Below are 55,595 nucleotides of genomic sequence, written 5' to 3'. Positions count from 1 at the left end.
GGCCCACCTTCGCCACGGGATGGATGGGACCGCATGGCGCCGAATGGTCGAATGACTTGCCCAGCTCCCACGGCAGGCCACGCTTGTTGCATTCGCGTTGGCGGTCACGCCGCGTCATGTCAAGCCCTGCGGCGTAGCCGAAGACATGATCCAGTGCAGTGTCCGGCGGCACGTCCGCCGCTTCACTGCCGATGGCAACGACGAGTTCAAATTCGAACTGAAAGTCGTCTGTCAACGTCGGATACGGGACGCGCCCATCAGTCACAATGGCATCGGCCGGCTTCTGGAAGAAGAATGGCGGGTCGCGTTCGTCACCCTCCCCCATTTCCCGGATATGGGCAAGATAGTTGCGCCCCACGCAATAGACGCGCCGTACCGGGAAGTGCTGATCGCTGCCGACGATACCAATAATGGCGGGGGTAACGCTCGGGACCTTCGTCGATTGCACGACGACGCTGTCCGCACTGGCTCTAGGCATAAGGATTGTCTCTGTGTAAGATTATTGAACGGAGTGGCTAGAGTTTAGAGACGCGGTCGTTCGGCCTCAACGCACAGGCTTGCGAAAAGATGCGCAATCCTTACGATCCTTTGCCCCCACGTTTCCATGCACCGAGCGAATCCCTCGAACGCCCCGCTGCCGCCCCTCGACCACGAGGGCAAAACGGGCGCTGTCATCCGGAACTACACCATGGCGGCCCGGGCGCAGAGCGCCTACTTTGGCATCCACGATCAGAGCAACTGTCTGCCCAACCCGGTGCCGCACCGTCACGAGTACTTCCAGATTTACGTCAACACGCTAGGCGAGACCACTCATTACATTGGGGGCCAGCAGCGGCCCATTCGCTCCGGCACCGTAAGCTTCGTCCTGCCGTTTCTGGTTCACTACATTCCGAACGTAGCGGACGGCAAGTTCCACGTAATCAACATCAGCAAAGAGTATTTGCTGCCGTCGCTTAACCTTGATGTCTTCGAGTTGTCGGAAGTGCCGCTCGCGCGCGCGCCAGAGCTTGGTCCCTTCCGCTTTCAGCATTGTCTGGATTTTCAGTTCGATGAACTGGACACCGAGTACCTTCAGGAGCTATGCGAGCGCATGGCGCAAGAATCCCAGCAATCGCCCAGTGACGATACGGCCAGCAACTTGCTGATCCGCAGCCACTTGCTAAACCTGATTGGCATGGTGTGGCGACGCCACGGTGACAAGATTCGTCTTTGCGAGAGCAACGGGATGTTGCTGCAGTCGTACAAGCAGTCCGTGCTGCGCTGCATTCGGTATATCACCCAAAACCTTTCGCGGGAATTGACCTTGGGCGACGCTGCGCAGGCCAGTCATGTGTCAGCAACACACCTGGCCCACCTGCTGAAGAGTGAAACCGGAAAGACCTTTCTGGAGATCGTGACCGAAAGGCGGATCGAGCGGGCAAAGACTTTGCTGGCTTTCACATCCGCCTCGGCCGCAGAAATCGGGCAAAGCACGGGATTCGGCGAACCAAATAACTTTGCTAGGCGGTTTCGGCAGATCGTGGGTTCGACACCTTTGGCATATCGACGCCAATTCCAGGACGTGGGCGCGCGAACTTGGGTCGAGTAAGGCCACCTGTCAAAAGACATAGCAAAGTGGTGAGCTGAGGGCTAGCCGATGAGACTGGCATTGTTCCGACTGGTCTCAGTATTCCTTGTGCTGCGGAAGCGTATCGGTGATGTCATACCACGACGCCTTGCTGCCGACAAAAACATGACGCTCGGCCTTCACGCCGGGATCGCTATCAAGCGTACCGAGCGGGAATCCGAATACATCGGGATTGCTGTCAAATCGCGTCAATATGCTTGAGCCACATTCGCTGCAAAATCCCTTGTGCTCGCCAGGCGAGGACTCGTAAAACTTGACGGTGTTCTGCCCGGATACCCATTCCCAATCCCTAATCGCCACTTTGGCTCTCGTGCGGAAGGCCGAGGCATGGAGCTTTCGGCACATCGAACAATGACAATTCAGGACGTCGGTTAACGGGCCGTGGATTCGGTATTTGATGCGTCCGCAGAGACAACTGCCGTGCTGGGTCATGGGCTTCTCGAGGAAGTGTTGCGATGAATGCCAAATTGGAGAAGATCGTAGGGTGTGCGGAAATTTTGATAAAGTAGCCGCCCATGAATGGATTCTTCATGATTTACGAATAATCGACGATGGATCAGCTGTTCAGCATGCAGGTGTTCTGCCAGATCGTGGACTCGGGGAGCATGGCGCAGGCAGCCCGGGTCCTCGGACTCGCGCCTGCGACGGTGACCGGCGCACTAGCCCGAATAGAAAAACGGCTTGGCGCGCGCCTGCTCGACCGGACGACGCGTCGCATCGCCGTGACCGAGGCAGGCAGGCTCTGGTACAAACACGCAAAGCGCATCATTGAACAGTCGCATGAAGCTGAAGATGCGGTCCGGCGCCTTGCGTCCGAACCAAGGGGTGAATTGCGCGTCACATTACCGTTGGGCGTGGCGCTGACCTTTGTGTACCCGCATCTCCATGAGTTCACGGCACGCTTCCCGAGAATCAGCCTCGATCTCCAGGTTAGCGACCGGATTGTCGACCTTGTCGCCAACGGCTTCGATCTCGCCCTGCGGGCGGGGCGACCGGGGGATTCCGATTTCTCGGCTCGATGCCTCAGCACGTACCGCCGCGTAACATGCGCCAGTCCCGCCTATCTGGCATCTCATGGCGCCCCCCGGCATCCGGCCGAACTGGCACGACATCAGTGCCTGATTTACCGCCATGAACCGCATTCCTCATCTTGGCAGTACCAGGTGGACGGCACAACTATGGCAATTCCGGTAGATGGGCCATTTTCGAGTAACGAATCGCATGCGCTGATTGCATGGGCCAAAGCAGGCAAGGGAATCACCCGGCAGCCCGACTGGCTTGTCGCGCAGGACTTACTCAGCGGCGGCTTGATTCGGCTGCTGGAAGAGTACGACGAGATTGGTGCATCTGAGCAGCCGGGAATATATGCGGTGTTTCCGAAACCTCGCAATCATCCGAGGAAGGTCGAGGCTTTCGTGAAGTTCTTTTCTCAAAAGATCGCCTCAGCATCCCACCAGTAGCGTCACAAACGGGGCGAGGGTCGTGCGCCATATATCGAGTGTCTTTCTGGGATCGCAGGCGCCCATCGTTTCCTTGACCGGACGGATGGCTCGGATGACAGCTATCGTCGGCGGTGGCAAGTGGTTTCCTTCGACAAGGATGGCGGTCAACGCCGTATATGCGCCGTCCGCTTCGGCTTCCGTTGCCCGCGCCAGCGCGTCGACGGCCATCTGAGGCGCTGGCCGTGTCGACAGGCGTAGAGGCAGGTCAGTGCTAAATCGATAACGCTAAACCGACACCGGGTGATGACAGCATACGCAAAGCTTGTTTCCATCAGCATCTCGGAAGTATGCGCCGTAGAAGTGAGGGTGATACTGGGTTCTTAGGCCAGGAGCGCCTTCGCAATTTGCTCCGTTTGCGAGCGCACGGGCGTATGCCTGGTCAACGGTCTGCCGGTCACGCGCAAGCAATGCCACCATTTGACCATTCCCACCTCGCGCAGCATTGCCGTCATATGGCTTGCCAATAAGGAACAGCGGCCGCGGTGCGTCCGTTGCCATCCACCCTGCCCATGGCGTGTCGCGCTCGCAGAATTTGAGGTTGTGTCCTAGTTCATGCATCAACGCCGAATAAAACTCAAAAGCACGATCGAAGTCGTTAACTCCAAGAAAAATGTGCGAAATCACTTTGCGTCTCCCAGGAAGGTAGCGGCGACGAACATTATCACGGCTGTGAGGTGGCATCGCTCCTAGCCTCCCCAAGTCAGCCTCGCCGGTCCGATACCGAGACGCAAAATCGGGGCTAATTAAGCGGCAAGGCGATGTTGTTCTTCTGCGGCAATAGATGGAAACCGTCGCTCAACGTGCGATCCCAACTGGTCATTGAGCACGACCGTCCGGACTGCCTTCCTCCCCGATCCAGGATTTCCGCACCCTTGAGCCAATTGAAATGCCAAAGATGGAGAGCGTCGCAACGGCCGCAGCCGGCCATTTTGCGACATTCGGCGTGCGCCAACGGATGTCCGTCCTCCTACCGCGAACGGTCTTTCGTCATCGGCTTGCGACGGCCCGTGATGCGGCTCGACGAAATACTTACGAGTACGGGCCTATCCTTGATGTGCTCGTCGAGATCACCTGAAATCACGCCTCGACAGTCAGTAGGGAGAGGCCCAGGCCACCACGGCGCCACAGCCACGGGCTCGGGCGATAGCGCATGTCGCCGGTCAGCGCTTCCATGTTGCGCAGCGTTTCCAGCACCAGTTGCGGACCGACCGCGTCGCCGAGCGCCAGCGGGCCCTTGGGGTAACCCAGGCCGAGGTTCACGGCCAGGTCGATGTCGGCCGGCGTGGCGATGCGCTGCTGCGCGATATCGCTGGCGATATTGATGATGCAGCAGAGCACGCGCTGGGCGACGAAGCCGGCCGAGTCGCGGATCAGCGTGACCGGCACGCCGTCGCTGGCGAACAGGCCATGCGCGGCATCACGCGCGGCGGCGCTGGTGGCCGGCGTGGTCATCAGCGTGCGCCGCCTGGTGGCCTCGAACGGCAGCAGCGTGTCGATGGCGACGGTGCGGGCCGGGTCCAGGCCCTGTTGCAGCGCGCTGGTGGTGGCGTCCAGGCCCAGCGGCGTGACGACGATCAGCGCATCGGCCGAGGGCTGGTTGCCGCCTTCCGGAGTCACGCCCAGCGCGCCCAGCAGCTTGGTCACCATGGCGTGGCCGCGCTCGCTGGCGTGGCTGACCCACACGCTCGACGGGCGCGCGCTTGGCACCGCGGCGGCGGCCGGCACCTGCTTCTGGCCATCGGCGTAGGCATAGAAACCGGCGCCGGCCTTGCGCCCGATCAGCCCGCCGACCGCGCGGATCGCGGTGATCGGCGACGGACGGTAGCGCGGCTCCTGGTAGAACTGGTTGTAGATCGATTCCATCACCGGGTGCGACACGTCCAGCCCGGTCAGGTCCATCAGCTCGAACGGCCCCATGCGGAAACCGGCCTGCTCGCGCATGATGTTGTCGATGTCGGCGAATCCGGCCACGCCTTCCTGCGCCGCCTTCAGGCCCTCGATATTCATGCCGCGGCCGGCATGGTTGACGATAAAGCCCGGCATGTCCTTGCAGCGCACCGGCGTATGGCCCATGCGGCGCGACAGCGCCATCAGCGCGTCGCCCACCGCCGGGTTGCCCGACAGGCCATCGATGACCTCGACCACCTTCATCAGCGGCACCGGGTTGAAGAAGTGGTAGCCGGCGATGCGGCCGGGATGTTTCGAACCGACCGCGATCGCGGTGATCGACAGCGACGAGGTGTTCGAGGCGATGATGGCGTCTTCGCGCAGGATGGCTTCGAGCTTGGCCACCAGGTCACGCTTGACCTCCAGCTTCTCGACGATGGCTTCGAGCACCATGTCGCAGCCGGCTAGGTCTTCCAGCGCACCGCAGGGCTTGACGCGGGCCAGCGTGGCCTCGGCGTCGGCGGCGCTGAGCTTGCCCTTGTCCGCGAGCTTGGCCAGCGTGTCCTGCAGGTACTTGCGCGCGGCTTCCACCGCCTGCGGGTTGGCGTCGTACAGGTTGACGGTCAGGCCTGCCTGCGCGGCGATCTGCGCGATGCCCCGGCCCATGGCGCCGGTGCCGACGATGCCAAGGGTGTTGATGTCAGAAGAGTTCATAGAGACGCTCTGTTTGAGTCGGAGAGTGGCCGATGGCCGCACTAGAAGGGCAACCCAGGGCTGCAGTCTCCCATGATGGCGGAGAGTAACTCTCATGGAGCCGCCGCGCACCCGCTCAATTCCATCCATTGAAATTGGATCTGTGCCGAGCCACGTCAGGCCGGTGTGGTGACACTCACGGGCGGGAAGCCCTTCAATTCTGCAAGGTATCGAAACCAATTTGATGCGTTACCCTCTGCAACGCCAATCTCGTCGGGCAGCGTGAACGGCCCACTGCAATGGCGGTCTGACCCCATCCTTACCTCCCCTTTTAAAATTTGCTATAGGTATTAGCGAACGTGGCAATAAGGCGATACCGCGTCGACGCCTTACTCTCCCCGAAGCATCCGCGCTTGTATCGCCGCCGCAAGTTCCATCAGTGGCTTGGCCAGCGCCGCCTCGATAGCGCCGGCATCCTGCTGCGTGGATACACTGACGTTCAATACATGGGCCGTATACTCGTCAAAGCGCATTGGTGTTGCCATGGCCACGACCTGAGGCTGCCATGACGCAACGCAGTAGCCCTTCTCATGCACGGAGCACACCGCAGCATCGATTTCCCGTCGCAGTGCGCCCCAGCCGCGGCCGCGGTACTTGTCGGCCATGACCCTCATCATCGCACTGAAAGCCTCCGGTGACAGCGTTGCCAGGTGCGCGCGGCCGAGAGAGGTCAGCGCCATCGGGATGCGCTGTCCGCTCACCACCGTACGCAGTGACTGGCGCCGGTTGTAGCGGAACGACTCCAGGTAAATCATCTCGTCGCCCTCCGCCACCGCCAGTCCGACATTGATCTTCTGACGCATGGCAACCTCGGCCATCATCGGCGCCGCGACCCTGAGAACCTGCGAGCCGTCGCGCATGGCATGCGCCATACTGAGGACCGGCACACCCAGCCGGTAGGCCCGGAACTGCGGGACATACTCGAGCATGCCGGTCTCTATCAGCGACTGCGTCAGGCGGCTGACTGTGGAGCGGGACAAGCCGGTGCGCTCGGCAATTTCACTGTTGCCGAGCATGGACGAGCCGGCGCGAAAGGCGCGTAGTACGGCAATGCCACGCTCTAGCGAGCGGTTGGGCGTCGCCTTGCCTTGGCCTGGTTTGATCCGTTCGATGTTGACGATGCTGCTCGGCATAGCAGGGAGTCACTGCGGGCCAGTGACCGTTCTGGAAGTCGGCGCCCGGCGCCTGCGCATGTTGGGCTGCGGGCAATGCTACTCGATGCGGATCTCCTTGTCCTTCACCACTTGCAGCCAACGACTGACCTCCTGCTCGGCAGTGGCGCGAAGATCCTGTGGCGAACCAATGCCGCCCACCACCCCTTCGCGCGCCAGCCTTTCGCGGAACGCGCCACCGGCAGATGCCTGGGCGATGGCTCGATGCAGCGCGGCGACCACCGTCGCCGGCGTTCCCTTCGGTACGAAGACGCCGTACCAGACCTCGGCGCTGTAACCTTTGACGCCAGCCTCCGCGACGGCAGGCACCTTCGGGAAAGCCGGGGACCGCGCGGGCGAGGTCACGGCCAGCGCCCGCACGCGCCCGTCGCGGATCAGCGTTGCGGCGCTGGCCATCGTCGCGAACGCGACATCGATATGGCCGGCCAGCAGGTCGGCGAACTGAGGTGCTGAGCCACGGTATGGCACGTGCACGAGCCGGATACCAGCCAAGGACTGGAAATACTCGGCTGCCAGGTGCACCGACGTCCCGTTACCTGCCGAGCCATAGGTCAGCTTGCCCGGATTGGCTTTGGCATCGCGCAGCAGATCTGCCGCCGAGCGGATTCGGCTATCGTTGCGAACCAGCACCACATTTGGCGCGCGGCCGAGCAGCGCCACCGGCTCGAAGGCCTGGATGCCGCCATACGGCAACTTGATGCCAATGCTGGCGACGATAGAAAAGGCACTGGTGGTAAGCAGCAGCGTATAGCCATCCGCCGAACTCTTGGCGACCAGGTCATTGCCCATGACCGAGCCGGCGCCGGGCTTGTTTTCAACGATGAAGGGCTTACCCATGCCGCGCGACAATTCATCGCCCAGCGAGCGGGCGATCACGTCAGTGCCCCCGCCTGCGGGGAATGGCACGATGATGCGCACCGGCCGCGCCGGGTAGGGCTGCGCGTGCGCGGCCAGGGGAATGATCGGCAACGCCGTCACCAGCATGGCGAACAGCAGTCGACCTATGGCAAGAATGCTAAGCATGATCCTGATCTCCTCGGCGCTGGGCCTCCATTAGTCAGCCAAACAGACTGACCTCCAGCTGCGTGTCGATGTGCCAGATCTTCTGCGCCAGCCGGCGCGCGCCATCGGTACCTATCACCGGCGATGCCAGTTCGATCAACTTGCCGTCAAGGTCGTCGTCGGTCAGCGGATCCTCCGGATCACCCTTGCGATTCGGCTGCAGGTAGTCTGCCGTGGCACCGTCCCGGGTTTCGATCTCCACCCTTGCGGCGCGCTTGCCAGGAAACCGGCCGTCGATCTCAGGGTCGACCTCGACCGTCATGCAGGCCATCAGCCGGCGCGTCTCGCTGTCCCACAGCCGTTCCGGCGTGTATGCCGACAGGCGCACGCTGCCATGCACCAGGGCGGCGGCGACGATGAACTTGAGGCTGAACTTGGCTTCGTTCTCGCTCTTGGGGTCGAGATAGCAGGCGATATCCAGCGCCGGACGATAGGTGGCGACGCGGAGGCGACGGATTTGGGCCGTTTCGATGCCCAGCTTCGCTTTCAGCGCCAGCGCACCGTCGATTGCGGCGAAGGTATGGCCGCAGCCAATGTGGTTCTTGAAGGTCAGCCGGCAAATATGGAAGTCTTTCCCAAGGGTCGATGCCAGCCCGTTCCAGTCAGGGCCGTCCGACATCGCGTGCCCCATGCCGGTCTCACCGTCGAGCACATCGAGCGAACCGGTGATGCCCGCGATGGCGGCGCGGGCGGCGAGCAATCCGCCCTCCGCAGCCCGGCCCGCGTGAAGGGGCTTGGACATCGAGTCCATGCGGAACGCCTGCTGCAGTCCGGCGGCGAAAGTGGCCGCAGTCGCCAGCGCGTGGGCAAGCTGCTCCTCGTTCGCGCCATAGATGAACGCCGCGGCGGCCGCCGCGCCAAAGGTGCCGACCGTGGCGGTGCTGTGCCAGAAACGATAGTGCGCCCGGCCCAGCACGACGCCGATGCGCGTTGACACCTCATAGCCGACGACGATGCCCTTCAGCAACGTCTCGCCGCTGGCGCCCACGTCCTGTGCCGCAGCAATCGCGGCGGCGATGGTGGCGGCACCGGGGTGGTACATCGCATCACGGAAACTGTCGTCGATCTCCGCAGCGTGGGCGGCAGCGCCATTGAGTAGCGCCGCGGCGCGCGCCGTGGCACGTTGCCCCATTGGCAGCGTCGCGTTGCCGCGGCCAAGCTCCTCTTCCAGCACGCTTTGCAGGCGTTGGACCGCATCGGTGCCGATGCCCGGAAACAGCGCCGCATGCCAGTCGACCAGCGCGCGCTTCGCATGATGCAGCACCTCGGCGGGCAGCGGCCCTGCCTTGACTGTGCTGAAGAACGGCCCAAAGGCCTCGGTTGCGTTCAAGATGGGTTCTCCTCAGCCGGCCTGCTCCGGCGTGTGGGGGGACTGCTGCACCCAATCCTGCAGCAGCCCGTTGACTTGTTGGTGGGCCTCGTACTGGACCCAATGCCCGGCGCCCGGCACCACGCGGACCCTGACTGCTGGCGCGCCGGCTGACGCGTCCCGCGAGTCGCGGGCGATCCCGGCAATCGATGCCGGCGACATGGTCACATCGGCTTCGCCCCAGATCATCAATACCGGGCCGGGAAAGTGTGCAAGCGCCTGCTGCAATCCGCCCGCGCGCGAGATCGACTTGCTATGGAAGCGCGTCGCGCGACAGGCACGCGTGTGGATGGCCACGGCTTCGCTGTCGATGGCGGCCGGATCGGCGATCATGAATGCCGCCAGGTTGTGACGCATCGCCGCGGCAAGCGCGTGCGGATCGAGGCAGCGGCGCCAGTCGACCAGCGCCTGCGTCATGCGGCGCGGACCGCCGTGGCCGGCCGGCCCGAGCAATGCCAGGCGGCCGACTTCGATTTCGCCAAGACCCTCATGGGTCGCAAGGTGCGCCGTCACCAGCGCGCCAAAGGAAAAACCCACCAAGTCAATACGGTTCAGCGACTGGTCCATCGATAAGCGGGCCAGCGAGCGGGCCAGGACATCGACGAGTCCCGGCAGGTCGGCGCGCGGCGCCGCACCGGAATCGCCAAAGCCCGGCATGTCCGGCACCAGCAGCCGGCGGTTGCGGGACAACGGCCCGATATTGCGCGTCCAGTGCCGCCAGTTGCCATGGCCACCATGCAGCAGCACGGTCGCCGGGCCATCGCCAAAGCTTCGCCAAATGACCTCGCAGCCATCGACCGAAGTCACCAACGTACCGCCGCGCTCGCCGCACATGCCAGGGCCTCGTCAGGGCTTGTCGGCGCCCGCCAGTACCGCCACGCCATCGGCGGCCACCACACCCTGCCCTTCGGGCAGGACGAAGACGGGATTGATCTCGGCCTCGACCAGCCGATCGCCAAGCGTGGCGACCATGCGCGAGAAGGCGACGATCGCCTCGGCCAGCGCGTCCACATCCGCCTTCGGCCGGCCACGGAAGCCCTGCAGCAATGGGGCGGTCTTCAGGCGTCCGATCATCGCCAGCGCGGCGTCACGGGTCAGCCCCCCCTCGCCAGGCAGCAGACGCAGCGTGGTATCGCCGAACAGCTCCGCGGTCACGCCGCCCATGCCGAGCAGGATCGCGGTGCCGAGCGCGTCGCGGTGCATGCCGAGAATCACTTCGACGCCGCCCTTGACCATTTCCTGCACCAGGAAGCGTTGGGGCGCGATCCCCGTGGCCGACTGCACATCGCTCGCCATTCTTGCCAGCCGGCTTGCCACCTCTGCCGGCGGGACATTGACGGCCACGCCGCCGACATCGCTCTTGTGGGTAATCTCGGCCGACAGGATCTTCAGCACGACATTGCCGCTGAAGCCTTGCGCCGCCGCCGTGGCCTCGACGCCATCGGCAACCACCACCTCCTTTGCGACCGGTACGCCGAAACCGGCGAACAAGGTCTTGGCCGCGGCTTCGTCGATCGAACCGGTGCCATAGGCGCCGAGATCCGGCAACGGCAGCGTGGGGGTGCCCGCTTCGTCAACCGCGCGGAGCTTGCCGGCACGCAGCATCGCATCGATCGCCACCGTGCACGCCTCCGGCGCGGAAAACGCCGGCACGCCACGACGATTCAGCAGCGACGCGACTTCGGGCGCATGCGGGCTCACGTAAGCAATCACCGGTTTGTCGCTGTCGGGCAGGCAGTCGCGAATGGCATTGGCCATCAGGTCCGGCATCGCCAGGCTGGACGAGCCGACGATCACTGCCACCGCGTCATAGCTCGGGCTCTCGAGCAGGATGCGGATCGCGGCGCGGAGCAGGTCAGGCCGCAGCCCGGCCAGGGTGACGTCGATCGGGTTGCGGTCGAGCGCGGCGTGGTCGCCCTTCTGCAGCGCGCGCAGCTTCGTCGCGGTCGCCTCGTCCGGTGCCGGCGTCTCGAAGCCGGCCACGCCCAAGCTGTCGGAGACCAGCGTGCCTGCGCCCCCGGTCGAGGTCAGGATCGCAACGCGATTGCCGGTGAGTTTGCGGCCGGCAGCCAGGGCTGCGGGCATGTCAAGGAGGTCCGAGAACGTCTGCGCGCGAATCACGCCGACCTGTTCGAACAGCGCGTCGTACATCCGATCCGCACCGGCTAGCGCGCCCGTATGCGACACCGCTGCGCGCGCGCCGCTCTCGGAGCGGCCGATCTTGAACGCCACCACCGGCTTGCCAGCGCGCGCGGCCTTCAGGGCAGCACGGCGGAACGTTTCCGGGTTGCGCACGCTCTCAACATACAGCGCGATCACGCGGGTGGCCTCGTCATCGGCCAGGTAATCGATAAAGTCGGCCAGGTCGAGGTCGACTTCATTACTGGTGGAAACCAGTTTGGACAGGCCAATGCCCCGCGCCGCGGCGCGCGACAGCAAGGCCCCGAGGATGCCGCCGCTTTGCGACACCACGCCGATGCTGCCGGCCGGGAACTGGTCCATTTCCAGCGCGCCGCTCGCCGACAGCGGGATGTTGTCGGTCAGGTTGACCAGGCCGATGGTATTGGGCCCGAGCAGGCGCATGCTGCCGGCCGCATCGATCAGTTCGGCCTGGCGCCGCGCGCCTTCGGCACCGGTCTCGGTATAGCCGCTCGCCAGCACGATGGCCGCGCCCGCGCCGCGCGCCGCCAGGTCGCGCACCGCCAGGTGCGCACGCTCGGCGCCCAGCAGCACGATGCCGACGTCGGGCACTTCGGGTAGCGAGGCAATGTCGGGATAGCAGCGCAGCCCGTCGATCGATTCGACCTTGGGGTTGACCGGGTAGATCGCCCCGCTGAAGCCATGCTTGCGCAGGTAGGAAACTGGGCGGCCGGCGGTCTTTGCAGGATCGGCGGAAGCGCCGATCACGGCAACGCTGCGCGGCGTGACAAGTCGTTGGATCGCATTCATGGTGTCAGGCCTTGGTGGCAGTCTTGTTCAGAAAAGCCAGCACGGACTCGCGATGCTCGCTGCTGGTGTAGCAGATACCTTGCGCCTGGCTGCCTTGGGCAAAGACCTGGTCGGCGGGCAACTCAAAGGACTGGTTCATGATGCTCTTGCCCAGCGCGATCGCGGTGGTGGAGCCCTGGCTCAGTTCTGCCGCCCACGTCAGCGCATCGCCAATCAGCGCTTCTGGCTTGCTCAGGCGGTCGGCGATGCCAAGCGCCTTGGCCTCCTGTGCCTCGACCTTGCGGCCCGTAAAGACCAGTTCCTTAGCCGCCGACAGCCCCACGCGGCGCGGCAGGAAATACATGCCGCCCCCGTCCGGGATCAGGCCCCGGTTGATATAGGACCACGAGAACGATGCCGCTTCGGAGGCCAGCACGAAATCGCAGCACAGCGCGGTATCGGCACCCAGCCCAGTCGCGGCACCGTTGACCGCGGCGATGGTGGGCTTGGGCATGGTGTGCAGCAGCTTGACGGTGTGATGGACCCGCTGCTGGCGGCTCCAGCCGTTGAAGCCCACCTCGCCCTGCGGCGCTTCCATGCGGCGCTGCATGCCGGCCACGTCGCCGCCGGCGCAAAAGCCCTTGCCGTTGCCGGTGAGCACCAGGGCGCGGATCGCCTTGTCCGCCGCCACGCGTTCCAGCGCATCGATGAATTCCGAGCGCATGTCGTCGCTCATGGCATTGCGCTTGTCGGGGCGGTTAAAGGCGAGCAGCGCGATACCGGATTCAATCTTCAGTTCAATCAGGGAATAGTTGTCCATGGCCTGTCCAGTTCTGCGGGTGCGATCAGTGCGATTTGTTCGGTACGTATGCCGAGCTCAGTCGGCCGTGATGTTGGCGTCCTTGATGACCTTGCTCCAGCGCTGGCTCTCGGCCTTGACGTAGCGGCCGAACTCGTCTGGCGTGCCGCCACTGATGGCCAGCCCTTCCTGCTCGGCTCGCTTGCGGAACGCGTCGGTGTGCACGGCCTTCTTGGCCGCGGCATTCAACCGCGTGATCACCGCCGGTGGCGTGCCGGCCGGCACGAACAAGCCATACCAGCTATCTGCTACATAGTTGGGCACGCCGCTTTCCGCGATCGTGGGCACCTTGCTCAGCGCCGGCGCTTGCGAGCGCTGTGCGGTCGTGACCGCCACCGCCCGCAGCTTGCCGCTCTCCAGGTGCGGAGCGACCGCGGCTGCCGTGGCAAACATCACATCGACCTGCCCGCCGAGCAGGTCCGTGATCGCCGGGCCGGCACCGCGATAAGGAATGTGGTTCATGTCGACCTTGGCCATCTTCTTGAACAACTCGCCAGCCAGGTGCGCCGAAGTGCCGGCGCCTTGCGAGGCGTAGTTGAGCTTGCCCGGCTTGGCCCTGGCGGCCGCGATCAGGTCCTGCACGGTCTTGATGGGGCTGTCCGGCTTTACCACCAGCACATTGGGTGAGCGGCCCACCAGCATCACCGGCGCGAACGCCTTCTCCGTATCGAACGGAAGTTTCTTGTGCAGGCTCGGGTTAACCGCGTGGGCCATCGTCGCCATCACCAGCGTGTACCCGTCGGGCGCGCTCTTGGCCACCGCATCGGTGCCGATGATGGTGCTGCCACCCGGCTTGTTATCGACGATGACGGGCTGGCCCAGGTCCTCGCCCATGGTAATGCCCATCGCACGCGCCACCAGGTCCGTGCCACCGCCGGGGGCGAACGGCACCACCATGCGGATCGGCTTGTCGGGGAAGGCTGCGAGCGCGGGCAAGGGCGCTGCCGCGGCCATGAGGAACGGGATGGCTGCCTTGGCAAGCCGGCGGAAGAAGCCGGTACAGAACGGATGCATGCTTTGTCTCCTGGAACAAGTCGGAACGCCGCGGCCATCAGACTGCATGCACCGGGCGCGTTTCTTTGTTAGAGACAGCTTAGGGCTTGCCTGGCGATTCCACACCCCCACAATTCCATTGCATGGAATTATAGGTTCGGCGGACAGTTATCAGAAAAAAAGAGGCCCTGCAGAGCGCACAAACGCTGCAGGGCCAACCCTATTCCCCAAACCAGTCCCAGATCGCCAGCCCGGGGAATGTAGGACTGCAAACAGACGCCGGACCCGAACCCGGCGAGCACATTACTCAGGCTTAACGTTCCGCTCCGCAATCAACTTCGACCACTTGTCCCCGTCCGCACGGATCCGACCTGCAAATTCCGAAGCAGTAGACGGTGCCGGTGTCAGGCCCATCTTTGCCAGATTGGCCTTGACGTCCTTGTTCTCCAACGTCTTGCGAATGGCCTCATTCAACGTCTGCACAACGTTTGGCGGCGTGCCGGCGGGCACCATCATGCCGTACCAGTTCTCCGCATGGACGCCCTTGATGCCGCTTTCATCCAGCGTCGGCACGTCCGGCAGGTATGGCAGGCGTTTGGCCGTGGTCACGGCGACAGGCTTCAGTTTTTTTCCCTCGATGAACGGCAGGAGGCCCGAGGCATCGCCGAAGAACGCATCCACCTGTCCGCCGATCGTATCGGTGATCGCTGGTGCCGCGCCCTTGTACGCCACGTGCAGGAACTCCGCCGAGGTCGAGGCTTTGAACAGCTCGATCGCCATGTGCGGCATGCTGCCGATGCCGGATGACGCCAGCGACACCGAACGGCCGGCCCGGCTCTGCGCCACTAGGTCCTTCGCCGAGCCGATCTTCGACTGCAGCGGTACCACCAGGACCTGCGGCGTGGTGACCACCAGCGAAACCGGCATCAAATCTCGGTCAGGGCGGTACGACAGGTTCTTGTACAGGGACGGATTGATGACAATGGCCCCGGCACTGGTCAGGAAGAAGACGGAACCATCCGCCGGTCCCTTGGTGACAGCGCTGACGGCAATGGCGCCGTTGGCCCCGGGCCGGTTGTCGATGATGACGGTGCGCTTGAGTTCCGTCTCCAGTTGCTTGGACATCGCGCGCGCCAGCGCGTCCGCCGGCCCGCCCGCGGGGAACGCCACCACCATCCGCACCACGTCGCCGGCCATGGCCGCCTGGCCGAATGACACCGCCAGTATCGTGGCCAGCGAACCCTTCAGGAAAGTCCTTCTCATGTTGCAATGCCTCCTTCTGTGGGTGCTGGCGGTCAGCCGCCGGCCGCACCTTGCGTATTGACATAGAGCGTATAGATCGAAGTACAGGACGCCATGAACAGCCGGTTGCGATGGCGTCCGCCAAAACACAGGTTGGCACAGCGCTCTGGCAGGCTGATATGCCCGAGGGGTTCGCCATCCGGGGCAAAGATCCGCACGCCGTCGAGTTCGGGCGTGCCCATGCCCCAGCCGCACCACAGGTTGCCGTCAATATCGACGCGAAAGCCATCGGGGGTGCCAGGTCCGGCGTCAACCAGTACTCGGCTGTCGCCCAGCGCCTGGCCACCTTCGCTGACCCGGAAAGCGCGGATGCGGCGCGGCCGCGTGCGCGACTCGATCACATACAGCACTTCCTCGTCAGGCGAGAATGCCAGGCCATTGGGCCCGCTGACGTCATCGGCGACAATCTCAAGGCGGCCGCTGACCGGATCGATACGGTAAATGCGCTCCGGCAGTTCCGAAGTCGCCTTCTCGCCCTGGTAGTAGCCGGCGATGCCGAACGGCGGATCGGTGAACCAGATCGAGCCGTCCGACTTCACCACCACGTCATTGGGCGAATTCAGCGGTTTCCCGTCATAGCGGTCCGCCAGCACGGTGATGCTGCCGTCATACTCGGTGCGCGTGACGCGCCGGCCGACATGTTCGCAGGTCACCAGCCGCCCCTGTCGGTCGCGGGTGTTGCCGTTGGCATGGTTTGACGGGCTACGGAAGACGCTGGTGTTACCGGTCTCCTCATCCCAGCGCAGGATCCGGTCGTTCGGGACATCGCTCCACAGCAGGTAGCGGCCATCCCCGAACCAGACCGGGCCTTCGGCCCAGCGGCACCCGGTGGCAATGCGATCGATCGCTGCAAGGGGCAGGTGGTATTTCTCGAAGCGCGGGCTCAGTGCCTGGACGCGCGCATCCGGATAGCGCACCGGCTCGGTCGGCGCAAGAAAAGAGTGCATGGTCATCGTTCAGACCGGAGGATCCGGAAAGAGGGTTATCCGTAGAGACGGGGCGGGTTCTCCGACAACACGGCGCGCAGCAGTGAGTCATCGCCGGCCGCAGCTTGCAGCCAGGCGAGCAGCGCACGGTCGTCCGGCACCGGATAGGAAAGGTTCGGATGCGGCCAGTCCGTGCCCCAGATTGCGCGGGTGGGTGCCGCCGCCAACAAGTGCTCCAGTACGCTGCGCGCCTGCGGTGCCCCGAGGTCACCCGCAGTGATGCGGTCGACGCCCGAGACCTTGATCCAGACCGATTCATTGCGCAGCAACGCACAGACATTCTCGAGCTGGCGCGCCAGCCCGCCTTCGGAGACCGCAACCCGCGCCATATGGTCGATGACGAGTGAGGTGCCGAGATGGCCCACGGCTTCGACCGCCCGGACCACATCTTCCGGCGTGCCATGGACCAGCGCGTGCCAGCCATACGGCCGGATGCGCTCGACCATCGCGCGCACGCGCCCCGCGTCAAAGGCATTGCCGAGATGGCTCATCAGGCCAATGCGCACACCCTTGACGCCCCGAGCCGCCATCTGCGCCAGCAGCGCCTCGTCCATCTCCGGCGCAATCACGGCGATGCCGCGATACGCTCCCTCTCCCGCATCGAGGGCGGCCAACAGCGCGCTATGGTCGCTGCCATAGCAGGCCGCCTGCACAATCACGCCGTGCGTGATGCCGAGCGATCGGTGCATGGCGCGCAAGGCACCGAACGGTGCTGCCTGCGGCGCATAGACGGCGCCGTCGGGCAGCGGGTGCCGGTCATAGGGTCCGTAGATATGCGTGTGGCAGTCCCACACCGCCGGCGCGGCGCGCATCTTGGCTTCGTCGCTGGATGTCATCAGTTCGCCGTCGCGCCGGTGTCTTTCACCACCTTGGTCCAGCGGGCGTACTCGCCGTGGATCAGGTTACGGTACTGGGTGGGCGTCCCGCCGGTAGGCTCGGCGCCTTGCGCCTGCAGCGCCTTGACCACCTCGGGCGCCTTGAGCGTGGCGTTCAGCTCGCGGTTGAGCCGTTCGACCACCGGCGTGGGCGTGCCCTTTGGCGCCACAATGCCTTGCCAGGTGCCGGAATCGAATCCCGGCAGGACCGACTCGGCCAGCGTTGGCACATCCGGCAGCACCGAAACTCGTTTGGCCGTAGTGGCCGCGACCGCGCGCAGCTTGCCTTCCTTGATGAACGGCAGCACCGCGTTCAGGCTTCCCGACATCATGAAATCGATGCGTCCGGCAAGCAGGTCCGGCAGTGCCGCGGCATTGCCTTTGTAGGGGACGTGGTTGAACCTGGTCTTGGTCTTGTCGGCAAACACCACACTGGTCAGGTGATCGATGGTGCCGTTGCCGGACGAGCCGAAGTTGAGCTGCCCCGGCCTGGCCTTCAGCAGCTTGATGAAATCGGCCGGCGTCTTCACCGGGGATTCGGCGTTGACGATCAACACCAGCGGCACAGTGGCCGCGTAGCCAACGGGCGCGAAGATCTTATCCGGATTGAGTTTGGTGTTGTTGAACAGCGCCGGCGAAATCGCGATCGACGAACTGTTGTACAGCAGCGTGTAGCCATCGGCCGGCGCTTTCGCCACGAACTCTGCGGCAATATTGCCACCGGCGCCGGGACGGTTGTCGACGATGATCTGCTGACCCAGCCGCGTGCTCATATCGCGAGCGATCACGCGGGCGAGGATGTCGGTCGGTCCGCCCGCCGAGAATGCCACCACCAGACGGATTGGCTTGTCCGGGAACGTCGCGGCGTGCGCGCCGGATGCCAGCGTGCCCAGCATGACGCCGGCGATCAGGCCCAGCGCCTGGCGGCGCCCGATGCCAAGGGAAGACTCCATTTGCAACTCCAAAGCTCTGCCTACAAATTCTGCGCTTGATGCTGCTCAGTCGCAGCGTACGCTCATGCCACCGTCGACCACGATCTCCGTACCGGTGACAAAGCGCGCTTCATCGGATGCCAGGAACAGCGCCGCATTGGCGGTATCGCGGCCATCGCCCATGAAGCCGAGCGGAATACGTGCCTGGCGCTGGGCGAGCAGCGCGTCCACGTCACCACCCGCGCGTTGCCCGGCAAGGCGCACCTCGACCATCGGCGTATGCATCTGGCCAGGGACCACCGTGTTGACGCGAACATTTTTCTTGGCGTACTCGACCGCGACCACGCGCGAGAGCTGGATGATCGCCGCCTTGGCCGAGGCGTAGCCGACCTGGGCCGAACCGGTCCAGCGGATGCCCGAAGTCGAAGCTGTATTGACGATGGCGCCGCCGCCCTGCTGCTCCATGTGCGGCAGCACGTGCTTGCAAGTCAGGAAGACACTCTTCAGGTTGAAGTTGAGCTGGCGGTCCCAGTCTTCTTCGCTGAGCTGCACCGGGCCGCCCTTGGCCGAACCGCCGACGTTGTTGACCAGCACATCCACGCGCCCGAAGCGCGCCACACAGGCATCAACCATGGCCTTGACCGCCGCGGTGTCGGTCACGTCGCACAGGTGCGAGTCGAACTCTGCGCCCGCGGTCTCTAGCCGCTCCAGCGTTTCACGCATCGCATCAGCGCTCTTGTCGACGGCAAAAATCTTTGCGCCTTCCTGTGCAAAGCGCACTGCAACGGCGCGGCCATTGCCCCAACCGGGGCCGACGCAACCCGCGCCGGTGACGATGACAACCTTTCCTTCGAGACGGCCAGACATACGGAAATCCTTTGTGTTTCGGGGTAACGGTTTGAACGCAAATCAAGCGCGTACCAGTTGGGGCGCGCTGCCGTCCGGGGGTACGACACCAAAGACATTGATGGTCATCGAGATCAGCGTGTAGTAGCCAGCCAGGCCAACCAAGTCGACCACCTGGTCCTTGCCCAGCACTGCCATCGCGCGCCGGTACAGTTCGTCCGGCACATTGCGCGTGGCATGCAACTCAGTGAGGAACTCATGAATCACGCGCTCATCCTCCTTGACGAAGGCCGGCGCACGCCCGGTGCGGATCGCTTCGACCACGTCTTCGGCTACGCCTGCCTTCAGCGCGATGGGCTTGTGTGCCCACCATTCGAATTCCGACATCCAGGTGCGGGCCATCACCAGGATCGCCAGCTCCGACAGCCGCGGCGACAACGACGAGTCATAGCGGCAGTACTGGCCCAGCGCCTGCGCGCGGTTGGCCAGGCCGGGGCGGTGTAGCCACATTGCAAGCGGCCCGCGAACCTGCCCCCGCGGACCGGCGGCAATCGCCGCGTGAACTTCCATCTGCTCGGGCGTCAGTTCTTCGGGTTTCAGTGGCTTGAGGCGTTCCATTCGCTAGCGCTCCGTGTCGACGGTTGGAAACGGAACGCAGGCCGTGGCGCTGATGGGGCGCCGGCCGCACAGGATCGGCCTGGCTGTCTCCGCTTCGTTGTTGGTTTGATGGAAGCTATTCTGGTCGCCGACGACGATAGCGTCCAATACAGTTTTAGGAAGAGACTAATTCCGTTCTAGAATAAGTCGACTTCGTTCACCGGCCTCTTCAGCCCACACGCCATGCTCGAACTCCGCACCCTCCGACTCTTCCTCGTGCTCGCCGAGGAGCTTCACTTCGGCCGCGCGGCCCAGCGCCTGCTGATCTCGCAGCCGCCGCTGACCAAGCACATCCAGCAGCTCGAAGAAGACCTCGGCGTGCTGCTTTTCGATCGCAACCGGCGCACGGTGCGGCTGACGCCGGCCGGCTCGGCGCTGGTACGTGAAGCGCGCCGCATGCTCAACCAGCTCGACGCCACCGTCGAGGCGGTGCGCAAGGCCGAGCACGGCGAGACCGGCCACCTGCGCATCGGCTTCGTCGCGGCAGTGCTGTACATGAACGTCGAGCGCATCGTGCAAAAGTTCGAGCAGGATATCGGCGAGATCGATATCACCTGGGAGGAGACCAGCACCGCCGAGCAGGTCGATGCGCTGCAGCGCGACCGCATCGACCTGGGGTTCGCGCAGATCGGCACGCCCCCAGGCGAGCTTCGCGCCCATGTCATCCACAAGGAGCGGCTGGTGGTGGCCTTGCCCGCATCGCACCCGTACGCCAAACGCAAGCGCATCGACCTGGTGCGGCTGGCCGAGATGCCCTTTGTCACGATCCCGCGCGACAGTGCGCCGGCGTACTTCGACCTGGTGACCTCCACCTGCGTCCAGGCCGGCTTCAGCCCGCATATCCGGCATTACGCCAAACATCTGCTGTCAGTGGTCAGCCTGGTAGGGCTGGGCCGCGGCATCGCGCTGGTACCGGCCACGCTCGCCAAGGCTTCGCTGCCCGGCGTGGCCTTGCGCGATCTCACCGGCGAGCCCGCCATTGCCGAGTATTCAGCGATCTGGAATCCCGACAACCGCTCGCCAGTGCTGCAGCGCGCGCTGCGTTCGCTCGGCGTGCCGCAGGCGTAGCCTTGGCTTCAGGCGACGGAATCGGCGGCGGCCAGGATGTGGCACACTGGCGTCGTCGTCAGCTTGCCAAATGCGTCGATCAGCACCTCCGCCTGCGCGGGCGCCAGCACGTCCGCCGTCAAGGCGCGAAACTTGTCCCGGATGGCTGCCATGCGCGCCGGATTCTCCGCGGAGCCCGAGGGGTTGGCCTGGTACGCGCGCAGCGCCTCGCCGTTCGTCGACATCATTTCCACCCAGCCACAGAAACTGGCCGGGTATAGCGTGTCGAGTTCGGGGTCGCGTACGATCTCGATCGTGTTGGCCAGCGCGACGATCTGCGGGTCGGCCAGGCGGGTCTGCTCGAACTGCGCCGGCAGTACCTCGCCATCCAAGAGCGCAACCGCCAGCGCGTAGCGAGCGCTCATCTGCGCGTTCAGCACACTGCCCGGCGCGTAGTGGTAACCGCATTGCACATCGACAACGGTCGGCATGCCGACGCGAATCGGTCCCTGCCCCGCCCAGTCGGCGCGCAGCCGCAGCGCACAATCGACATGCGCATGTGCACTGCCGCAGCACGCATAAGGCTTGAAGTTGGTCCGGGCCATATGCCAGTCGCTGCCCAGCCCGTCCAGCAGCCTTTCCGGTTTGGGCGACTCCGAGAACGCCTTGAGCCAGCCGCCGTCCCCGGTCTCGAACAACTGCGTCGGGCCTGTCAGGCCGCGCGCAGCGAGTTCGGCTGCCATCACGCCGGCTTGCGCGCCGCGCCCCGGATGGAAGCGCTTGGAATCCGTGCCGTCACTAGCGAACGCAAACAGCCCGCCCGACTGGGTGCCAGCAAGACCCAGCGCCCACGCGGTGCGCTCGGCGTCGAGCCCCAGCATGACCGCCGATGCCGCTGCCGCGCCCAGCGGCGCGCACACGGCGGTCATATGCCATCCCTTCATCCTGGCCAGCGCCGGCTGCAACGCTAGTGAGCAGCGGATCATGGTTTCGTAGCCAACGGCAATAGCGGTTTCGACCCGCTCGGGCGGTACCTCGAGCGTCTCCGCCAACGCGAAAACCGCCGGCAGTACGACCGCGCCCAGGTGGACCTTTGCATTGTGGAAGTCGTCCAGCTCGTAGGCGTGTGCAGCGGCGCCATTGACCAGCGCGGCATCGGCGGCCCGGTACGACCGGCCCGGTCGGCCCCATGCGCGTGCCCCGCCACTGCGCGGAGCGAGGTAACCATCGTCCGCCCAGTCACGGATGGCGCGCGACCAGGGCTCGTCATGCCCGGTCAGGCCGGCGCCGAATGTGTCCAGTGAGAGTCCACCGACCGCCTGCCGCACACCGTCCGGCAAGTCGGCATTGCGGATGCCGGCGATCCATCCGGCAAGTTCCCGGGTGATGGCCATCGATTGCATTTGCTGATGCATGCTTGCTTGTCCTTATCCCTGTCCATCGCTCAATCGATACGGATGCTGGCTGCCTTGACAATGCCCGCGACCTTGTCGATCTCATCCTTGATCACCACCTTGAACTGCTCCGGGGTGGACTGCACGGTTTCAAAGGCCAGTTCCTCGAAGCGCGCCTTCAGGCTGGCTTCGCGCACGGCCTTGTTGACCTCCTGCGACAGCTTTCGGGTGATGTCCGCAGGCAGGTTGGCGGGACCCCAGAGCCCGTACCACGACAACAGCTCAAAGCCAGGCAGGCCACTCTCGGCAACGGTCGGCACGGCTGGAAGCTGCGGGATACGCTTGCTACTGGTGACCGCCAGAACTTTTAGCCGCCCCGCCTTGACGAACGGATACGCGCCTGGCATCGGCGACACCGCCGCCGACACGTGCCCGCCCATCACGTCATTCAACTGCGGCACGGCGCCCTTGTAGGACACGATATCCATCTCCAGCTTGAACGCGTGGCGAATCATCTCCTCGGCCAGATGGCTGGTGGTGCCTAGCCCGGAGGTGGCCCAGGTGTAGGTCCGCGGCTTGGCTTTCGCCAGCTTGACCAAGTCGCGCAGCGAACTGGTTGGGAGGCTGGTGTTGGCGACCACGATCAGCGGCACGTGCCCTACCTGTGCGATCGGGGTGAAATCCCTGATGGCGTCGTACGGGGCGTTCTTCGCGACGAGCGGCAGGTACACCTGGCTGGAGGCATTGAAGAGCAGCGTATAGCCGTCAGCCGAGGCCTTTGCCACCGCCTCTGACCCGATCATGCCCGACGCACCCGGTCGGTTCTCGATAACGATCGCTTGCCCAAGCTGACGCTGCAGTTGTGCAGCCACCAGGCGCCCCACTGTATCGATCGAGCCGCCCGGGGTGTAAGGGATGATCATCTTGATCGGGCGATTGGGATACGCCTCACTCGCGAGCGCCACCGGCTGCGATCCGATCATCATCGCCATCGCGCCGATCACACCCAGCGCCGCACGCCGCCCTGTTCTGCCAGTCCTGGTCATGGCTGTCTCCTTGGTTTTTACGCGCTTGCAAAGGCGTCCGGACCTTTTCCATCCGCATGGCACCGCGCTATGCAGGCCACTGTAGGGACGGGCCGGCAGACCGTCCAATACTGTTTCGCTCCATGAGTTATAGGGCTGGCATATGACACGGCACTGCGCTAACTGCGTTGGTTGCGGCTATCCTAGTGCCCTGTCTCGCAAGGAAATCAGCACCATGGAACTCCGGCAACTGCTCTATTTCGTGACCGTCGCGGATGAGTTGAACTTCAGCAAGGCCGCGGTGCGGCTGCACATGTCGCAGCCACCGCTCTCCCAGCAAATCAAGGCACTGGAAGACGAGATGGGCGTGGAACTGTTGGTGCGCAATCGCCGGGAAGTCCGCCTGACCGACGCGGGCCGTGCCTTCCAGGCAGACTGCCGCACCGTGCTCGACCAAGTGCGCGTAGCCGTGACTACCGCGCGGCGCACGGCGGCCGGCGACATCGGCACGCTGCAGATCGGCATGGTGACGTCAGGCATCTTCCATGTGCTCCCCACCATCCTGACCCGCATGGCAGAGCGTTTCCCCGGGCTGCATATCGCCGTGACCGACATGGGCTCGGCCGACCAGGCGCATGCCGTGATGCAGGGCAAGCTCGATATCGGCATCGTGCATTCGATCCCGACGCGCAGCGGCCTCGGCAAAGCCCCGATCTTCACCGAGTATTTCACTATCGTCGTGCCCGAAGGCCACGAACTCGCCGCCAGGCCTGCGCTGGCGCTCCGCGACCTCGAAGGTGTGCCACTGGTGGCATTCTCGCGTGAGCACGCGCCGGCGTTGTTCGACGGCATGATCGCCTCATGCCTGCATGCCGGCTTCAGTCCCGTCATCGCACATACGGCGCGCAATCCACTGACCACCTTCCAGATGGTCAAGCTCGGCCTGGGCGTGGCGCTGGTGCCGCGCTCTTACTCCCGCGCCGGGCTGCCAGGCGTGGTGTTTCGTGAGATCGGCCAGACCGCTGGTCACATCCAGCTCTATGCAATCTGGCGTGAGCAGGCGGCCAGCGATCTGGTCATGCGGGTCGTGAGCGAAGTGATGAGCGAACCGATCGCCTACTAAACTGCATCACGCGCCTTCATGCCACCGCGCTTTGCCCCGCAGACAGCGCAGCCACATAGTCGATGATCGCCGCCACAACCTCGTCCAGCCGCTCCGGCAGCAAGGCATGCGCGGCATCGCGGATGGTGAGGTTGGTCACGCGATCGCCGAGGTAGTCACGCAGCACATTGGCATAGCGCTGCGGTGCAATCACATCGTATTCAGCCTGCACATTAAGGATCGGCACGTTGCCGCCAGCGAAGAAGTCATCTACAGGTGTGCGCTTCTGCGCCAGCGTCTGCATCGTCATCAACTCCGTGTTCCAGCCCTGCAGCCAGGGAGCAGGATCATTGCACGGCGCGAAGAATACCGCGCGCAGGCTTTCCAGACGCACCGCGTCCGGCAGGTTGGTATCGCCGCAACGCTCGATCTGGGCGCGTACCTCAGGCGGAATCGGCACGGCATCGACGTCCTTCGGCACCTTGCCCGCCGAACCGGCCAGCAGGACCAGCGCGCGCACCAAATCAGGCCGGTCGCTGGCCACGGTGCGGGCGATCCAGTTGCCATGGGCATGCCCGACGATAACGACCGGCGTCTGGCCGCCATGCTCGATCACGGCTGCGATATCGCCTGCCCAGTCGTGCAACGTCTTGTCGGCAAGGGGGCCGACGCTGCGGCCATTGCCGCGCGGCTCCGGGCAGAAGACGCGATAGCCGGCAGCAGCAAGCGGCTCGGCCAGTTCCAGCATGTCAGTTGCGCCGCGGCCGAGCGACGGCAGCAAGACGATGGCCGGTCCGGCACCCAGTTCATAGACCTCGATGGAGATCGCCGCCGAGCGCGGTACTTCGTAGCGCAGAATTGCGCTTTGGTTGTCGCCAGCGCGCGATGTTGCCTTCGCTTGCTGCTCCGTGTTGCCTCGCATGGTCTAGTCTCCCTCGGTGTACCGGTCAGGACAAAGGCGTCCTGGACCTTGTCCGGCCTACTGTACCGAGGCCACCCTGTAAATTCCAATATGGAATCTGACTGACAGTTATAGGGCTGGCGGGGAACACGGTCAGCCTTCCTGCCGGCTTAGGCTGGCTAGCTTAGTCAGGCTTGATCCCGAGTTTCGTCACGATCTCCGACCAGTTCTTCACTTCGCGGCCGATTAGCGAGGCAAACTGCTGTGGCGTGCCGCCGGCCGGGGCGGCGCCATCGGTAGCGAACTTTGTCGCCGTCTCGGGCTGTGCCAGGATGCGATTCACCTCACCATTGACGCGCTTGACTATATCGGCCGGCATCCCCTTGGGACCGACAATGCCGTACCAGAGCGTAACGTCATAGCCCGGAACACCGCTTTCAGCTACCGTCGGTACCGCGGGCAGCGCTGGCAGCCGCTCGGAAGACGTCACCGCATAGGCCTTCAGCTTGCCGGCCTTGATCAATGGCAGCGCGCTGGCGCTGGCGGCAAAGTACAAGTCGACCTGCTTGGAAACCACGTCGTTCAGTGCCGCGCCGCCGCCTTTGTAGGGAATATGGCGCAACTCAACCTTTGCATTGGCACCGAAGCGCTCGCCCGCAAGATGGATTACGCTGCCGGCTCCGGAGGAGGCGAAGGTCAGCAAACCGGGCTTGGCGCGCGCTAGCGAAATGATCTCCGCGACATTGCGCGGCGCGAAATCCGCATGCGAGACCAGGATCAGCGGCCCCTTCGATACTTGGACGATAGGAGTCACGTCTGCCACAGGATCGTACTTAAGGCTGTACAGGCCGGGATTGACGGTATAGCTGGAGGAAACCAGGGTCAGCGTATATCCGTCAGGGGCCGAGGCCCTGCCGGCATTGACACCGATCTGTCCGCCGGCCCCGGGCCGGTTCTCGACAATGACCGGCTGGCCTAGGGAGCGCGATAGCTTGTCGGCGATGTAACGCCCGACGATATCTGCGCCGCCACCGGGTACAAAGGTGACGATCAGCCGGATAGGCTTGTCAGGGTATGGTGCCGCAAGCGCGGCAAGCGGCACAACGGCAAGCGTAAGGCCTGCGAGAAAAGTAGTTACCGGGCCTCGGCATCCTGCCATGGTGTGTCTCCTGTTTATTTAAGTCGGTAATGCAGGAGAGAATGATCGCAAGGTTGGAGACTCAAGGCCAATACCGATTCGGAAAGACAATGATTCCGCTGCGCTATTGATGACGCAGCCGAGAAGCGGAAGGCGTTCGACCATCACGATATGAGCGATCTCCAACCGGCCGTGCAACACTCATCCTCTCATCTACAGAGTGCGGGCGCTTAAGCACACAATCATGTGTGCAGCAGATTAGCTGCTTGCTGGCCGTGATTCGTCTTCGCGGAATATTGTTGTTCCGAGGGAGCCATCGACGACACCCAATCCGGCATGCTGTTGAGTGTCCGTTTCATGAACCATCTCGGTCACCCCGGATCGGAAACTGACTGGCTCAAACGGGTCGTTCTGAGACGATCCCTGGCCGCTTCAATCGGCAAGCAGAAAATAAAAAAGCCATCCCCAAACGTCGGGGATGGCGGGCTTCAGTCGGCTTGGCGAGGAGCGCGCGTGCCGCGCTGCTTCGGCTCAGGTAGAACGTACCCGAATCTCGCCCAAGCCTGTGGGTCGATCGGGAGCGGGCTCGTGCGCCCCGCTGCCAGATTCACAAACGCGCCGCAGTACTGCAGGGTGCCCGTGCGGAACAGCGTCCACAGCAGATTGTACGCCTGCACCGCGATCGCCTGATTGATCACCAGCGATTGCCTGCTGAGCGCATCGGCCATCGAACAGGAAGGCGCCGTGTCCTTCTTGTCCCCTTTCGGGTCCAGGAGTTCAGGGAACAGATCGCCCACATGGGGCAACCGTTCCGCCGCCTTGCCACGAACCTGCCCCAGGATGACCTGGCCGCTGTCCGATTCGTTGCCGCAGTCGAGGTAGTAGCCCCCGCCGCCGCGCGCCATTGCACCCAGGATAGCCTTGCGGGCGCGTCGCGTGTCGACGCATCCGATCACCATGTCACATCGAAGGCGGTCCCGACTGCCAAGGCGACTGACCTGCGCTTCCCAGCGCGTGCCCATCAGGTTGTTCAGCCGATTCACCAGCAAGGTTGCCTTGGGTTGGCCAACATCGACCGGGTAAAAGCCTTGTCGGCCGACATTGGTCTCGCTGACGAGGTCATCATCGTAGACGGTACATTCGATCCCGCCGGGGTGGCCCAACTCCAGCATCGCGTGGTGCAAACGCGCCAGGTTGGGAAGCAGCGCGCTGCCCGTGCCACCGGCACCAACAACAACGACGTTCCAGGCGCGCCTGGTCATGGCTGTGGGAATGCGATGCTCGATCATGCCACCCGCCTCCTGCCTGGCGGCGGCATACCACTCCGCCGGCACCTTTTCCACCTTCTCGAAGATGCCCTTGGCACACAGCCGCAGCGCCATCGAAGGCACCGCGGACGCGCAATTGCCAATCACGAACGCGAACTTGACGTCGTGCCGGTCATCGCCATCGTCTGTGGCGGAGAAATACGCCGGCGAATGACCATGGGAATGGCAGTCGACGACAAGCACATCCTCTGGCCCCAGCTCAGGCCGCTCATACTTCAGGTGGCCAGCGCTGTGCTCGAGGATACCTACCGGAACGAGGCGGAACGCCGCGGTAGCGGCATTCCACACGATCCAGGCGCCCGTTTCCTTCGGATTGGCCGCGCGAGCCATGGCTGCAAAATCCCCGATCAGCTTGGCCGGGATACGCCCGCAGACCAGGTCCGTCTCCTCCCGCGCGTCGCCGTACGGGACTGCGGTGCGGTGCTGGAAGTGCCCGAGGCAGCGCACCAGCCTCAGCCACGGGCGTGCGATTTCAAGAAATACACCGTTGGCGGCAATGAGAAGCCGCTCGCCGGCCCGGGACATGGGCTCGAGCTTGGAGAAGCGCGGCACCATCACCGACGGGAACGACTGTTGCAGGGTGACATCAGCAGGATGCATGGTCATTTATCCAGTTTGCCGGCGATCAGATCGGCCAGCGTACGTTTCATGGGGATGAGGACTTGCTTCGGGTAGTCGGTGAACCGGCCGTCGAGCATGTCCTTCCAGAAGGCATAGGGGCCGCGCTCGAATTTGACGCGCGGGTTCCCATGGTTGGGGTGGGTGAAGGCAGAGTCGAAGAAGCCCGATTCCCATCCGGCAACGGAGGCAACGTCGATCTGCTTGGGCACGTGTGCACTGCCGATGCAGATCTTTCCGTTGTCCCAGGTGTTGAAGTACGGCGGCTCGTGCAGCACCGACGCCGGTACCGGCCGGTCCTCGCCAGACAGCGCGAAGACGCGGAATCCCGTGTGGGCCGCCTGGAAGACCAGACCCGGATGCGGTACCACTGCACTGCATTCGCCAAACTCACTGCACTTGAAGAACACGCGGCGATGGCCTGGCGGGCACCACCACGTCACCGCGGTAGGGCTGATCGACAGCACATTGGGCGTCAGGAACTCGCCCTTGGGAAGGGACGCTTCCGCAACCTGCCGCACCGCCTGGATCAGTGCCTGGCGATTGAGCGGCGTGCCCGCACCGATGACGGGACGGCCGGTCTTTGCGTCGGGCTCAATCCGATGCGCGGTGGCATACGAAAACTCGGCGACAGAACGGCCATACAGCAAAATGGCGCCTTGCAGCGCCACGTCATGCGACCGCGTCGCGGTCAGGATATCGGCCATGAGGCCCTCCTAAGAAGAAATGAGTGTCAAGACACGGTCCAGGGCGCCGATGATCCGCAGCATGCTGGCCAGGTCCTCGAACTGCTGGCGAATAGCCTTGCGCTCCGCCGCGAGGGGAATGAAGCACTGGAACATCGTGGCTTCGCCACTGTTGTTCGCGCACTCGAAATGGTTGTCGAGCACCTCCGACACATAGTCGCTTTCGCAATACGCGATCGTGGCTGCGGAATAGGCGGGCTCGGCCCATTGGGCGCCGGCAACTGCTGATCGGTCACCAGCTTTTGCCAACGTCAACCGCAGGTCGGCCAAAGCCGCGCAGGTTTCGGCCAGCCACGCATCTTCCGAGCGCGCCATGGCGCGCAAGGTGCGTGTTGAAAGCTCCCGTAGACCGGACGACCCGGGCAGGACATGGGCATGCCGGGGCAGAGTGTCATCGGGCGCAAGTTCCGGCCGCACGACGGAGGGCAGATAGCGCTCGATGTCCGCGTCGTCTCCGCCCCAGTTCTCCTTCAAAAATTCCCGCGCGCTGTCGTCGTCGGCCAGGGTGGCGTCGTAGTCCCAGTGCCACCGGGCGAATTCGTCCAGCAACACATCGGGCGTGCGAACGAAGAGTGACTTCGAGCACGCGACATTGACCAGGCTCATGGCCGTGAAGAGCAGCGATGGGTCTGCGGCACGCAGGGCTTGCGCCCTGGCTTTACCGATGCCATACACTTCTTCACCGGGCAGCTCGATCGCCAGATAGAGCGGCGCCTGCAGCCCGTCCTCCCAACCAAACTGCATGATCTGGTCCGCCGCGGCGGCCTGGTCGATCAGCGCAAAGCCAAACTGCAGGCGCTGACAGTGCGGGATACGCGGGTTCAACCACGCGAACATCGCTTGGGTGAACGCATCGCCGGCCCCGGTGGGGTCGGACACATCGCTCGCACGCAGCACGCCTGCCTCGAACTGTGCAATCACCAGGTCGGTGATTTCCAGCTCGTCGGCGTAAGTCACGCGCCCCGAAACCGGCACGGAAGGAGCGACCCCTGGCAGGGTCAGAAAACCATGGGAAGGTCGACATCCGGTAGCGGGATGCCGTCGGTGTGGCGTCCATGCGGGTTGTTGCTCTGCATGGAGCTCAGGAACAAACGACCGAGGATCGAACAGCATTGTTGGGTCTCCTCAGAATGAAAAAAAACCGCCCTTTCGGGCGGCTCCTGTTTGATGGCGGCGAACTGTCCGGTGGACAGTGCCTTCATGAGGTCAGATTTGCGCATGCGCGCCCTTCGCGCCAGCGGCGCGTACGAACGTGAATCGCGCGATATCGCCCTGGTGGTCCGGGCCATCTACCGCGGCGGTAGTGAGTTCCGGATACTGGGCCGAATAGACGTCCTTTACCTGCTCCGGGGTGAACTGAGGACCGGGGTCCATCAGCGTCATGCCGTTGTAGGAAAACTCGCGCGTGAGCTTCTTGACTTCGATTGCCATGTCAGCCTCCTTCAGAGCAACGAAGCGAGATCCGTACCGCCCGAAGCAGGAGCGCTGCTCTCGACTTTCGTCGAGGCCTCGCCGCCAGCTCCGCCTTGCGGGTTGCTCTCGTCTTCGCTGTCTTGCTGCGAATCCGACGCATCCGACGGTGCCGCAGCCTTGGCCAATGCCTTGGTGGCCTTGCTCGACTGCGAGGACTTGGCCGCTTCCAGAATGGACTTGGTGGCTTCGGCCTGCTCTGCCAGCGACTGGCGGGCAGCCGTGACGCCTGCCAGGGCTTGCGCGAAGCCCTCGTCCAGCTCGGCGGGCGTGGCAGACAGCGCCAGCGGCGTCGTCAGCGCAGCATCCGCCGCATTCTTGATAACGGGCACAACGACAACAGACATCAGGTCGCCCTGCATGGTGAGCGTGACGACCACTTTCTCACTCGCGCGCACGAGCGCAGCCAGTTCAGTGAACATAGGTGAATCCTTTTGGGGAAATAGAATGACGGGCGGCGCGCAGGCGGCGCGCCCCCGAAAGAGTGAATGGATCAGTAGCCGAGGACCTTGGGGACCTTGCCGCTGTAGTCGAAGCCGTCGACGGCCAGGAGGCCAGCAACGACTTCGGCCTTCGATTTACCGAACAGCTTGGCAAAACCATCGCCCAGCACCTTGCGGATACCGAGCTCGTCTGCCAGGACCTTCATTTCGGACTTCGTCAGCATCTCGAGGAAGTCCTGCGACTTCTGCAGGTTCCAGTGATTGCGCAAGTCAAGCTTGTGGTACCGGCACACCTCACGGAGGTTGCTCACGTCCATGCCGTCGATGGCCGCTACGGTCATGCCGATCGTCAGCTGCTGCCGGCGGCCGGCATCCAGGCCATGGACAGCCGTGAAGCAGCCTTGAAGTGTCGATGATGGCTTCTGTTCCGTGAGCTTCTCGAAGAACTTGCCCATCACGTCGCCGCCGATGTTGCGCGACAGCCCGTGCATGGCGATCGCCAGCAAATAGGCATTGGCCTGGTCAGCGTTCTGCGCGACCTCCTTGCGCAGCGCCTTGCGCCAGAGTTCGGTGCGGTATTGCTTCACCTTCTCCGACTCGCTGATCACCGTGACAGGCTTCTCGGCGGGCGTGGAGGACTTGTCGCCCTTCGTTGCCGTGGCCGGCTTGCCACCGCCCTGCTTCACAGCAGGTGCCTTGGCGGCATCACGTTCAGCCTTGATCCGGGCTGCCACCCTTTGCTGGTTGCACGCAGTATCGAAGCATTGGCCGCTGAACACCTTGCCCATGGAATCCGGCAGGCCGCTCACCGCGGCACCGAAGTTCTGGCAGGCATGGCATGCCTTGGCCTGTTCCTCGCCTACGCCGGTTGGACCATCCACCTTCAGCTGAATGCGGGTATGGTTGTCGCCGGCACGGACGATGCGCACGATCGGGAACTCTTCCTTGAGCCCATAAGCAATCCCTTCGAGCTTGCGATCGGTCTTTTCGGTGTAGCAGGCCCTGTTGGTGCAGTTGCCAGTGGCAATCGCCTCGCTGAACATCTCCGTCTGCAACGAAGAGTTGTGCGGGCACGCCGCGCAGTCGGACTTGTCAAAGATGGCCGATTCCAGGCTGCACGCGGCGGCCTCGATGGTCTTCTTCAACTCCGACACCGACTTCTTCTCGCTGACGATGACCGGCAAGAGCTTGTCCTGCTTGTCCTTGGCGAGCGTAGCCAGCAGTTCGGCATGGCCGAGCTGGATGGCACGGGTGTTCAGTGCATTAAGGACCGATTCGCTGCAATTCATCAGCGCCAGGCGCTTGTCGAGCGTTGAGCGGGACCAGCCGAGAACGCGCGCCGCTTCATCGCGGTCGCCCTTCAGGAAGCCAACGATGTGCGATGCCGCCACGGCCTCCTCGGAGGGAGCCATGTCGGCACGCTGCACGTTTTCAATCAACGCGAGGCGGTCTGCATCGGCGTCGGTCAGCACCTTCAGGATGATGGGGATCTCGTATCCATCGCCATGTGCTGCCAGTGCGGCGCGGTAGCGGCGTTCACCGGCAACCACCTCGTACTCATGCCCATTCTCATCGTCCTCGATGGGACGGATCAGAATCGGCTGGACGACACCATCCAGGCGAATGGACTCGGTCAGTTCGGCCATCTGGACAGGATCGAAGTACTTGCGCGGATTGCGGCCAGGACGGATCTTGCCAATGGCAACAGTGGGGTTTTGCATTGTTGGGTTCTCCGAGACGGAATGGGGAACCCGTTGCCGCACCGGGAACAGGTTCCCGGTGGGATGGAAGGATGGACTGGCCCGGCAAAGCGGGAGACCACCGTACTGCAGTAGCTGGCCCCAATGGGGCGAAGGTCGATGCGTCTTGGACGCGGAAAGCGGTAAAAGGATAGCCGAATTCGCCCTCATCGATCAATAGCCCACGCTCCGCCGCCGGAATTGGAGGGAGAGAGAAGCGCCGACTCGCTGATGCTCTCTACCGCCGACGGGAAAATGCTCGCTCGAGCAAAAAAAATGCCCTCCGCGTTTGGAGGGCTGAGTGCATCCGAGAGGGTTTCCGTAGCGGGGGCTACGGAAACCATCATAAGCGCCATACCACCGTGACCGGTGCCTAAAAGCTCACCAATTCTGGTGGGCTTTCATCAGAACAGCGCAAGCTGATCGTCAGGAACGAAGATCCGCTGGATCGGCCTGGCCACCGGCCGCTGTGTTGGGACAGCGTTGGTCTCCAAGCACACCGCTTCAACTTCCTGCGGTTGCGCTTCGGCCGTCGCCTCACAGCGCTCTGCAATACCGATTTCCCGAATCGCCGAGACAGCCTTCAATGCTTCAGCTTGCCGCTTTCGACGTAGCTTCGCCCCCCATCCGCCCAGGATGTGCGCAGGGGTAAACCACGTCGCCCACGTCTCCACGCTCAAGGCATTGCCATGGATGACGATGGCCGGGATATGGAGCAGCGACAGCTGCAGGTACGCCATGTGAACGCACCGTTCATCGATATCGATGCACGTGGCATGCATGGTTTGCTGGTAATTGCGACCGGCATCGTGGAGCGCATCGGCACAGGCAATGACCATGCCGCCGGCCCCGCATGCCGGCTCCTCGATCGTGACAAAGCCGTCTCGATCGATGTAAGGGTTGCCGTCACCCACGTTGATACCCGCCATAAGCCGCGAGACGGTGTAGGGCGTGAAGAACTGGCCTGCCCGCTCATTGCCAAGGTCGAGCATCATGTAGGTCTGCCCGAGGACATCGGCCAGACCATCGCCGTTGGGGACCAGGCGTTGAACCCGCTCTTCAAACGTCATGGTGAGCGCGCCGAGCATTTCGGAGAACCTGCCGAGCTCGTCGCGCTCGTACTTCTTCGCGATCTCGAGATAGCGCTCCTCCCGCGCGTCGAAGTGGTGCCGGTCTACAGCATTGCTGATTGCCAGCGCCGACATCTCCACAAAATCGGAGAAGACATCGTTGGTGGTATGCCGATAGCCGAAAGACTTGATGAGCGACAACAACTCTTTCTGCGGATCGCTTGCGTTGCCCTCGAACTTGCGTTTGGCGGCACGGCTCATGCTCGCACCTCACGCAGAAATGGGTACGCAGTACAAATCGACCGGCTGGTGAGGGAGAAAGAATGGAGAGACATGTTCCGAAGGGATGGACCCAGGAACAGCCCCATGACGGGAACAGTTCCCGGATGGGTGAATGGTGTTTCGCGACATTAGATGCCGCCAGATTTGATGCCCCCCGGAAAGTGCTTCCCGGGGGGTAGGAGGTGGCAGGTGACCCGAAAAGGTCAGCCGGCAGTGGCAGGCTTCGGGTCCAGACTCAGCAACTTCGCGAGAAGCCAGCTGATCAGAACCAGAAACTCGATTTCCGCAACGATGTGCAATTGCATGGCTGCAAGGCGATCGTCACCGGTGGTCACAACGAAGTACAGCGCCGCGAACAGGTTCAGAACCGTCGCAAGGACGGCCAGCGTGCTGGTACGGGAGGAGATAGGCATGGAAAGGCTCCGGAAATGGAGCCTTCCCCATTGGGAAAAGCCCCAATGGATGGAAAAGCAGATGGCCGGTACGCCGGCAGGGTCGATGCGCTGAAAGCGCGGAGAATCGAGCGGATATTACAGCGAATTGACGCCGGTGGACAAGGCCCCCCGCGCGATCAACCTGCAGCGCGTCGCCGCCGGCTCGCTTCTCGCAGGCGGTTGATCACGTCCCAGCGGCGCAGGTCCACCTCTTCCGGATTCTCCAGGTTCGAGTGGTCCAGGATCGGACCGTCATCGCCGAACGGCGTGTAGTCTTCGGGCAGCTTGCCCTCTTGCTTCAGTCGGGCGGCCTGTAACTTGGAGAGCCCGTGGCTGGTTTCGCTGATCGCCACGTAGTCCCAGCGCTGCGGCACCGCATCTTCGGAGAACCAGTCTTCGCCCTCCCCCGTCGCAACGAGTGCGACGACGTCATAGACACTGCCTGTCGACGATGGCATCGCCCTGACTTCGAAGCGAACGACCTCCGGCCGCGGATGCCAGAACACCCGATCCAGATAGCGCTTGAACGTGAAGGCGTCCAGGCGCGCAATCTCCCCGTATTGCGGATCCCCCGGCGGGATGAACTCGCGTTCGCCCGCAGGCCGGGTGCCGAGTGACACTTCGCGAAAGCTGTTGGTGGGGGACGCCATGACGATTTCCGTGAAAGAGGGGGTCAATTCTATAGTTTTCACCGACAACTACCGCAGGCTGGGCCGGGAAAATAGGCGGTTGGCGAACCTCGCCGGCCGGCTGCCTTGACTTCGCATCGGCGCCGGTATCCTGGTCTGAAGACCTCTCGATACCTTGCAGCCATGCGGTTCACTCGCTTCGAACGATACACCCCCATCGACTTCAACACCCGCCGGCAGGCCGCCTTCGCTCGCAAGCAGCAGCGCGAACGCGACCGCTACCCGCTCTTCGCCGACCACGTCGCGGGCGAGCAGCACACCTTCGACGAAGAGGTCCTGCGGCGGCAGCGCAACGCGGATCGGTTTGAAGCCGGCCAGCGAGCGTTCCAGGCGCGCGTATGGCGCAAGGCCCGTGCCCGCTTCTTCTCGTTGCCAGAAGCCATCAAGGCCCAGATCCGCACAAAGTGGCTGACGTGGACGGGCCCGACCAACGCGATAACCGTCAGCTATATCGTGGACGAGTTGAGCGGCGACCAAGCACGCCGCGTGGCGCAGGCCAATGCAGCCCACGCTGCCATCCGCCAACGGGTCTGCGCGTCGCTGGGCAGTCAGACGGCACTGGAGGTGTCGTGATGACGCCTACCGACGAGCAAAGCGCCGTCGTCGCCGCTGTCAGAAGCGGCGATCACCTCAAGGTCAAGGCATACGCCGGCGCGGGCAAGACCTCCACGCTCAGGCTGGCGGCGGATGCCCGCGGCCGCGCCCGCGGGCTTTACCTCGCCTTCAACAAGGACATTGCGACGGAAGCCGCCAGCAAGTTTCCGTCCAATACCCGCTGCCGCACCGTCCATTCGATTGCCTACGGTGCAACCCGGCCCGAAATCACCCGCAAACTGAAGAATCCGGTCGAGCCGCCCCATCAACTGGCCCTGCGCTACCGCCTGGGGCCGGTTCGCCTGCCCACCACCATCGGCAAGGACCTGGAACTGAGCGCCAGCAAGGTCGCACGGATGGTGATGGACGGCGCAGCGCGCTTCTGCCGCTCCGCGCAAGGCGAGCCGCTCGCCTGGCATATCCCCGTGGAGCCAATCATCCGGGAAGAGGAAGCCGAACACCTGCGCGAATCCCTGCTTCCGCATGTCCGACGGCTGTGGCAGGAATACTGTGACCCCGCGGCACCGTCGGCCATCACCCATGACGTCTACGTGAAGCTTTGGGAGCGAAGCCGCCCGACGATTGGCGCCGATTTCATCCTGTTCGACGAAGCCCAGGACGCCGACGGCCTGATGCTGACGGTGTTGCGCGCCCAGCAGGCGCAGGTGGTTTATGTCGGCGATCCGTACCAGCAGATCTACGAATGGCGCGGCGCGGTCAATGCGATGGACCACATTCGAGCGCCCGAGCGTTCGCTCACCGAATCGTTCCGGTTCGGGCCGGCCATCGCCCAGCTGGCGAGCCGGGTACTCAGCCTGATGGAAGAGGACGTGCCCGTTCGTGGCCAGGACCACATCGAGTCGCGCATCCTGCACGACTCCACGCCGGGGCACGATCGCTTCGACGCCATCCTGTGCCGCAAGAATGCCACCGTGCTGACCCACCTTGCTCAAGGCATTGCCCGCGGCGACAAAGTGGCCGTGCGCGCCAATGTCGACGAACTGAAGGCGTTCGCCGACGGTGCCGAGCTGCTGATGCGCGGCCAGCGCATCGGCTATCCCGCCTCCCTGGCGCTGTTCGAAACCTGGGAGGAGGTTCAGGAGTATGCCGAGTCGTTTGCCGGCCGGGACCTGCAGCCACTGGTGAAGCTGATCGACAACGAGGGAGTCGATTACCTGCGCCTGATCCTCTCTCGCGTGTCGCCCGAAGCCGAGGCCGACTACATCGTCAGCACCGTGCACCGGGCCAAGGGCCTCGAGTGGGATCGGGTTCACCTTGCAGGCGACTTCAAGTTCAAGACCAACGACGAAGGCGACCTATCCATGTCGCCGGAGGAAATGCGACTGCTGTATGTCGCGATGACCCGGGCCAAGGTCCTGCTCGACATCAGCGAAATTCGCCGCGATCTGTACACGATGTTCCGTGACGCCGGAGTTTAGGAGAAGCCCATGGTCACCGTTCGTGTTGGCAACAGCGAGTTGCCCCTTGACGATGTGCTGGAAAACCCAGGTCGGCATTCCCGCGTGTTGGAGCGCGCAAAGACGACACAAGGCTTTGCCGAATGCGGTTGCACAGCCGCGCGGCCGCGCCCCAAGCTGGTCATCCGCCGCCATCGAGAGATCTTCCTGCTCGCCCGCTGGCCCGAGCAGGCGCAACTGCACGGCGACTGCTGCCCCTTCCAACGCCGCAATACCGGCAAGGGTGGCACCGGCACCGAACTGGACCCCTTCCGCTTCCGCAACGGCGCGCTGGATATCCGGCTTGACGCGAGTCTCAAGATCAGCAGCCGCACGCCGGCAAGGCCGGTGAAATCCAACCCCGAAGGCGAATCGAAGAAGCCGCAGCGCCGCACCGCGGGCCTGCTCGCCTTCCTCGAATTCGCGTGGGAACAGGCAGGCCTGAACCTCTGGACCGGATCCGGCGGACGGGGCTGGAGCGCTTGCTGGTCCCAGCTGAGCGCCGAGCTGGCGGACTGCCGCATCAACAACCGGCCCGCCGACAAGACGCTCCATATCGTGGAGAGATGGGACCCCTCGCGCAAAGCCGAGATCCTGGCAGAGCAGGATGCCTGGCTGGCAAGGCTCACGCCCACTGCAGCGGGCAGCCCGCGGGGCCTGCTGATCGCTGAGGTTGCGGCGCATGAGCCATCGCAATTTGGGGCAAAGTTCGTCCTCCGGCAAACGCAGTTGCGGTGCTTCATGAGCGGCGCCCTATACGAGCGCCTGCAGCGCTCCTATGGCCCGGCGCTGGCCGGTGCCGGCCAGCCGAATCAGCGGTGTGTGGCTATGCTGCTGGTCGAGAAGCCGGCAGACAGGAACTACCTGACGATCGTGGATGGTGCGGCGATGCTGACGAACGCGCAATTCCTGCCCTGCGACTCCACTTATGAAGTCGCCATGGCGGACCACCTGGTCGCGCTGCGCCGCGCTTTCCGAAAGCCGCTGCGCCATATCGGCAATGCACCAGTCCACCCGGATTTTGTGCTGACCGACACGACAGCGGAGGTCATCGTCGAGGTTCTTGGGCTCACTGGGAACCCCGAATACGACGCACGGATGGCATCCAAGCGCGAGCACTACCGCGCTGCCGGCGTGACCGTGGTCGAGTGGGACGCGCCCACCCAGGCCCTGGACTCGGTCCAGCTCCCGCCGCGGGCGGCACGGCGATCGGAGGTGGCGCATGGAGGCTGATGACGCAGCGCTCACCGACGACCTGTTCCACCAGGCCGTCGAGCTGGTCCACCAGCACCGCGCGGCGTCGACCGCGCTCATCCAGCGCCATCTGCGGATCGGCTGGCGTTCTGCTGAAGCACTGCTGGAACGGATGGCTGCCGAGACGATGGTAGTGCGCAAGATGCAGAATGGCCTGTACCTCTACATCCACGGCCCCATTGGCGAGGAACTTGCGCGCCTTACCAGCTTCACTCGGGAGGTGTTGAGCGCGCTCACCACGGATCGTGTTGACGCAGAACAGCTGCGCGCGGCCGCGATCCAACACGGGCTTGCGAAAGAGACCACGGTCTCCGCCCGTTGCGGCGAGACATGCGCATGCGCGACGCTGTTTGAGTTTCCGGTCGTGTGCTTCAGGCCGAGTGCGGCCGGGGGTTAGGAATGGCGACCGGGCATCCCATTCCTTGACTTGCCTGTGTGCGCGCTACGCTGGATCGCATCCAGTTCAAGCAACCCAAGCGCGAGCGCCTGCAGGAAGGCGTCGCGAGGCGAGGAGATTCGATAATGCCCCTCTTCAACGTAGAACTCGTTTACCGCGCCGTCATTCAGGCGGACGACGCCGAAGCGGCGCTGGCCGTCGCCAGGCGCGACCGTCGCGACATCGAGGGCGATTGCGCCGAGCCACGCTATGACCTGGTCGGTCGCGTGCGCACGCCTGCCGACCTCAAGGATGGCTGGACCGAGTCCGATACCCCGTACGGTGGCGACGGGTCGGCTTCCATTGGCCTGCTGCTGCGCGCGGCGGAATGCCCACCGGACCGCGACACACGTACCATCGACATGTTCGAGGATGTTCCCGCATGAGCGATAACACCCGCATCGAGTGGGCAGACCACACCTGGAATCCGTGGGAAGGCTGCCAGAAGGTCAGCCCGGGCTGCGACCACTGCTATGCCGAGGCGCGCAATGCCCGGTTTGCCGGAGGCACGGCCATCAACTGGGGCGCTGGCGCGCCGCGCCGGCGCACATCGGCAGCCAACTGGCGCAAGCCACTGCTATGGGATGCTCGTCATGCAGCGTTTGCGGCCGTTCATGGCCGCCGGCAACGCGTCTTCTGCGCGAGCCTGGCCGACGTGTTCGACAACGCCGTGCCGCTGGAATGGTTCGTCGACGTGCTCGAAGTCTGGCGCCAGACTTCGAACCTCGACAAGCTGGTTGTCACGAAGCGCATCGGTCACGCTACGCGTCGGCTCGAGGAAGCACTGGATTCACCGCCGCCGGTTATCCGGCCGGCGCCTCCAGCGCTGATGGCTGGTCGATGGTCCACCGCGCGGGAAAGCGTCAAGCCGGCCGTCTACTCGACGGCGTGCAGCACGATGATTTCCCGATCAGCAGCGCCGATATCGCAAAAGCCTGTCGGCAGGTCCTTTACAAGGAGACCGCCTGACGCGGCCGCCTATTTATATTGCACTCAACCAAGGAAGCAATGCAGCATTTTGACAACGACCCATCCGAGTACCCCGAGCCGGAGACCGTCCTTGCGATCCGGGGCGCGATCGCCACCGGCAGAATGGGAGGGCCTATGGGCGAGCCGGGTCACTGGCTCAACGAATTCTGGCAAATCGGCCGCGCCCTTCGCGAGCACAGCGAAATGCTTCAGGGCTTCCAGGGCACGGCCCGCCGCGGCCTGCTCACCACCTCCGCGCGCTACCTGGCCATCAACGAGCCGGTATTCGAGCAGCCTGACGAGCTTTGATGACGGCCGGCTGGCGGCACAGGGCATAATTCGGGCTTTTCCACCCCGGATCCCGCCATGCCAACCGGCCTGCTGAACTGCGCCCACTGCGATGGCGCCGCCCTATTCATCGCCGGCCGCCTCCAGGCCGTCATCGTCTGCGAGGAGTGCGGCGTCTCAACGCCGCCCCTCCGCCTCGAATCCACCGACAGCGACGCGGCTTTCGCGCAATTGCGCGCCATCTGGAACACCCGTGTGGAGCACCGGCCTGCCGATGCGCAAACCATCTCCATGCTTGCCCGGCGGGAACTGACCGCCTCAGATATCCCCTATTTCCTGAACCTGCTCGCCTCCACCACGGGGGACTGGACGTCGAACGGGCCGAAGTTCGCGGCCATGGCCGCGGCGCTGGCACGGCCAGGCGTCGATTTCAAGCACGTCTCCCCGCCCGAAACGGTGCTGGAAGATGCCGGCCGGTACCGCAAGCTCGTGCGCCGCTCCAAGGTTATCTATATAGATGGCGCGCCCATGGTCAGATTCGACCACGTTCCGGCACTGGCCGCCGCGATTGCCGAGGAAGCCAAAGAAGACGATCCATGGCCCTTCCCCATCCTGGAGGAATTTGTCGCGCGCGCCGTGGACAGCCTGCCGGATAGCGCCGAACCTTGACTTCCGGCTCGTTGCGGCAAGCTGGAATCTCTACTGCTCCCGAACATTCCATGCTGCGCACCCTAGCCGCTTCCGCCCTGGCTCTCGTCCTGTGCTTCTCCACCGCGGAGGGAAATGCCAGAGAGCCATCACCTTCCGCATGCCCGCAGGTCTTCGCCGATGGCCGACCACCTGCGATCAGCAGGAGTGCCGACAACCGTCTCCTCTGCTTTCGCGCCTATGCGGTCCTGCATTCGGCGCGGACGCGCACGGCCGTCTGGTCGGCAGAGCATCTGACCCGGGCGGCAGTGGACGCGGCCCGTGAACTGCCGCGCGACAGCGACTTCTACGAGGAGCCGAGGCTTCCCCGCAACGAACGGGCCAGTCTGAACGACTACGGGCGCGGCGCCGGTTTCGACCGGGGCCACCTCGCGCCCAGCGGCGATTTTGGCGACAAGGAATCCCAGGCAGAGAGCTTCAGCCTCGCAAACATCATCCCGCAGCACCCGTTCTCCAACCGCCGGACATGGAGCCACCTCGAGACTTCAACCCGGCGCCTGGTGCGCAAGGTCGGCGCCGCCTACGTCGTCACCGGGCCGGCATTCATTCGGGACGCCGGCATGCTGCGCGGCCGCATCCGGGTCCCCGACTTCGTCTGGAAGGCCATCTATGTGCCCGGGATAGGCGCTGCAGCCTACATCGCACGGAACGACGCGACGCCTGCCTACAGCGTCGTGAGCATCGGCGAGCTGGCTCACTTTGTTGGCGTGGATCCGTTTCCGTCGCTGCCGGAAGCGATGCGCATGAACCCGTTGGACTTGCCGCCGCCCACCCCGCACCCCGGCGAGCGCGCGGCAAGGAAGGTATCTTTCGCGTGGTTGGCCAGCGCCGAGGCGACCACTTCTGTGCCAGCGGCAGAGCCACTGCAGAGGCTTGCCAGGGCGGCGAGCACCATGGTGGCACTGGCTGCGGCCTACGCACGATAACCATCGATCTTTGCACCGGCCGCCTCGGGGCCTTCAACAAACGACCGTGCGTGTAATCGGAAGGCTGAGATCATCGTCCAAGGAAGCGAGAAATTCACGTTGCCGACAGGCAGCCAGCAACGCGGGCACATTGCTTCGCAAGAGCCAGCCGCCCAAGCGGCGACCCAACTCCGAGAAATTGATCTCTTCGCCTGGCTCGCTGAACCCGATCATGGAGAAGGCTTGCCCGGTTTCATCATTATCCGCCCATGAAAGGCCGGCATCGAAGATCGCTCGATCGGGGTTCCCTTCCAGGGCCGCGCAGACCAAATCGCTCAAATAAATACCTGCAGACTGCGCTCCGCATCCAAGGTGCGGCAACTCAAGGTATGGGTCCTCATTCAAATATGCAGCGACCTCTACTACTGAGGAGCCTTCCGACTCGAGCGAAGCTACCACCTCGGCCACCACAACGCCCCACTCCATGCGCAGGCCGCGCCGTCGGCGCAGCACGCTTTCCAGCTCCTCCTGTTCAAACGGCCCCGAATCAGGTAACGCTACCCGATCCCTGGCTTCGGCAACCACATAATCGGGCAAGTCAACCCAAGGCCAGCTGCTGAGGGCCTCTGGGGACATCCCGTACGCCATAATTGTCGCCACCTCGGCCATCGAATAAATCCGGTCGTCAAACGCTTTTGCGTCCATCTCCATCATCCTTCAAGTAGTCGATACAAGCGTTGGCGTGAGATGCCCAACTCGCGCGCGGCTTGCGCCTTGTTCCCTGCCAGCGCCCCAAGCACTTCCATCGCGCGCTCCCGGCTTACCACAGGCTTTTCCATACGAGCCATCGCGCTCGGTGTGGAAAGGTAAGCCCCGCTCTTGGATGGCTTACTGTGCCCCGCGGCCAGGACAACCTCCTGAATCGCTTGACGATAGGTTTCAAGATCCGGCTCCTCGCCGCCCCTGACAGGTGCCGGCACGCCGGTCATTTCCTCGTATAGCGTCTGCATCCACCCGTGGCGAAGCCCGTGACTTGTCACACCGAGCCCACTCTTGCAGATGCCATACTTGCGCATCACCGAGTTGTAGTGGCTGCGCCAGCGCGCTAGCGAGTACGTCGATGGAGTCGTAGACCCGCTAACGGGATCAACCAGGCGCGCGGCTTCCTCGAGGACATCCAACTGCATCCGTACCGGCACGTCACGCTTTCGTCCACCTTTGGTGCCATCGACCACGCGCAGCGTATCCACGTTCTTGAGCGCGGTGAGAATCTTGAGCGAGAAGCTCTCTTCGATGCGCAGCCCAAACGCCGCCTGAAGCTTCAATTGCACGGCCACGCGCGGATGCTCTTCGGCGATCCGAGCGATCAACTCGGCCGGATCGACGCCATTCCCCTCCCAGGACTTGTCCTGCGTGGTGACATACGACCGCATCAGGCCGTTTGCGGCCCGGTCCGTGTACTCGCCCAACGGCCGAACAAGGTGATGCTTTCCGATCCACTGGCAGAATGCCTTCAGATGGCTAAGCTTGTTTTCGATCGTTCCAGCGGTCTGTGCACCAGACACCCACTTATCCACCAGGGCCTGAATGTGCTTGTGTCGGAGCGAATACGGGCTTTCGATCATGAACCCGAGCTCACGCAGCTCGACCAGGGAGCGACACACGGTGTACATGCGCCGCTCCTGCGTCTTGATCGACGCGCTTTTCAGGCTGACCCGCGTCTGACTGAGAATCCTCTTCAGGTTATCGACCAAGACCTGCTCCAGTTCGGCCTTCATCCTGGTCGGCAAGCCGTACCGATTCAGCAGACCGCGTATGTCGAATACCGCTGCCTGTCGCATTTCCTTTTTCCCACGGTTTGTCACCACGACTGGCGTCGCACGCAGCGGTGTGCTCCCCGTAGCCCACTTTTCGCTGTTGCGTTGTCGCCTTGCTTTGCCGTTTAGCCATCGGCGATGGTCCTGCCTTCCCGACCTTTAGCGATCCATTGGCTGGTCAGCCCTCACGCGGAAGAAACGTGCATGACTGTCCCGGCAGGTCCTTCCCCAGCGCTTCACGCTGAGAGTCCCCACCGGGCTACCCGGTTGCCAGGGGAATCGCACCCCGGCATGAACGCAGTCCGGAGCATTCTCCGCACTACGCCGCCCGCGTAACTCTTGTTGCGCTGTTCGTCTACGGTCGCGCACACCGTTCGTCATGGTTCCAGATCGTCCGATTGCTCGCTGCAATCGACGTCCCGCCCGTCAGGTAGCGACATCTGAACCGCGGTGTATCGGGTTCCAGTGTTCGCTTACCCCGCTGATAGCTGCTGGGCGTGTAGAGGGGATAGAGGGCCAAATGTGTCCGGAGTGTCCGCTTTACACATGTCCTCAGTGCGACCAATTCTCCCAAACCACCCGCAAAGCCAATTGGTATCGCGGTGTCCGGTGTCCTCAGTGTTGGCCAGTATTTACTTGAGCCAATTGAAAAAAATGCCGCTTCATTCTGCGGCCTGGACAGGTATCACCTCAGAGCCTTGGGTACCAAGGCCGGGGATAGCGGTTTGCCGCGCAGCTGGCGGCTGGGTCGATGCGTCGGGGACGCGGTAGGTCCTCGAAGGATAAACCAGCGCCCTGACCCCTTGCAATGTTTGAGCGGGCAAATTCGCGAGATTTTGGCGACTTGACTTTGATTTGCCGAGGGTAGAGTGAGCAATGTCGATGTGCCACGGAGTCCTACTTGCTCGAAGCTGAACCGATCAAGTCCTAGCAAGTGCCAGATGAGCCGCCCAAACTGCTGGCCGTGAATGGCACTTGAGGTGCCCAAGTCAGGGTATTTCCCAGATCGAGGTAGCAAGTGCCACTTACTGGGACTTTCGGGACTCGGAGCACATCGCAGCCATCCATCACTGATTTCCTCCAGGAGAAAACCAAATGAAGATCTCAACCGTCGCTATCGACGTTGGCTACGGCAACACCAAGTCCGCCTTCCCCCTCGGCTCGGAAATCGCGACCAACATGTTCCCCTCTCTGGCGCCGGTTGCTGCCACTTCCTCACTTACTGCGCACGCCGGCGGCATGTTCCGCGCACGTAACGTCGTGAACGTCGAAATCGACGGCGCGCGGTATGAGGTCGGCCCCGATGTTTCGTTAAGCGCCGCCCACGTCAATACCGGCCGCTCGCTGTCCGAAGACTATGTCACGACACCCAACTATGCTGCCCTGCTCGCCGGCTCGCTGCATTACGCCAACGCCTCCGAAGTGGATCGCCTGGTGCTCGGTCTGCCGGTACACAATACCCACAAGTACGCCGCATTCCTCAAGGACCGCTTCACCGGAAGCCACAATTTTGGTTGGGGGAACGTTCAGATCAACAGCGTGCTGCCGTTACCGCAGCCGCTGGGCACGCTGATCACCTACATCCAGCAGAGCGGCAATAACTACGACCCCGACAACGCCTATCTGGTCATCGATGTCGGCTACTTCACGACCGACTGGGTCGTGGCGCGCGGCTACACCATGGACGACACTCGCAGCGGTGGCGCGCCGGGCGGCGCAGCCCGGATCTACCAGCAGGTGGCGAGCCTGATCTCCGCTGACCGTGGACAACCGACCGACAGCATCGAGCGCATCGACAAGGCCATCCGCGACGCCAAGCCGATGGTGTTCTACGGGCAGGATCTCGACGTCTCGCCATACCTCGCCGAGGCGATGGCCGTGACCCACCAGCCGGTCAAGGAAATCCAGGCCCGCGTCGGTCGCACCGAGGACATCCGGGCCATCATCCTGACTGGTGGCGGCGCCCAGCTCTATGCACCGACGATCCGCGCGGCGTTTCCGCTGAATGTGATCCACATCATGGACGCCCCCTGCTTCGCCAACGTCCGCGGCTTCTTCTCCATCGGCTCCGCCAGGCAAGTCGCCAAGGCGGCCTAAGGACACTGGCAATGGACAAGCTCCAGATGACCGTGACGCTGTCCGCCGACTCGGCTCCGGACCTGCTTGCTTACCTGCAGCAGTACACCGGCGCCCGGGAGCGGGCATTCATGCTCAAGCTGCTCGCGCAGCGCGGGCTGCAGCTGGTGCTGAGCGCTGGACCGGATGCGTTGTTGCGCCCGCCATCGGCAGCGCTCACACCTACCGTTGCACCTGTAGCGCCCAGCCCCCGGACGCTGGAACGTCCCGACCGGGCACCGGTAGCTCTGATGGAGGCGCAGCCCGACAGGGCGGTTAGGTTGAGCGCCCCTGTCCTCGATTCCCCCTCCGCTGAACCACCACCGCGAGCGGCGCCAAGCCCTGCGTCGACCTCGGTGCCCGCGCTGTCACCGGCCCCAACCACTGGCGCGGATCCCCTTGCGGGGCTTGACCTTGGCGCCCTTAACGAGGCCATGGCGCGCTTCGGCTAGTAGAATTCCCTTGCCGACCGGAGCTTGACAGGGGCACTTTCGATGGCAACCTTGTCTTGACGACAACAACAAGTAGGAACCAGACCATGTTCGAATACCTGTCCACCACTCACGGCATCAACCGCTTTGTGTTCACAGTCCTCATCGGCTGGTGCGTGCTGGAAGCGCTCCTGGTTGTTTACAACGGCGTCAAGGCCCGCAAGCGGCGCTGACTCACCGTTCCACGCGGACAAAAAAAAATGCCCAGCGATCGCTGGGCATTTTGTTTAAGGGTTGGCGCGCTTCAATGAAGCGTCGGGGCAAGGCAGTAGTCAAGGGCCGAATCGAAGGATGGCATCCGGTCGACGAACGTCATGCTTCCCGACGGCTCTCGGCGGTACACATCAAAGAATTGCGCTTCCGACTGGCCGGCCTTGACTTCTGTCGCGGCCGAGCTGCGCATCGCGTGGATATGCAGCTTGTTGACGATGGCGGTGAATCCTTTCTGTGGCATTGCGAATCTCCTGAGAGAGCCTGCCACGGGGTACTCCCCTGTGGGAAGGACCCACAGGGCAGAGGTAATGAATGGCGCCACCAAGAGGTGGCGGTTAGGTCAGGCTGCTACTGTCTGGCGAGACATAAGGCGCAGCTGGTATTCGGTGCGCCACTGATCGCAGAAGTCGGTGCCCCGGATTTTGGGGCGATGCAACACGGTACGTAGCCCTGCAGCGCGCAACCGCTTCTGGAGTGTTAATGCGTCGGCCATGCCCGGCGACTTACCGGTCGCTGGGTCGATCTGGTCGAAGTCCGCGAAGATGTGGACGGTGTGGACGCCCATGTCCGGAGGTACCTCGAACTGGCTGAGCAACACGCGATTCAGACAATTCCAGGTCGGCACGCCAAACAGCATGTAGGCTGCATACGCACTTTCCAGGCCTTCGGCCACACCCACTTCGCCGGCGCGCGGCGACATCAGGCGCACCGCGCCGCCGGACAGAGGCAGAGCCGAGACATCATTGCGCTTGGCAGGCAGGATTTCGCCGTCCTCCGAGACAATCAACGCCTTGGCAGGCACCGCAGGATCCAACGAGGTACGGTGCACTGTTGCCATGCGTCCATCTGGCAGCGTGAACTTCGCAAGGATGGTTGGATAACGACCGATGATCTGACCGTCATGCCAGTAGTCCTGCTCCGCAAGGCGCAGCGCGCTGGGACGCGGCGCACGCAATCCAGGCACGCGTGCAGCGAGATACCGCATGGCGTGGTCACCAGGCGTCAGCTCTGCCGCAGCGCTCCACTTCTTGACAACGCGGCGCATCTTGGCCGCAGGGTCGTTGACCTTGCGACGCGGGGCTGGAGCCCGACCGGGTCCAGGTTCAATCGGAATGGTTCCGTCTCCGTTGAGCTCAATCAGCAGCTGCAGGTACGTCAGGCCGGTGAAGCAGCGTACCAGTTCCAAACCGTCGCCGGCCTTCGGACTGCCCGCATTGCACTTGCGGCACACCCAGTCGCCGCGGCCGCGCTTGTTGTCAAAGGTAAAACGGTCATGGCCACCACAGAGGGGGCAACGACCGGGGCGCCCTTGCCAGAAGCTGTCCGTCAGGACTTCCGCCGGCAGATACCGCTTCAGCAGACCTTCCCATTGAGCGGGCGTCCAGCTTCTCACAATGTCACTCAGTTGTTTCATGGGATAGCTCCGTTGGGAGGATGGGTCGATGCCTGAGACAGGCGATAAGACGCGTGCTCAAAGGACATCCCGGCGTTGGCCAGAAGGTCTTTTCAGCATGGCGCTATGTGGGGAAGGAAGCCGGCAGAACTGCCGGGAGAGGACAACTGCGACCGCCGAAGCGATCGCAGTTGTGAAGAAGAGTTTCAGCTGACGGCCTGGCGCACTACCTCAGGCGCCGTCATACCGAAAGGGAATGCCGTCCAGCGCTGCGGGCTGGCGGAACGGTTCTGTTATGCAACGGCGTAAACATTGACCGCCAACCGGCGTGGATGGTCGCTTTGGGAGAGCTGCGACCCGGCCATCGTAAAGATTGAGGATCGTGGGGGCCCAGGCTAGGACCGAGGATCGATGCGCGGTTCGCGCTGCGGTGATGCTATTTTGCGCCGCTCGCGAGCTCATTTGGGCGTGAATGCTCGGCAATTTCAGGTAGCGTTCTCAGAAGCCCTATAAATCACATTTTCCAATGGCAGAATGCTGCAGTTCCCCCGCGCGAACGGAGTCGCCCGTGTCTGCCATGCCTAAAGGAATCGCCCCGTCGTCCCCTCGCGAACTAGTTGAACGCGCTATCGGCCACTGGATGAAGCAGTTGGAGACCTACCCCGGGTGGTCCGACTGGCGCAAGGGGCGCTTGGCGCGAACTCTCTACGACGACGACTTCCCGCTGCCAAAGGACGACATCCATCCAGAGGAATTCGCTTTCGCTCCGGAGATCGAGCAACAGCGCGACCTGGTTGTCCAGTACCTGGGCATCGAGCAAGCCCTTCAAGCCCTAAGGGACTGTGAGTACTATTTCCGCCGGTTTCCCTTTCATGGCCTGCCCGTGAGCAAGCACGAACATCTCACGTACATGTGCGAGATGTACTTCAATCGGTTCTACGAACTCAAGGAGCGGATCAAGAGATACCTCAATTCGATGAAGAAGGCTGAACCACATCACCGAATCGATATCGGACAGTTCCTCAAGTTGTTCGAGAGGGATTTTGACCAGGAGCTTCGCGAGCGGAACCAGGTGCATCACCACCGCCGCTTCGAGGATCTCGCCATTGACCGCGTCTACCTCGCCTACGTCATGTCCGATCGAAGCAGCGACTGGAAGGAGGAGTCCGAGCGTTTTTATCGCAAGGCCACCAACGAATGGGCACAGCGGGTTCGAAGGCGAGCAGCCCAAGCAGAGAAGTACGTCGATGCCGTTGCCCAGACGACGTTGGACGGCTGCACCTTTCTCAAGGCCGCGACACCGAACGCTGATGTCGCCGCAACCGCTAATTCCGCCTAGGCTTTCCGGTTCAAGGGATCCAGCGGACGATCCAGATCATCGATACTGAGTCCGCGCTGCAGGCATTGATTGGCAATGCGTTGCCAGCGCTGTAGCCACAGCGCTTCAAGGTTTTCATACCAGCGTATCTTTGCGCGCAGGCTCTCCACCGTTTGATCGAGATAGGCAAGCTCGTCGCGACGCGTGCGTGATCTGGATTTTCGGCCGCTGTCGGCCAGCGCACGCTTGGCCTCCTGGTATGCGTGCACGATCTCCGGATGACGGCTCAGCGCCTGGCGGGTGTATCCGGAGAACGCTTCGACACGCTCCCAGGTCAGTCGCGTACCCAATTCCCTGCCCTGCCAGCGCTCAAGCTCGGCGATGATGCCCGCCTTCTTACTCTCATTTATCTTTGCGCTTGCCCGGATGCTTTTCGGCACTTCCATACTCCTCTACGTATCGCACCAGATCAGCTTGATGGAAGCCTATCGTTGCAAGCTGCTCCGTCAGCTGTCCATATCGAGTCTCAAGATGCCGGTACCAATCCGAGTGCATCAAGGATAGCGACCTCGCACGTGCCGTCACTGCATGCAGGCTGATGTATGCCACCGCAGCCTGTCTTTTCAGTTCATGCGCTCTGGCCGCTTCGCCCTTGATCCACAGATATTCCTCGCATTTCGCCGTGCATTGCAGATGGCGCTCGCAGGGGGACATCTGGAAGTCGTGGACGCATAAGCCCGGCCCTACATCGTGGACTGCCTGGATGCGTGCAGTCAGGAATGTCTTTGCCACTTCAAGCGGCAGGGCTTTGGCAACCTCAACAATGCCTCCCGCCAACTTGTCTTCCAGAACCTCCTTAACCACCTGCGCCGCGCGTTGGGCAGTCGTCAGATGTTGATAGGCTCTCGTGTCCGCCTCATGCTTTCGCCCAAACCATTTCGTTTGCACGAGATCCGGCGCTCCACCTTCGTCCAGCAGATGGTTAAGGAAGTGCCGGAGTCCATGCGATCGCAAACGCAGTACCAGGCCGTCTTCACCCGCAAGCCCATATCGCTCGAACGCCGACCGAATGGCGGGCCGTCCGGTCAGGAAGTCCGTTACGTTCTGGTCCGATACGGGTCGAGCGGCATACTTAAGCGTTGTCCGCGTCCCGCGATGGAACTGATTCGCGTAAGCCACGCACAACGCTTCGTGAAGCTTGAGCCCTTGACCGGCAGGCCCCGGGATCATCGGCCCAAACCAATGGTCTTTGGCGATGCCACACAGCAAAGCTTCCCGATCAACACGTAGCCCCCGGTTTTCTATCTCGAATGGAATTTCCCTACTCCTAAGGAACTGCGCAATATTTCGACTCTCCAACCCAAGTGCAGTTTGTATGTCACACGTGTAGAGCCTCTCGGGAAGGGAGCGTAGTAACAGCAGCGACCCGCGGCGACTGGCTTTCAGGGCGACCTGCCGCGGCCCAGCCGTTGCTTTCTGCAGTTCCGCCAGCGCAGCCTCCACCAATTCCACCGTCTCGGATAGCAATGGCTTCGTATGCCATTCGACCATCACGTCGTCAGCTCGACCTTTCAGCCTTGCATAGCGCAAGTTCCGACTACCGTCCTTCGCAATGGAGATCGGATTCACCGGCAGCGTCAGCATCTCGCCAACTCTGAGGCCAGTGCATGCCATGATCGTGGCGATCAGAACCAGCATGCGGTCGCCGGTGCCCGCATCATCCGTGGGTTCGGCTTGCGGGATCTTCTGGTAAAGCCATCCAAGCGCCCGGATCGCTTCCTCTTTTGGCAGCCTGTCCGATACCTCTGTCGAGCGGTCTCCAATCCTGTCCGGCGTCAGTGATCGGGGCCGCGCTTTTCGCCTGCACCGCCAGTCCAGCCTCACGCGGCTGAGACGATATCGGTCCAGCATATCGGCGAACTCTTCCATGTGACCAAGGACCTTGTACGCGGATGTCTCCAGTTCTCTTTGGATAACCATGGCCGCCGCCCGGTCCAGGTCATCCTTGCGCAGTTCGCCGAGTTGATGCCCAGTCCTTCGGATTGCCTCACACACGTAGCGTGTAGCCCGGATGAACACGCTGTGGCTGCTCACAGACTGGCCTCGCTTCTGATGCCGGACGCATACAAGAGCCTTGACGAGATCCGCGAAGGCCTCTGGCAGCGGCTCGCCCACACCCTTGGCCGTTCGCCTATGCTGGGTGAATGGCAGTCGCAGTCCCCCGGCGTTGGCCTTGTATCCTCGCGTGCGATGTTCATAGGCAGCCGAGACATCCCAGACCGGTGCATCCCACTCGACATCACCGAACGGCATCAACGCTTTCGCCTTGCCGATCAGCTGCATTCCATTCTCGATCCAGTCATCTCCTGCGGGTGCTTCCAGGCGGCCGACGGCCGCCATCGTCTTACGCCTTCCCGCCGTTCCGTTTACCATGGTGGGCCACCAGTTGTACAACCTCCGCTACTGCGTAGATCACCTCATCCATCTGGACTGACAGGCGCATGCCGAGCCGACCACGACGCTCATCCCTCCCTTTGAGCAGCGCATCCAGTACGGCCTGATGGTCGGCTTCCAGGTACGGCTGGAACTTGGGACAGACGTAGCAAGAGAATGGTGGGTCCAGCAGGCAGCGAGGTGACTGGCCACATGCGCCGATCTCAACCGGCTCCACAGCGTCTACGTCACCGACGAAGCGGACCCTTTTTTCCTGGCAAACGTCCCTCGCCGCTTCGGAGTCCACTCCGATGGGCATCCCTTTGAACAGCTTCATGAGGGGGCCTAGCCGTAGTGCAGCGGCGCGGTTCAGAATGCGGGTCAGACGGGCTCCCTTCAAAGCGTAGTAGACCCGCACATGTTGCGTATCGGAATGGTCCAACATCGTGGCGAGCATGGTCTTGGATGCGCCGAGCTCCACCATCGTCGTGGCAAACGTGTACCGCAAGCGGCGTGAACTCAAGCGGAGCTGCCGTCCGGTGCGCGGCGATTGGATTGCCATTCGTGTAGCGAACCCCCGTATGAGTCTCAGGAATTCCTTTCCTGTCATGTGGTACGCATACTCCTCGACACCAGTACCGACCCGCCATTCGTCCACACTATCGCGCATAAACAGCGGACGCGGATACCCTTCACAATCGATACTCCCGTTGGCCACTAGCAGGTCATGTATCAACGGCAGCAGATCGTTGCTCACCCGCTCTTGCACGAACTGCTGGCGCACACCGATCCCCCATTTCTTGATGCGGGGAATGGACAGTCTCCACTGTGGCGGCACGTCGAACCCGGCCAACTGATTTGACAGATCCTCCTCTCTGAGGAGGCAATAGTTCGATGGATTCCGACCATATGCCAAGCTCAATGCAATCGCGGCACGCTGCATCACGTGCGAGCGCTCTTGGGAGCGATCACCCACCAATGCGGCACGCAGAACAGCCACCTCCGTGTCCCAGAGCGGTCCGCGCTCCTCGTCTTCCAACTCCACCGCAAGTAGAGACGAGCGTGCGGGTATGGAAACCTCATCTAGTTCAAGCGCGAACTGTTCATCGAACCCCAGGCTCGCAAGCATTGTTGCTGACCAACGATACCAGCTGCGCAGAAGGTAGAACTCGTCCATCGCCTTCCTGGTCCGTAGTGCGCAAACAGCTGCCTCGACATGCCGGCACAACGCATCCTTCAGATCTTCCGTCTGTTCCTCCGACGCCAAGGCTCGCCATTGCTCCAACAGCAATAGCCCCTGCGTACCAATGCCTGATGATCTTCCTCTCAGGGCCCCTAGCACTTTGGTCAACGCATTCATGACGCTCCGGCTCGCTTGTTGCGTCATTAGCATCGATGCCCATCGACGCAACGCGTAGCCCACTACGGCGCTTCCGTCCGACTGCCTCTCCCAGTGAAACGCGACGTTGTTGGTAGGCACATTGAACTTCCAGTACGTTCCACTCATCTCCATACGACGACCATCTCGGTCGATGACGTAGCTCGGCAACGGTGGAAGGTTGTTCTTTCGCAGCAACGACATGATTGCGCGATTGATCTCGGCGTTCGTCATTCGATATCCGACGTCGATGCATTAAAGACCGTGGACTGGTATTCAAGGCTGAGCTCACAGGACTCCCGCCGGATCGCATGCCAGACGTACGGCCGGATAGACTCTGACGAGCGCCAACCGAAGAAGTACATCATGTGTTTCTCGACGCGCTCCTCGTCCAGCCCGTTGCGCAACGCTTCCGCACGGAAGTTCGTTGCGCACGTGCTACGCAGGCAGTGCGGATGCAAATCGCGGAATTCGGCGTGTGCTGCGCCAACTTGGGTGAGCAATCCGTTGACGCGCGCCAGGCTCATCGGCATCCCATTCCGGCCCAGGAACAGGAACGGACTTTTGTCTGAACCCGGTATGGCTCGACGGGTACGACAGATATAGGCGTTCAACAGTCCAGCTAACGCCCGATCGCAAGGCAACTGTCGCGACTCCGTCTTCACCTGGGGTTCATTGCGACGAGGATCCCTAGCGTCGTCGGGCGAGCGCTCAACCCTGATCTCCGGAATGGCGCCCGATAGGACGCAGTCAGCAACGCGCAGTTTGAGGAGTTCGCCCCGCCTGATACCCAACAGCAGCAACACCAGGACGATGAGGTAATTGCGGTCCTGATAGGGGACCTTCCAGGGATTTTCGTCGTTGCCGGGACGGCAGATGCTCAGCAGACGGTTCACACGCTCCTCGGACAGCGGGGAGGCATGATGCACTGGCGCGGCGCGCCTTGGCCCGGCCGTGGCAATCGTGTGCTGCATCGTCGCCAGTCGTTGTCTGATATCAGTCAGTTCCCGGCTACCGATCGGCAGACGCCCCATGGCGCCTTCCACATGCCAACGAATGAACTGCATGACGACTTGAAGACGCTGCGCTACGGTGGTCGGAGCCACGACCAGCCGGCGTACCGCCCCTCGTGACTTGAAGTCGCGTCTTAGCCAGGGGTAAAGTTGGCTGGCAATTTCGTCCGGTGAGAGTCCCTCGCCGGTAATCAGTCTGGCCTGTAGCGGAATGCCATGCTGGACCGCCCACTGCCACAGCAACCCGATGACCTGCAGTGATTTTGACAGACTGTTGGCCGACAGCCGTGAACGCAGTCGCTGAATCGCATACTCGTTGATCCAGCCGATAGGTTGCCGGTCTGCGTCCAGCAGGATCGGCAGGCGCTCGCCGTCCGGATGCCGGACCGTCACCACATGAAATTGGGCATGCATTGGCGCTCCTTCGGCCGACGCGTCCCAATTACCGTAGACAATGTTTACGACTTTTCCATGTCACGAAGCGGTGATCGCAGCCCCAGAAGCAAAAAACCGGCTCTCGCCGGCGTTTCCCCCCACGGAAGCTTCACCTGTCAGCTCCAGATAGCGACCAGCTCGGCAATTTTGGTTGCGACCACCGCCATCGTGTCTTCGGACGTGTCAAGTCCGCTTCGCGAAGCAAGCATGGGGCTAACATCGCGGAGCGCAGTGTACGTAGTGCCATGCACGATGGGCACGAGACGGTTACCCTGCAGAAGAGTCGAAAGCTCTTTGTCGGCGACGCCCTCTTTCGGAAGGCGTGCCAACAATGCGGGGGTCACCAGGACGAGTCCAATTTTCGAGGCCGCCAAGCCTTTATCGATGGCTCGCATCATCGGTACGCCCAGACCTAGATCCTTCTCGCTGAACCAGACCTTGACCCCAGCCGCCTCGAGCAAATCGTGCAGCTCCTTGGCCGCGCCCTGCCTGTCATCCCAAGCGTGGCAGAGGAAGCAATCCCGAAGGTCCGGCTTCGCCGCCGCTTCTTTTTCAACAGCCTCGCGAATCGGAGTGAGGGACGCCACCTGAGCGGGCGTGTACGAAACGGACGAACCGGCACGCGACCAGCGCGGCCTTGAACTGCCGCCTCCGCTGGACCTGCCACCGCTGCTGTAGCTGCTCCCGCCACCAGAAGCGTAGGACGAGCCATAGCCACTGCCGTACCCGCCTCCATAGCTGCTGCGGTACCCGCCATAGCGGGAACTACATGCCGGACAGGCTGCTGCCGCGGCCGCCGAGTGGTGCCCTCGAACTGGTGCTGTGCATCGTGCCATTGCTGTGCAATCTCCCTTGTGGTGATGGCGATGTCTCTAATGATAAGCGCAGTAATGGAAGCGATCGCTGTCACAGCCCCAGCTGCACCTGAACAACAGCAGAGTGTCGTTATCCAAGTATCAGCAGTGGTGAGCACTAGCTCACGTTCTTCCCTCGTTGGAGGTTGAAGATCCCGCCTGAGATCTTAGCTTCTGGGCGCCGAAGTTGACACTTTCGCTTCCTGACGAAAATCTCATGCCCTTCCGCAAAACCACCTTCTGATCTTTCCAACGCACCACCGCCCATAAAGTACTGATCAAAAAGAAAAACCCCGCGCGAACACGGGGCTAATCTTTACAAGTATTACTTACTCAAGGTTAGAACGG

Annotated in this window: 56 protein-coding genes and 2 pseudogenes (1 of these 58 running past the window's edge); 17 read left to right on the top strand and 41 right to left on the bottom strand. The window is 62.9% G+C overall.

What is annotated here, in order from left to right; genetic code table 11:
• On the bottom strand, positions 1-448 hold the 5' portion of the coding sequence (locus AC3FMM_RS29715) for a fumarylacetoacetate hydrolase family protein (RefSeq protein WP_488687991.1). It extends 239 nt beyond the left edge of the window; the window shows 448 of its 687 coding nt (coding positions 1-448); it begins with the start codon at positions 446-448; its stop codon lies beyond the left edge, outside the window.
• A 240-nt stretch (positions 449-688) separates the two neighbouring features.
• Between AC3FMM_RS29715 and AC3FMM_RS29710 the strand changes: the two genes are divergently transcribed.
• Positions 689-1,588 carry an AraC family transcriptional regulator gene (locus AC3FMM_RS29710; RefSeq protein WP_488687989.1) on the top strand — a complete coding sequence of 300 codons (900 nt, stop codon included), beginning with the start codon at positions 689-691 and terminating at the stop codon, positions 1,586-1,588.
• Between the two features lie 75 nt (positions 1,589-1,663).
• Here the strand turns inward: AC3FMM_RS29710 and AC3FMM_RS29705 are convergent, their stop codons facing one another.
• Complete coding sequence (locus AC3FMM_RS29705; protein WP_488687987.1) at positions 1,664-2,059, bottom strand: GFA family protein; 396 nt, start codon at positions 2,057-2,059, stop codon at positions 1,664-1,666.
• Positions 2,060-2,178: 119 nt separating this feature from the next.
• Here AC3FMM_RS29705 and AC3FMM_RS29700 point away from each other — a divergent pair, with 119 nt between their 5' ends.
• A complete protein-coding gene (locus AC3FMM_RS29700; protein WP_488687986.1) occupies positions 2,179-3,087 on the top strand; it encodes a LysR family transcriptional regulator in 909 nt (302 codons plus the stop codon).
• Between the two features lie 267 nt (positions 3,088-3,354).
• Here AC3FMM_RS29700 and AC3FMM_RS29695 read toward each other — a convergent pair whose 3' ends face one another.
• The 15 genes from AC3FMM_RS29695 to AC3FMM_RS29625 all read right to left on the bottom strand — a co-directional run bounded on the left by AC3FMM_RS29695 (position 3,355) and on the right by AC3FMM_RS29625 (position 19,711).
• On the bottom strand, positions 3,355-3,753 hold the full coding sequence (locus AC3FMM_RS29695; protein ID WP_082818939.1) for a VOC family protein: 399 nt from the start codon (positions 3,751-3,753) through the stop codon (positions 3,355-3,357).
• A gap of 453 nt (positions 3,754-4,206) precedes the next feature.
• Positions 4,207-5,730 carry a 3-hydroxyacyl-CoA dehydrogenase gene (locus AC3FMM_RS29690; protein WP_488687983.1) on the bottom strand — a complete coding sequence of 508 codons (1,524 nt, stop codon included), beginning with the start codon at positions 5,728-5,730 and terminating at the stop codon, positions 4,207-4,209.
• A 368-nt stretch (positions 5,731-6,098) separates the two neighbouring features.
• Positions 6,099-6,902 (bottom strand): IclR family transcriptional regulator, encoded by an 804-nt coding sequence (locus tag AC3FMM_RS29685; RefSeq protein ID WP_133096980.1) that lies wholly within the window; start codon positions 6,900-6,902, stop codon positions 6,099-6,101.
• Positions 6,903-6,980: 78 nt separating this feature from the next.
• The gene (locus AC3FMM_RS29680) at positions 6,981-7,964 is read right to left on the bottom strand and encodes a tripartite tricarboxylate transporter substrate binding protein (protein WP_488687980.1); all 984 of its coding nucleotides are present in this window, start codon (positions 7,962-7,964) and stop codon (positions 6,981-6,983) included.
• Positions 7,965-7,998: 34 nt separating this feature from the next.
• Positions 7,999-9,333: an MmgE/PrpD family protein gene (locus AC3FMM_RS29675; RefSeq protein WP_488687978.1), complete on the bottom strand. Its 1,335-nt coding sequence runs from the start codon at positions 9,331-9,333 to the stop codon at positions 7,999-8,001.
• 12 nt (positions 9,334-9,345) lie between these two features.
• Positions 9,346-10,206: an alpha/beta fold hydrolase gene (locus tag AC3FMM_RS29670; protein WP_488687976.1), complete on the bottom strand. Its 861-nt coding sequence runs from the start codon at positions 10,204-10,206 to the stop codon at positions 9,346-9,348.
• Positions 10,207-10,218: 12 nt separating this feature from the next.
• Positions 10,219-12,321 carry an acetate--CoA ligase family protein gene (locus AC3FMM_RS29665; RefSeq protein ID WP_488687974.1) on the bottom strand — a complete coding sequence of 701 codons (2,103 nt, stop codon included), beginning with the start codon at positions 12,319-12,321 and terminating at the stop codon, positions 10,219-10,221.
• Between the two features lie 4 nt (positions 12,322-12,325).
• On the bottom strand, positions 12,326-13,120 hold the full coding sequence (locus tag AC3FMM_RS29660) for an enoyl-CoA hydratase/isomerase family protein (RefSeq protein WP_488687972.1): 795 nt from the start codon (positions 13,118-13,120) through the stop codon (positions 12,326-12,328).
• 57 nt (positions 13,121-13,177) lie between these two features.
• Positions 13,178-14,173, bottom strand: a complete 996-nt coding sequence (locus AC3FMM_RS29655) for a tripartite tricarboxylate transporter substrate binding protein (RefSeq protein WP_116348601.1) — start codon at positions 14,171-14,173, stop codon at positions 13,178-13,180.
• A gap of 282 nt (positions 14,174-14,455) precedes the next feature.
• Positions 14,456-15,415: a Bug family tripartite tricarboxylate transporter substrate binding protein gene (locus tag AC3FMM_RS29650; RefSeq protein ID WP_488687969.1), complete on the bottom strand. Its 960-nt coding sequence runs from the start codon at positions 15,413-15,415 to the stop codon at positions 14,456-14,458.
• A 32-nt stretch (positions 15,416-15,447) separates the two neighbouring features.
• A complete protein-coding gene (locus AC3FMM_RS29645; RefSeq protein ID WP_488687967.1) occupies positions 15,448-16,407 on the bottom strand; it encodes an SMP-30/gluconolactonase/LRE family protein in 960 nt (319 codons plus the stop codon).
• Between the two features lie 29 nt (positions 16,408-16,436).
• Positions 16,437-17,276: an amidohydrolase family protein gene (locus AC3FMM_RS29640; RefSeq protein ID WP_488687965.1), complete on the bottom strand. Its 840-nt coding sequence runs from the start codon at positions 17,274-17,276 to the stop codon at positions 16,437-16,439.
• Complete coding sequence (locus AC3FMM_RS29635) at positions 17,276-18,211, bottom strand: Bug family tripartite tricarboxylate transporter substrate binding protein (RefSeq protein ID WP_488687963.1); 936 nt, start codon at positions 18,209-18,211, stop codon at positions 17,276-17,278. The genes AC3FMM_RS29640 and AC3FMM_RS29635 overlap by 1 nt, the downstream gene beginning before the upstream one ends.
• 102 nt (positions 18,212-18,313) lie before the next feature.
• Positions 18,314-19,114 (bottom strand): SDR family NAD(P)-dependent oxidoreductase, encoded by an 801-nt coding sequence (locus tag AC3FMM_RS29630; protein WP_488687961.1) that lies wholly within the window; start codon positions 19,112-19,114, stop codon positions 18,314-18,316.
• A 42-nt stretch (positions 19,115-19,156) separates the two neighbouring features.
• Positions 19,157-19,711, bottom strand: a complete 555-nt coding sequence (locus tag AC3FMM_RS29625; protein ID WP_116348611.1) for a carboxymuconolactone decarboxylase family protein — start codon at positions 19,709-19,711, stop codon at positions 19,157-19,159.
• Positions 19,712-19,933: 222 nt separating this feature from the next.
• Between AC3FMM_RS29625 and AC3FMM_RS29620 the strand changes: the two genes are divergently transcribed.
• Positions 19,934-20,818 carry a LysR substrate-binding domain-containing protein gene (locus AC3FMM_RS29620; RefSeq protein WP_135706379.1) on the top strand — a complete coding sequence of 295 codons (885 nt, stop codon included), beginning with the start codon at positions 19,934-19,936 and terminating at the stop codon, positions 20,816-20,818.
• Between the two features lie 8 nt (positions 20,819-20,826).
• On the opposite strand, the gene AC3FMM_RS29615 is transcribed toward AC3FMM_RS29620, so the two are convergent.
• On the bottom strand, positions 20,827-22,212 hold the full coding sequence (locus tag AC3FMM_RS29615; RefSeq protein ID WP_434033842.1) for an MmgE/PrpD family protein: 1,386 nt from the start codon (positions 22,210-22,212) through the stop codon (positions 20,827-20,829).
• Positions 22,213-22,241: 29 nt separating this feature from the next.
• Positions 22,242-23,237, bottom strand: coding sequence for a Bug family tripartite tricarboxylate transporter substrate binding protein (locus tag AC3FMM_RS29610; RefSeq protein ID WP_488687958.1), 996 nt, complete (start codon positions 23,235-23,237; stop codon positions 22,242-22,244).
• 214 nt (positions 23,238-23,451) lie between these two features.
• Between AC3FMM_RS29610 and AC3FMM_RS29605 the strand changes: the two genes are divergently transcribed.
• Entirely contained in the window at positions 23,452-24,339 is an 888-nt protein-coding gene (locus tag AC3FMM_RS29605; protein ID WP_488687956.1) for a LysR family transcriptional regulator, read from the top strand.
• Between the two features lie 16 nt (positions 24,340-24,355).
• Here the strand turns inward: AC3FMM_RS29605 and AC3FMM_RS29600 are convergent, their stop codons facing one another.
• From AC3FMM_RS29600 to AC3FMM_RS29540, 13 genes and pseudogenes are all read right to left on the bottom strand, one after another.
• Complete coding sequence (locus tag AC3FMM_RS29600) at positions 24,356-25,240, bottom strand: alpha/beta fold hydrolase (protein ID WP_135706375.1); 885 nt, start codon at positions 25,238-25,240, stop codon at positions 24,356-24,358.
• Positions 25,241-25,403: 163 nt separating this feature from the next.
• Positions 25,404-26,378: a tripartite tricarboxylate transporter substrate binding protein gene (locus AC3FMM_RS29595; RefSeq protein WP_488687953.1), complete on the bottom strand. Its 975-nt coding sequence runs from the start codon at positions 26,376-26,378 to the stop codon at positions 25,404-25,406.
• Positions 26,379-26,845: 467 nt separating this feature from the next.
• Entirely contained in the window at positions 26,846-27,646 is an 801-nt protein-coding gene (locus AC3FMM_RS29590) for a PRTRC system ThiF family protein (RefSeq protein ID WP_488688081.1), read from the bottom strand.
• A 9-nt stretch (positions 27,647-27,655) separates the two neighbouring features.
• A pseudogene (locus AC3FMM_RS29585) lies at positions 27,656-28,285 on the bottom strand (PRTRC system protein A); the annotation flags it as partial.
• Between the two features lie 2 nt (positions 28,286-28,287).
• Positions 28,288-29,010: a PRTRC system protein B gene (locus AC3FMM_RS29580; RefSeq protein WP_488687951.1), complete on the bottom strand. Its 723-nt coding sequence runs from the start codon at positions 29,008-29,010 to the stop codon at positions 28,288-28,290.
• Positions 29,011-29,019: 9 nt separating this feature from the next.
• A complete protein-coding gene (locus AC3FMM_RS29575) occupies positions 29,020-30,006 on the bottom strand; it encodes a PRTRC system protein F (RefSeq protein ID WP_488687949.1) in 987 nt (328 codons plus the stop codon).
• A gap of 41 nt (positions 30,007-30,047) precedes the next feature.
• A complete protein-coding gene (locus AC3FMM_RS29570; RefSeq protein ID WP_232348061.1) occupies positions 30,048-30,251 on the bottom strand; it encodes a hypothetical protein in 204 nt (67 codons plus the stop codon).
• 4 nt (positions 30,252-30,255) lie between these two features.
• Positions 30,256-30,480: a PRTRC system protein C gene (locus AC3FMM_RS29565; protein ID WP_115737278.1), complete on the bottom strand. Its 225-nt coding sequence runs from the start codon at positions 30,478-30,480 to the stop codon at positions 30,256-30,258.
• Between the two features lie 11 nt (positions 30,481-30,491).
• The gene (locus tag AC3FMM_RS29560; RefSeq protein WP_414248286.1) at positions 30,492-30,941 is read right to left on the bottom strand and encodes a PRTRC system protein E; all 450 of its coding nucleotides are present in this window, start codon (positions 30,939-30,941) and stop codon (positions 30,492-30,494) included.
• A 71-nt stretch (positions 30,942-31,012) separates the two neighbouring features.
• On the bottom strand, positions 31,013-32,683 hold the full coding sequence (locus AC3FMM_RS29555; protein ID WP_488687946.1) for a PRTRC system ParB family protein: 1,671 nt from the start codon (positions 32,681-32,683) through the stop codon (positions 31,013-31,015).
• A gap of 422 nt (positions 32,684-33,105) precedes the next feature.
• The gene (locus AC3FMM_RS29550; RefSeq protein ID WP_488687944.1) at positions 33,106-34,032 is read right to left on the bottom strand and encodes an N-6 DNA methylase; all 927 of its coding nucleotides are present in this window, start codon (positions 34,030-34,032) and stop codon (positions 33,106-33,108) included.
• A gap of 224 nt (positions 34,033-34,256) precedes the next feature.
• Complete coding sequence (locus tag AC3FMM_RS29545; RefSeq protein WP_488687942.1) at positions 34,257-34,466, bottom strand: hypothetical protein; 210 nt, start codon at positions 34,464-34,466, stop codon at positions 34,257-34,259.
• Between the two features lie 158 nt (positions 34,467-34,624).
• A complete protein-coding gene (locus AC3FMM_RS29540) occupies positions 34,625-35,137 on the bottom strand; it encodes a hypothetical protein (RefSeq protein ID WP_488687940.1) in 513 nt (170 codons plus the stop codon).
• A 162-nt stretch (positions 35,138-35,299) separates the two neighbouring features.
• Between AC3FMM_RS29540 and AC3FMM_RS29535 the strand changes: the two genes are divergently transcribed.
• From AC3FMM_RS29535 to AC3FMM_RS29495, 9 genes and pseudogenes are all read left to right on the top strand, one after another.
• Entirely contained in the window at positions 35,300-35,749 is a 450-nt protein-coding gene (locus tag AC3FMM_RS29535; RefSeq protein WP_488687938.1) for a hypothetical protein, read from the top strand.
• A complete protein-coding gene (locus AC3FMM_RS29530; RefSeq protein WP_488687936.1) occupies positions 35,749-37,209 on the top strand; it encodes a 3'-5' exonuclease in 1,461 nt (486 codons plus the stop codon). Before AC3FMM_RS29535 ends, AC3FMM_RS29530 begins: the two co-directional genes overlap by 1 nt.
• 9 nt (positions 37,210-37,218) lie before the next feature.
• Complete coding sequence (locus AC3FMM_RS29525; protein ID WP_488687934.1) at positions 37,219-38,460, top strand: DUF1173 family protein; 1,242 nt, start codon at positions 37,219-37,221, stop codon at positions 38,458-38,460.
• Positions 38,450-38,878 carry a DNA translocase FtsK gene (locus tag AC3FMM_RS29520; protein WP_488687932.1) on the top strand — a complete coding sequence of 143 codons (429 nt, stop codon included), beginning with the start codon at positions 38,450-38,452 and terminating at the stop codon, positions 38,876-38,878. Before AC3FMM_RS29525 ends, AC3FMM_RS29520 begins: the two co-directional genes overlap by 11 nt.
• 125 nt (positions 38,879-39,003) lie before the next feature.
• The gene (locus AC3FMM_RS29515) at positions 39,004-39,303 is read left to right on the top strand and encodes a hypothetical protein (RefSeq protein WP_488687931.1); all 300 of its coding nucleotides are present in this window, start codon (positions 39,004-39,006) and stop codon (positions 39,301-39,303) included.
• Positions 39,300-39,710, top strand: a pseudogene (locus AC3FMM_RS29510) (DUF5131 family protein); the annotation flags it as partial. The gene AC3FMM_RS29515 and the pseudogene AC3FMM_RS29510, both read left to right, overlap by 4 nt.
• A gap of 215 nt (positions 39,711-39,925) precedes the next feature.
• Complete coding sequence (locus tag AC3FMM_RS29505) at positions 39,926-40,195, top strand: hypothetical protein (protein ID WP_488687929.1); 270 nt, start codon at positions 39,926-39,928, stop codon at positions 40,193-40,195.
• 57 nt (positions 40,196-40,252) lie between these two features.
• On the top strand, positions 40,253-40,843 hold the full coding sequence (locus AC3FMM_RS29500) for a hypothetical protein (protein WP_488687927.1): 591 nt from the start codon (positions 40,253-40,255) through the stop codon (positions 40,841-40,843).
• A gap of 50 nt (positions 40,844-40,893) precedes the next feature.
• Positions 40,894-41,808 (top strand): DNA/RNA non-specific endonuclease, encoded by a 915-nt coding sequence (locus tag AC3FMM_RS29495; protein ID WP_488687925.1) that lies wholly within the window; start codon positions 40,894-40,896, stop codon positions 41,806-41,808.
• A gap of 33 nt (positions 41,809-41,841) precedes the next feature.
• On the opposite strand, the gene AC3FMM_RS29490 is transcribed toward AC3FMM_RS29495, so the two are convergent.
• Together AC3FMM_RS29490 and AC3FMM_RS29485 are read right to left on the bottom strand one after the other, a co-directional pair.
• The gene (locus AC3FMM_RS29490; RefSeq protein ID WP_488687923.1) at positions 41,842-42,492 is read right to left on the bottom strand and encodes a hypothetical protein; all 651 of its coding nucleotides are present in this window, start codon (positions 42,490-42,492) and stop codon (positions 41,842-41,844) included.
• Between the two features lie 5 nt (positions 42,493-42,497).
• On the bottom strand, positions 42,498-43,628 hold the full coding sequence (locus AC3FMM_RS29485; protein WP_488687921.1) for an integrase domain-containing protein: 1,131 nt from the start codon (positions 43,626-43,628) through the stop codon (positions 42,498-42,500).
• Between the two features lie 1,071 nt (positions 43,629-44,699).
• Between AC3FMM_RS29485 and AC3FMM_RS29480 the strand changes: the two genes are divergently transcribed.
• The 3 genes from AC3FMM_RS29480 to AC3FMM_RS29470 all read left to right on the top strand — a co-directional run bounded on the left by AC3FMM_RS29480 (position 44,700) and on the right by AC3FMM_RS29470 (position 46,383).
• Positions 44,700-45,701, top strand: coding sequence for a PRTRC system protein D (locus tag AC3FMM_RS29480; RefSeq protein ID WP_488687919.1), 1,002 nt, complete (start codon positions 44,700-44,702; stop codon positions 45,699-45,701).
• 11 nt (positions 45,702-45,712) lie between these two features.
• A complete protein-coding gene (locus AC3FMM_RS29475; RefSeq protein ID WP_488687917.1) occupies positions 45,713-46,171 on the top strand; it encodes a hypothetical protein in 459 nt (152 codons plus the stop codon).
• A gap of 86 nt (positions 46,172-46,257) precedes the next feature.
• Positions 46,258-46,383: a hypothetical protein gene (locus tag AC3FMM_RS29470; RefSeq protein WP_272871751.1), complete on the top strand. Its 126-nt coding sequence runs from the start codon at positions 46,258-46,260 to the stop codon at positions 46,381-46,383.
• Positions 46,384-46,454: 71 nt separating this feature from the next.
• Here AC3FMM_RS29470 and AC3FMM_RS29465 read toward each other — a convergent pair whose 3' ends face one another.
• On the bottom strand, positions 46,455-46,664 hold the full coding sequence (locus AC3FMM_RS29465; protein WP_488687914.1) for a hypothetical protein: 210 nt from the start codon (positions 46,662-46,664) through the stop codon (positions 46,455-46,457).
• A gap of 99 nt (positions 46,665-46,763) precedes the next feature.
• Positions 46,764-47,837, bottom strand: a complete 1,074-nt coding sequence (locus AC3FMM_RS29460) for a primase-helicase zinc-binding domain-containing protein (RefSeq protein WP_488687912.1) — start codon at positions 47,835-47,837, stop codon at positions 46,764-46,766.
• A gap of 619 nt (positions 47,838-48,456) precedes the next feature.
• Here AC3FMM_RS29460 and AC3FMM_RS29455 point away from each other — a divergent pair.
• Positions 48,457-49,155: a hypothetical protein gene (locus AC3FMM_RS29455; RefSeq protein ID WP_488686212.1), complete on the top strand. Its 699-nt coding sequence runs from the start codon at positions 48,457-48,459 to the stop codon at positions 49,153-49,155.
• Here AC3FMM_RS29455 and AC3FMM_RS29450 read toward each other — a convergent pair.
• The 5 genes from AC3FMM_RS29450 to AC3FMM_RS29430 form a co-directional block, all read right to left on the bottom strand.
• Positions 49,152-49,580, bottom strand: coding sequence for a hypothetical protein (locus AC3FMM_RS29450; RefSeq protein ID WP_488686213.1), 429 nt, complete (start codon positions 49,578-49,580; stop codon positions 49,152-49,154). The two genes, AC3FMM_RS29455 and AC3FMM_RS29450, sit on opposite strands and share 4 nt — an antisense overlap.
• Entirely contained in the window at positions 49,537-51,534 is a 1,998-nt protein-coding gene (locus tag AC3FMM_RS29445; protein ID WP_488686214.1) for an integrase, read from the bottom strand. The genes AC3FMM_RS29450 and AC3FMM_RS29445 overlap by 44 nt, the downstream gene beginning before the upstream one ends.
• Before the next feature lie 4 nt (positions 51,535-51,538).
• Entirely contained in the window at positions 51,539-53,179 is a 1,641-nt protein-coding gene (locus AC3FMM_RS29440) for a hypothetical protein (protein WP_488686215.1), read from the bottom strand.
• Complete coding sequence (locus AC3FMM_RS29435; RefSeq protein ID WP_488686216.1) at positions 53,176-54,372, bottom strand: tyrosine-type recombinase/integrase; 1,197 nt, start codon at positions 54,370-54,372, stop codon at positions 53,176-53,178. The genes AC3FMM_RS29440 and AC3FMM_RS29435 overlap by 4 nt, the downstream gene beginning before the upstream one ends.
• A gap of 137 nt (positions 54,373-54,509) precedes the next feature.
• Positions 54,510-54,980, bottom strand: coding sequence for a toll/interleukin-1 receptor domain-containing protein (locus tag AC3FMM_RS29430; protein WP_367394840.1), 471 nt, complete (start codon positions 54,978-54,980; stop codon positions 54,510-54,512).
• Between the last annotated feature and the right edge of the window lie 615 nt (positions 54,981-55,595).

Source organism: Cupriavidus sp. 207A1 (assembly GCF_057798955.1).
The sequence above is the reverse complement of the archived record's forward strand: the minus strand, read 5'-3'. Positions and strand labels throughout refer to the sequence as shown.

What these genes read in the sequence shown, in the direction of transcription:
- AC3FMM_RS29710 (WP_488687989.1), top strand. Translation starts at nt 689, where the DNA reads ATGGCGGCCCGGGCGCAGAGCGCCTACTTTGGCATCCACGATCAGAGC.
- AC3FMM_RS29705 (WP_488687987.1), bottom strand. Translation starts at nt 2,059, where the DNA reads ATGACCCAGCACGGCAGTTGTCTCTGCGGACGCATCAAATACCGAATC.
- AC3FMM_RS29700 (WP_488687986.1), top strand. Translation starts at nt 2,179, where the DNA reads ATGGATCAGCTGTTCAGCATGCAGGTGTTCTGCCAGATCGTGGACTCG.
- AC3FMM_RS29690 (WP_488687983.1), bottom strand. Translation starts at nt 5,730, where the DNA reads ATGAACTCTTCTGACATCAACACCCTTGGCATCGTCGGCACCGGCGCC.
- AC3FMM_RS29685 (WP_133096980.1), bottom strand. Translation starts at nt 6,902, where the DNA reads ATGCCGAGCAGCATCGTCAACATCGAACGGATCAAACCAGGCCAAGGC.
- AC3FMM_RS29680 (WP_488687980.1), bottom strand. Translation starts at nt 7,964, where the DNA reads ATGCTTAGCATTCTTGCCATAGGTCGACTGCTGTTCGCCATGCTGGTG.
- AC3FMM_RS29670 (WP_488687976.1), bottom strand. Translation starts at nt 10,206, where the DNA reads ATGTGCGGCGAGCGCGGCGGTACGTTGGTGACTTCGGTCGATGGCTGC.
- AC3FMM_RS29665 (WP_488687974.1), bottom strand. Translation starts at nt 12,321, where the DNA reads ATGAATGCGATCCAACGACTTGTCACGCCGCGCAGCGTTGCCGTGATC.
- AC3FMM_RS29660 (WP_488687972.1), bottom strand. Translation starts at nt 13,120, where the DNA reads ATGGACAACTATTCCCTGATTGAACTGAAGATTGAATCCGGTATCGCG.
- AC3FMM_RS29655 (WP_116348601.1), bottom strand. Translation starts at nt 14,173, where the DNA reads ATGCATCCGTTCTGTACCGGCTTCTTCCGCCGGCTTGCCAAGGCAGCC.
- AC3FMM_RS29650 (WP_488687969.1), bottom strand. Translation starts at nt 15,415, where the DNA reads ATGAGAAGGACTTTCCTGAAGGGTTCGCTGGCCACGATACTGGCGGTG.
- AC3FMM_RS29645 (WP_488687967.1), bottom strand. Translation starts at nt 16,407, where the DNA reads ATGACCATGCACTCTTTTCTTGCGCCGACCGAGCCGGTGCGCTATCCG.
- AC3FMM_RS29640 (WP_488687965.1), bottom strand. Translation starts at nt 17,276, where the DNA reads ATGACATCCAGCGACGAAGCCAAGATGCGCGCCGCGCCGGCGGTGTGG.
- AC3FMM_RS29635 (WP_488687963.1), bottom strand. Translation starts at nt 18,211, where the DNA reads ATGCTGGGCACGCTGGCATCCGGCGCGCACGCCGCGACGTTCCCGGAC.
- AC3FMM_RS29630 (WP_488687961.1), bottom strand. Translation starts at nt 19,114, where the DNA reads ATGTCTGGCCGTCTCGAAGGAAAGGTTGTCATCGTCACCGGCGCGGGT.
- AC3FMM_RS29625 (WP_116348611.1), bottom strand. Translation starts at nt 19,711, where the DNA reads ATGGAACGCCTCAAGCCACTGAAACCCGAAGAACTGACGCCCGAGCAG.
- AC3FMM_RS29620 (WP_135706379.1), top strand. Translation starts at nt 19,934, where the DNA reads ATGCTCGAACTCCGCACCCTCCGACTCTTCCTCGTGCTCGCCGAGGAG.
- AC3FMM_RS29615 (WP_434033842.1), bottom strand. Translation starts at nt 22,212, where the DNA reads ATGCATCAGCAAATGCAATCGATGGCCATCACCCGGGAACTTGCCGGA.
- AC3FMM_RS29610 (WP_488687958.1), bottom strand. Translation starts at nt 23,237, where the DNA reads ATGACCAGGACTGGCAGAACAGGGCGGCGTGCGGCGCTGGGTGTGATC.
- AC3FMM_RS29605 (WP_488687956.1), top strand. Translation starts at nt 23,452, where the DNA reads ATGGAACTCCGGCAACTGCTCTATTTCGTGACCGTCGCGGATGAGTTG.
- AC3FMM_RS29600 (WP_135706375.1), bottom strand. Translation starts at nt 25,240, where the DNA reads ATGCGAGGCAACACGGAGCAGCAAGCGAAGGCAACATCGCGCGCTGGC.
- AC3FMM_RS29595 (WP_488687953.1), bottom strand. Translation starts at nt 26,378, where the DNA reads ATGGCAGGATGCCGAGGCCCGGTAACTACTTTTCTCGCAGGCCTTACG.
- AC3FMM_RS29590 (WP_488688081.1), bottom strand. Translation starts at nt 27,646, where the DNA reads ATGATCGAGCATCGCATTCCCACAGCCATGACCAGGCGCGCCTGGAAC.
- AC3FMM_RS29580 (WP_488687951.1), bottom strand. Translation starts at nt 29,010, where the DNA reads ATGGCCGATATCCTGACCGCGACGCGGTCGCATGACGTGGCGCTGCAA.
- AC3FMM_RS29570 (WP_232348061.1), bottom strand. Translation starts at nt 30,251, where the DNA reads ATGAAGGCACTGTCCACCGGACAGTTCGCCGCCATCAAACAGGAGCCG.
- AC3FMM_RS29565 (WP_115737278.1), bottom strand. Translation starts at nt 30,480, where the DNA reads ATGGCAATCGAAGTCAAGAAGCTCACGCGCGAGTTTTCCTACAACGGC.
- AC3FMM_RS29560 (WP_414248286.1), bottom strand. Translation starts at nt 30,941, where the DNA reads ATGTTCACTGAACTGGCTGCGCTCGTGCGCGCGAGTGAGAAAGTGGTC.
- AC3FMM_RS29555 (WP_488687946.1), bottom strand. Translation starts at nt 32,683, where the DNA reads ATGCAAAACCCCACTGTTGCCATTGGCAAGATCCGTCCTGGCCGCAAT.
- AC3FMM_RS29550 (WP_488687944.1), bottom strand. Translation starts at nt 34,032, where the DNA reads ATGAGCCGTGCCGCCAAACGCAAGTTCGAGGGCAACGCAAGCGATCCG.
- AC3FMM_RS29545 (WP_488687942.1), bottom strand. Translation starts at nt 34,466, where the DNA reads ATGCCTATCTCCTCCCGTACCAGCACGCTGGCCGTCCTTGCGACGGTT.
- AC3FMM_RS29540 (WP_488687940.1), bottom strand. Translation starts at nt 35,137, where the DNA reads ATGGCGTCCCCCACCAACAGCTTTCGCGAAGTGTCACTCGGCACCCGG.
- AC3FMM_RS29535 (WP_488687938.1), top strand. Translation starts at nt 35,300, where the DNA reads ATGCGGTTCACTCGCTTCGAACGATACACCCCCATCGACTTCAACACC.
- AC3FMM_RS29530 (WP_488687936.1), top strand. Translation starts at nt 35,749, where the DNA reads ATGACGCCTACCGACGAGCAAAGCGCCGTCGTCGCCGCTGTCAGAAGC.
- AC3FMM_RS29525 (WP_488687934.1), top strand. Translation starts at nt 37,219, where the DNA reads ATGGTCACCGTTCGTGTTGGCAACAGCGAGTTGCCCCTTGACGATGTG.
- AC3FMM_RS29520 (WP_488687932.1), top strand. Translation starts at nt 38,450, where the DNA reads ATGGAGGCTGATGACGCAGCGCTCACCGACGACCTGTTCCACCAGGCC.
- AC3FMM_RS29515 (WP_488687931.1), top strand. Translation starts at nt 39,004, where the DNA reads ATGCCCCTCTTCAACGTAGAACTCGTTTACCGCGCCGTCATTCAGGCG.
- AC3FMM_RS29505 (WP_488687929.1), top strand. Translation starts at nt 39,926, where the DNA reads ATGCAGCATTTTGACAACGACCCATCCGAGTACCCCGAGCCGGAGACC.
- AC3FMM_RS29500 (WP_488687927.1), top strand. Translation starts at nt 40,253, where the DNA reads ATGCCAACCGGCCTGCTGAACTGCGCCCACTGCGATGGCGCCGCCCTA.
- AC3FMM_RS29495 (WP_488687925.1), top strand. Translation starts at nt 40,894, where the DNA reads ATGCTGCGCACCCTAGCCGCTTCCGCCCTGGCTCTCGTCCTGTGCTTC.
- AC3FMM_RS29490 (WP_488687923.1), bottom strand. Translation starts at nt 42,492, where the DNA reads ATGGACGCAAAAGCGTTTGACGACCGGATTTATTCGATGGCCGAGGTG.
- AC3FMM_RS29485 (WP_488687921.1), bottom strand. Translation starts at nt 43,628, where the DNA reads ATGCGACAGGCAGCGGTATTCGACATACGCGGTCTGCTGAATCGGTAC.
- AC3FMM_RS29480 (WP_488687919.1), top strand. Translation starts at nt 44,700, where the DNA reads ATGAAGATCTCAACCGTCGCTATCGACGTTGGCTACGGCAACACCAAG.
- AC3FMM_RS29475 (WP_488687917.1), top strand. Translation starts at nt 45,713, where the DNA reads ATGGACAAGCTCCAGATGACCGTGACGCTGTCCGCCGACTCGGCTCCG.
- AC3FMM_RS29470 (WP_272871751.1), top strand. Translation starts at nt 46,258, where the DNA reads ATGTTCGAATACCTGTCCACCACTCACGGCATCAACCGCTTTGTGTTC.
- AC3FMM_RS29465 (WP_488687914.1), bottom strand. Translation starts at nt 46,664, where the DNA reads ATGCCACAGAAAGGATTCACCGCCATCGTCAACAAGCTGCATATCCAC.
- AC3FMM_RS29460 (WP_488687912.1), bottom strand. Translation starts at nt 47,837, where the DNA reads ATGAAACAACTGAGTGACATTGTGAGAAGCTGGACGCCCGCTCAATGG.
- AC3FMM_RS29455 (WP_488686212.1), top strand. Translation starts at nt 48,457, where the DNA reads ATGAAGCAGTTGGAGACCTACCCCGGGTGGTCCGACTGGCGCAAGGGG.
- AC3FMM_RS29450 (WP_488686213.1), bottom strand. Translation starts at nt 49,580, where the DNA reads ATGGAAGTGCCGAAAAGCATCCGGGCAAGCGCAAAGATAAATGAGAGT.
- AC3FMM_RS29445 (WP_488686214.1), bottom strand. Translation starts at nt 51,534, where the DNA reads ATGGCGGCCGTCGGCCGCCTGGAAGCACCCGCAGGAGATGACTGGATC.
- AC3FMM_RS29440 (WP_488686215.1), bottom strand. Translation starts at nt 53,179, where the DNA reads ATGACGAACGCCGAGATCAATCGCGCAATCATGTCGTTGCTGCGAAAG.
- AC3FMM_RS29435 (WP_488686216.1), bottom strand. Translation starts at nt 54,372, where the DNA reads ATGCATGCCCAATTTCATGTGGTGACGGTCCGGCATCCGGACGGCGAG.